46 protein-coding genes and 2 pseudogenes (1 of these 48 running past the window's edge) are annotated in these 57671 nt (G+C 61.7%); 24 read left to right on the top strand and 24 right to left on the bottom strand.

Annotation, left to right across the window (positions count from 1 at the left end):
* The 4 genes and pseudogenes from PQQ95_RS12915 to PQQ95_RS12930 all read left to right on the top strand — a co-directional run.
* Window positions 1-4978 (top strand): KR domain-containing protein (locus PQQ95_RS12915; RefSeq protein ID WP_408437770.1); only part of this gene is annotated, 4978 nt, incomplete at its 5' end.
* A 48-nt stretch (window positions 4979-5026) separates the two neighbouring features.
* Window positions 5027-5971 (top strand): UDP-3-O-acyl N-acetylglycosamine deacetylase, encoded by a 945-nt coding sequence (locus PQQ95_RS12920; protein WP_408437771.1) that lies wholly within the window; start codon window positions 5027-5029, stop codon window positions 5969-5971.
* A 38-nt stretch (window positions 5972-6009) separates the two neighbouring features.
* Window positions 6010-7338, top strand: a complete 1329-nt coding sequence (locus PQQ95_RS12925) for an aminotransferase class I/II-fold pyridoxal phosphate-dependent enzyme (protein ID WP_408437772.1) — start codon at window positions 6010-6012, stop codon at window positions 7336-7338.
* Window positions 7339-7423: 85 nt separating this feature from the next.
* A pseudogene (locus PQQ95_RS12930) lies at window positions 7424-7594 on the top strand (IS6 family transposase); the annotation flags it as partial.
* 179 nt (window positions 7595-7773) lie between these two features.
* Here PQQ95_RS12930 and PQQ95_RS12935 read toward each other — a convergent pair.
* The 6 genes from PQQ95_RS12935 to PQQ95_RS12960 all read right to left on the bottom strand — a co-directional run bounded on the left by PQQ95_RS12935 (window position 7774) and on the right by PQQ95_RS12960 (window position 11959).
* On the bottom strand, window positions 7774-7986 hold the full coding sequence (locus PQQ95_RS12935) for a hypothetical protein (RefSeq protein WP_408437773.1): 213 nt from the start codon (window positions 7984-7986) through the stop codon (window positions 7774-7776).
* Between the two features lie 453 nt (window positions 7987-8439).
* On the bottom strand, window positions 8440-10083 hold the full coding sequence (locus PQQ95_RS12940; protein WP_408437774.1) for an MFS transporter: 1644 nt from the start codon (window positions 10081-10083) through the stop codon (window positions 8440-8442).
* 31 nt (window positions 10084-10114) lie between these two features.
* Window positions 10115-10399, bottom strand: coding sequence for a DUF3303 domain-containing protein (locus PQQ95_RS12945; protein WP_408437775.1), 285 nt, complete (start codon window positions 10397-10399; stop codon window positions 10115-10117).
* Window positions 10400-10887: 488 nt separating this feature from the next.
* On the bottom strand, window positions 10888-11115 hold the full coding sequence (locus PQQ95_RS12950; protein WP_408437776.1) for a hypothetical protein: 228 nt from the start codon (window positions 11113-11115) through the stop codon (window positions 10888-10890).
* A gap of 183 nt (window positions 11116-11298) precedes the next feature.
* Entirely contained in the window at window positions 11299-11583 is a 285-nt protein-coding gene (locus tag PQQ95_RS12955; protein WP_175049081.1) for a hypothetical protein, read from the bottom strand.
* An 88-nt stretch (window positions 11584-11671) separates the two neighbouring features.
* Window positions 11672-11959, bottom strand: coding sequence for a hypothetical protein (locus PQQ95_RS12960; protein WP_408437777.1), 288 nt, complete (start codon window positions 11957-11959; stop codon window positions 11672-11674).
* A gap of 415 nt (window positions 11960-12374) precedes the next feature.
* Between PQQ95_RS12960 and PQQ95_RS12965 the strand changes: the two genes are divergently transcribed.
* Window positions 12375-14585 carry a serine/threonine protein kinase gene (locus PQQ95_RS12965; protein ID WP_408437778.1) on the top strand — a complete coding sequence of 737 codons (2211 nt, stop codon included), beginning with the start codon at window positions 12375-12377 and terminating at the stop codon, window positions 14583-14585.
* 18 nt (window positions 14586-14603) lie between these two features.
* Here the strand turns inward: PQQ95_RS12965 and PQQ95_RS36620 are convergent, their stop codons facing one another.
* Complete coding sequence (locus PQQ95_RS36620; protein ID WP_494471478.1) at window positions 14604-15701, bottom strand: SUMF1/EgtB/PvdO family nonheme iron enzyme; 1098 nt, start codon at window positions 15699-15701, stop codon at window positions 14604-14606.
* 87 nt (window positions 15702-15788) lie between these two features.
* A pseudogene (locus PQQ95_RS12975) lies at window positions 15789-16706 on the bottom strand (caspase family protein); the annotation flags it as partial.
* 291 nt (window positions 16707-16997) lie between these two features.
* Here PQQ95_RS12975 and PQQ95_RS12980 point away from each other — a divergent pair.
* The 9 genes from PQQ95_RS12980 (at window position 16998) to PQQ95_RS13020 (ending at window position 29713) form a co-directional block, all read left to right on the top strand.
* Window positions 16998-17501, top strand: coding sequence for a DUF4399 domain-containing protein (locus tag PQQ95_RS12980; RefSeq protein WP_408437779.1), 504 nt, complete (start codon window positions 16998-17000; stop codon window positions 17499-17501).
* A 47-nt stretch (window positions 17502-17548) separates the two neighbouring features.
* A complete protein-coding gene (locus tag PQQ95_RS12985; RefSeq protein WP_408437780.1) occupies window positions 17549-17992 on the top strand; it encodes a DUF4399 domain-containing protein in 444 nt (147 codons plus the stop codon).
* A 291-nt stretch (window positions 17993-18283) separates the two neighbouring features.
* Window positions 18284-18568, top strand: a complete 285-nt coding sequence (locus tag PQQ95_RS12990) for a hypothetical protein (protein WP_408437781.1) — start codon at window positions 18284-18286, stop codon at window positions 18566-18568.
* A 327-nt stretch (window positions 18569-18895) separates the two neighbouring features.
* Complete coding sequence (locus PQQ95_RS12995) at window positions 18896-20308, top strand: efflux transporter outer membrane subunit (RefSeq protein ID WP_408437995.1); 1413 nt, start codon at window positions 18896-18898, stop codon at window positions 20306-20308.
* A 217-nt stretch (window positions 20309-20525) separates the two neighbouring features.
* Window positions 20526-23138 carry an FHA domain-containing protein gene (locus PQQ95_RS13000; protein WP_408437782.1) on the top strand — a complete coding sequence of 871 codons (2613 nt, stop codon included), beginning with the start codon at window positions 20526-20528 and terminating at the stop codon, window positions 23136-23138.
* The gene (locus PQQ95_RS13005) at window positions 23116-24489 is read left to right on the top strand and encodes a beta-barrel domain-containing protein (RefSeq protein ID WP_408437783.1); all 1374 of its coding nucleotides are present in this window, start codon (window positions 23116-23118) and stop codon (window positions 24487-24489) included. Before PQQ95_RS13000 ends, PQQ95_RS13005 begins: the two co-directional genes overlap by 23 nt.
* Before the next feature lie 37 nt (window positions 24490-24526).
* Window positions 24527-25279, top strand: a complete 753-nt coding sequence (locus tag PQQ95_RS13010; protein ID WP_408437784.1) for a peptidylprolyl isomerase — start codon at window positions 24527-24529, stop codon at window positions 25277-25279.
* A 22-nt stretch (window positions 25280-25301) separates the two neighbouring features.
* Window positions 25302-28358 (top strand): peptidase domain-containing ABC transporter, encoded by a 3057-nt coding sequence (locus PQQ95_RS13015; RefSeq protein WP_408437785.1) that lies wholly within the window; start codon window positions 25302-25304, stop codon window positions 28356-28358.
* Window positions 28355-29713, top strand: coding sequence for a sigma-54 interaction domain-containing protein (locus PQQ95_RS13020; protein WP_408437786.1), 1359 nt, complete (start codon window positions 28355-28357; stop codon window positions 29711-29713). Before PQQ95_RS13015 ends, PQQ95_RS13020 begins: the two co-directional genes overlap by 4 nt.
* 31 nt (window positions 29714-29744) lie before the next feature.
* Here the strand turns inward: PQQ95_RS13020 and PQQ95_RS13025 are convergent, their stop codons facing one another.
* The 4 genes from PQQ95_RS13025 to PQQ95_RS13040 all read right to left on the bottom strand — a co-directional run bounded on the left by PQQ95_RS13025 (window position 29745) and on the right by PQQ95_RS13040 (window position 35025).
* On the bottom strand, window positions 29745-32693 hold the full coding sequence (locus tag PQQ95_RS13025; protein ID WP_408437787.1) for a putative bifunctional diguanylate cyclase/phosphodiesterase: 2949 nt from the start codon (window positions 32691-32693) through the stop codon (window positions 29745-29747).
* 138 nt (window positions 32694-32831) lie between these two features.
* Window positions 32832-33626 (bottom strand): N-acyl amino acid synthase FeeM domain-containing protein, encoded by a 795-nt coding sequence (locus PQQ95_RS13030; protein WP_408437788.1) that lies wholly within the window; start codon window positions 33624-33626, stop codon window positions 32832-32834.
* A 335-nt stretch (window positions 33627-33961) separates the two neighbouring features.
* Complete coding sequence (locus PQQ95_RS13035) at window positions 33962-34732, bottom strand: PP2C family protein-serine/threonine phosphatase (RefSeq protein ID WP_408437789.1); 771 nt, start codon at window positions 34730-34732, stop codon at window positions 33962-33964.
* A gap of 5 nt (window positions 34733-34737) precedes the next feature.
* A complete protein-coding gene (locus PQQ95_RS13040) occupies window positions 34738-35025 on the bottom strand; it encodes a hypothetical protein (RefSeq protein ID WP_054035641.1) in 288 nt (95 codons plus the stop codon).
* Window positions 35026-35483: 458 nt separating this feature from the next.
* Here PQQ95_RS13040 and PQQ95_RS13045 point away from each other — a divergent pair, with 458 nt between their 5' ends.
* The gene (locus PQQ95_RS13045; RefSeq protein WP_408437790.1) at window positions 35484-35987 is read left to right on the top strand and encodes a lecithin retinol acyltransferase family protein; all 504 of its coding nucleotides are present in this window, start codon (window positions 35484-35486) and stop codon (window positions 35985-35987) included.
* 53 nt (window positions 35988-36040) lie between these two features.
* Window positions 36041-36292, top strand: a complete 252-nt coding sequence (locus PQQ95_RS13050; RefSeq protein ID WP_408437791.1) for a hypothetical protein — start codon at window positions 36041-36043, stop codon at window positions 36290-36292.
* Here the strand turns inward: PQQ95_RS13050 and PQQ95_RS13055 are convergent.
* On the bottom strand, window positions 36211-37170 hold the full coding sequence (locus tag PQQ95_RS13055; RefSeq protein ID WP_408437792.1) for a LysR family transcriptional regulator: 960 nt from the start codon (window positions 37168-37170) through the stop codon (window positions 36211-36213). The genes PQQ95_RS13050 and PQQ95_RS13055 overlap by 82 nt on opposite strands.
* A 99-nt stretch (window positions 37171-37269) precedes the next feature.
* Between PQQ95_RS13055 and bla the strand changes: the two genes are divergently transcribed.
* Window positions 37270-38205 carry a class A beta-lactamase gene (gene bla, locus PQQ95_RS13060; RefSeq protein WP_408437793.1) on the top strand — a complete coding sequence of 312 codons (936 nt, stop codon included), beginning with the start codon at window positions 37270-37272 and terminating at the stop codon, window positions 38203-38205.
* Window positions 38206-38523: 318 nt separating this feature from the next.
* Entirely contained in the window at window positions 38524-39288 is a 765-nt protein-coding gene (locus PQQ95_RS13065; RefSeq protein WP_408437794.1) for an IclR family transcriptional regulator, read from the top strand.
* On the opposite strand, the gene PQQ95_RS13070 is transcribed toward PQQ95_RS13065, so the two are convergent.
* The 5 genes from PQQ95_RS13070 to PQQ95_RS13090 form a co-directional block, all read right to left on the bottom strand.
* Window positions 39276-40100 carry a citryl-CoA lyase gene (locus PQQ95_RS13070; RefSeq protein ID WP_408437795.1) on the bottom strand — a complete coding sequence of 275 codons (825 nt, stop codon included), beginning with the start codon at window positions 40098-40100 and terminating at the stop codon, window positions 39276-39278. The two genes, PQQ95_RS13065 and PQQ95_RS13070, sit on opposite strands and share 13 nt — an antisense overlap.
* A gap of 2 nt (window positions 40101-40102) precedes the next feature.
* On the bottom strand, window positions 40103-41302 hold the full coding sequence (locus tag PQQ95_RS13075) for a CaiB/BaiF CoA transferase family protein (protein WP_408437796.1): 1200 nt from the start codon (window positions 41300-41302) through the stop codon (window positions 40103-40105).
* Between the two features lie 16 nt (window positions 41303-41318).
* A complete protein-coding gene (locus PQQ95_RS13080) occupies window positions 41319-42752 on the bottom strand; it encodes an MFS transporter (protein ID WP_408437797.1) in 1434 nt (477 codons plus the stop codon).
* A gap of 198 nt (window positions 42753-42950) precedes the next feature.
* Window positions 42951-43301 carry a response regulator gene (locus PQQ95_RS13085; protein ID WP_408437798.1) on the bottom strand — a complete coding sequence of 117 codons (351 nt, stop codon included), beginning with the start codon at window positions 43299-43301 and terminating at the stop codon, window positions 42951-42953.
* Window positions 43302-43307: 6 nt separating this feature from the next.
* Window positions 43308-44786, bottom strand: a complete 1479-nt coding sequence (locus tag PQQ95_RS13090) for an ATPase domain-containing protein (protein WP_408437799.1) — start codon at window positions 44784-44786, stop codon at window positions 43308-43310.
* Window positions 44787-45256: 470 nt separating this feature from the next.
* Between PQQ95_RS13090 and PQQ95_RS13095 the strand changes: the two genes are divergently transcribed.
* Both PQQ95_RS13095 and PQQ95_RS13100 read left to right on the top strand, forming a co-directional pair.
* A complete protein-coding gene (locus PQQ95_RS13095; RefSeq protein WP_408437800.1) occupies window positions 45257-46303 on the top strand; it encodes a phytoene/squalene synthase family protein in 1047 nt (348 codons plus the stop codon).
* 286 nt (window positions 46304-46589) lie between these two features.
* Window positions 46590-46838 carry a hypothetical protein gene (locus tag PQQ95_RS13100; RefSeq protein WP_054035535.1) on the top strand — a complete coding sequence of 83 codons (249 nt, stop codon included), beginning with the start codon at window positions 46590-46592 and terminating at the stop codon, window positions 46836-46838.
* A gap of 308 nt (window positions 46839-47146) precedes the next feature.
* Here PQQ95_RS13100 and PQQ95_RS13105 read toward each other — a convergent pair whose 3' ends face one another.
* Both PQQ95_RS13105 and PQQ95_RS13110 read right to left on the bottom strand, forming a co-directional pair.
* Window positions 47147-47464 carry a DUF4148 domain-containing protein gene (locus tag PQQ95_RS13105; protein ID WP_408437801.1) on the bottom strand — a complete coding sequence of 106 codons (318 nt, stop codon included), beginning with the start codon at window positions 47462-47464 and terminating at the stop codon, window positions 47147-47149.
* 203 nt (window positions 47465-47667) lie between these two features.
* Window positions 47668-47946, bottom strand: coding sequence for a transposase (locus PQQ95_RS13110; protein ID WP_408437802.1), 279 nt, complete (start codon window positions 47944-47946; stop codon window positions 47668-47670).
* A gap of 485 nt (window positions 47947-48431) precedes the next feature.
* Here PQQ95_RS13110 and PQQ95_RS13115 point away from each other — a divergent pair, with 485 nt between their 5' ends.
* Entirely contained in the window at window positions 48432-49262 is an 831-nt protein-coding gene (locus PQQ95_RS13115; protein WP_408437803.1) for an EAL domain-containing protein, read from the top strand.
* Between the two features lie 47 nt (window positions 49263-49309).
* Complete coding sequence (locus PQQ95_RS13120) at window positions 49310-49465, top strand: hypothetical protein (RefSeq protein ID WP_408437804.1); 156 nt, start codon at window positions 49310-49312, stop codon at window positions 49463-49465.
* Between the two features lie 5 nt (window positions 49466-49470).
* Here the strand turns inward: PQQ95_RS13120 and PQQ95_RS13125 are convergent, their stop codons facing one another.
* The 3 genes from PQQ95_RS13125 to PQQ95_RS13135 form a co-directional block, all read right to left on the bottom strand.
* The gene (locus tag PQQ95_RS13125; protein ID WP_408437805.1) at window positions 49471-50739 is read right to left on the bottom strand and encodes an isoprenylcysteine carboxylmethyltransferase family protein; all 1269 of its coding nucleotides are present in this window, start codon (window positions 50737-50739) and stop codon (window positions 49471-49473) included.
* Between the two features lie 77 nt (window positions 50740-50816).
* A complete protein-coding gene (locus PQQ95_RS13130) occupies window positions 50817-52610 on the bottom strand; it encodes a collagen-like triple helix repeat-containing protein (protein WP_408437806.1) in 1794 nt (597 codons plus the stop codon).
* 268 nt (window positions 52611-52878) lie between these two features.
* On the bottom strand, window positions 52879-54039 hold the full coding sequence (locus tag PQQ95_RS13135; protein ID WP_408437807.1) for an iron-containing alcohol dehydrogenase: 1161 nt from the start codon (window positions 54037-54039) through the stop codon (window positions 52879-52881).
* 312 nt (window positions 54040-54351) lie between these two features.
* Between PQQ95_RS13135 and PQQ95_RS13140 the strand changes: the two genes are divergently transcribed.
* Complete coding sequence (locus PQQ95_RS13140) at window positions 54352-55026, top strand: RNA polymerase factor sigma-70 (RefSeq protein WP_408437808.1); 675 nt, start codon at window positions 54352-54354, stop codon at window positions 55024-55026.
* Window positions 55027-55062: 36 nt separating this feature from the next.
* On the opposite strand, the gene PQQ95_RS13145 is transcribed toward PQQ95_RS13140, so the two are convergent.
* Complete coding sequence (locus tag PQQ95_RS13145) at window positions 55063-56769, bottom strand: MFS transporter (protein WP_408437809.1); 1707 nt, start codon at window positions 56767-56769, stop codon at window positions 55063-55065.
* 127 nt (window positions 56770-56896) lie between these two features.
* Between PQQ95_RS13145 and PQQ95_RS13150 the strand changes: the two genes are divergently transcribed.
* On the top strand, window positions 56897-57671 hold the 5' portion of the coding sequence (locus PQQ95_RS13150; protein WP_408437810.1) for a LysR family transcriptional regulator. Its footprint extends 143 nt past the window's final position; the window shows 775 of its 918 coding nt (coding positions 1-775); its start codon is at window positions 56897-56899; its stop codon lies beyond the right edge, outside the window.

Below are 57671 nucleotides of genomic sequence, written 5' to 3' on the forward strand. Positions count from 1 at the left end.
GGAGATGCTCGCGCATTCGATCCTCTCGGCTGTTGCGCACGGCGCGCGCGTCGACCTCGACCGCTTCGTTCCGCGCGCGCCACATACCGTGTTGCCGACTTATCCGTGGCAGCATGAACGATACTGGCTCGAACAGAGCGTCGAAGGTTATAACCTGCTGAACCGCCGTGCCGATCATCCGCTGCTCGGCTACCGGCTGCACGAGCATGCATTTGCATGGGAAAACCAGATCGATCCGCAGCGCTTGCCGATGCTCGCCGATCACGTTGTCGACGGCGGTGTTACGTTTCCGGGCTCTGGCTATGTGGAGATGGCGCTCGCCGCCGCACGGGTATTCTTCGGCACGCCGGATGCCGCACTTGAAAATCTCGAGATTCGCATGCCGGTGGTGTTTCAGCCTCTGCACGCCAAGCTGTTCCGCTTCCTGATTGACGTACGCACTGCGTCATTCGTGATCGAAACGCGCGATCGCATGAGCGATGCTCCGTGGAACGTGAACGTGACGGGGCGTCTGCTCGCGAGCGGCAACACCCTCGATGCGGACAGCGTCGCCGCACCGCCGCTGCTCGCGTGTCTCGAGGCGTGTTCCTCCATGCCTGGCGACGTGCTGTATGCCAGCACGTCCGCTATCGGGCTGAATTACGGCCCGGCATTTCGCTGGGTGCGTGCCGTGCAGGTGTCCGGAGACAATGCACTGGCCAACCTTGAGATGCCGTCGATCCTCGGTGGCGCACAAGGGCTCGCCGACTATCTGCTGCATCCCGCTCTGATGGACAGCGGCTTCCATCCGCTCTTTGCCGTGCTCGGACAAGCCGGCGCCGCGTCTGCCGATGCGCGTGCGGCGTTCGTTCCGGTTCAGATCGAACGGGTCGACTTCCTGCGTGGCGATTCGGTGCGGCGTGTGCTTGTCCGCGTGCATCGCCGCAGCCCGCATTCGATTGTGGCGTCGTTCACATTTCTCGATGCGCACGATGCGATCGTTGTGCGCCTGTCGGGGTGCCGCCTGCGCCGTGTCGATCTGCTGGGCCGCCACCACGCCCCGGCGCGTTTCGCGTACGCGCTCGAAGCGCGGCCGCTGACCGGCAATTTCACGGCTGAGGCGCTGCCGGCGCCCGCCGCGCTCCTCGAACGGGCGAGCCTGCAGGTATCGTCGCGCGAGGACGGCGAGCACCGCACGCGGCATTTGATGGAAACGCTGCCGCTGCTTGACGTGCTCGCGGGCCTGTATGCGCTCCACGCGCTCGACGAACTGAATGTGTTCGCATGGCCGAACCCGCAGGCGCAATCGAATCAGCCACTGTTGACGCGGCTTGCACAGATTGTCGTCGAAGATGGGCTCGCCCGTTTCGAGGGCGAGCGTCTTGTGCGTGACGATGTGGCCTGCGCGGCCATGCCGGCGCAAGCCGTGTTGTGGCGCGAGGTGCTGGCGTCGTCTCCGGCGCATGTCGCCGAATTGACGCTGCTCGCGCACGTTGGCGCGGCGCTGCCGCGCGTGCTGGGCAATGCGTCGCCAGACACGCTCGCACTGCTTTCGCCGACCGGGCGCAGTCTCGTCGAACAGTTTTTCGATGCATCGCCGACATGGGCACATACGCGGGCGATGCTTGCCGCGTGCGTCAACGAGGCGCTTGCCGCGTGGCCGCGCACGCGTCGTCTGCGCGTGCTGGAGGTCGGTGCGCTTAGCGGTGACGTGCTGCATTCGCTCGACCTCGACGCGCCGGTCGCACTTTGCGAACACGTGCTTGCCGGCACGCATCAGCAGCTTGCCGCGCTCGACTCCGAAGCGGCCGCGCATGTGCAGACGCTGCTGCTCGCGGAGAATGAGCCGCTCTTCGTGAGCAGCAGCGACGCCGCGCCGTTTGACGTGATCGTCGTGAACCGGATGCTCGGTGAACAAGCGGATCCGCTCCGCACGCTGCGTGCGCTGGCTGAACGGCTCGCGCCGGGTGGTCTGCTGGTTCTCGCCGACCTGCAGCGTAGCCGCTTTTCTGACATCGTGGTCGGCGTGGCGGGTCGCGACATCGGCGTCACGTCCTGCGAGACCCTCACACCCGCGAAGCTCGTGTCGCTGTGCGAGCACGCGGGTCTGCGAGACGTGATGCGTTACACGGAGCGAGGCCTCGACCTCGACGGCGCGACGGCGCTCGTGGTTGCGCGCAAGGAAGCGGCCGAACTGTATCCGACGGTTGTCGCGGCGCCCTCGCGGTCGTGGCTGATCGCGCGGGACCGCGGCGACGCGTTTAGCGCCGCGCTGGCAGCCGAGCTGGTTGAACAGGGTTGCCATGTCGACGTGGCGCCCATGCGCGACGCTGCGGCTTGGCTGGCGAGCCAGGCGACGCCTGCCCAGATCGTTTTTGTCGCGCCGCTGGTGCCTCTCGACGACGCCAGCGGCACGGATCTCATGCACGCGCAGCAGGGTGGCGTTCTGGCGCTCGCCGCGCTCGTGCGTGGACTCGACAAGCTTGGCGTGGCTGAATCCGCGAAGCTGAGCGTGGTGACGCGAGGTGGCGCTCCGTTCGCCGGTGGCGCGTCCACCCAGCCGGACCAAGCGAGCCTCTGGGGGCTCGGCCGCGTGTTGGCGAACGAGTATCCGACGCTCTCGCTGCGCCTGATCGACGTCACGCCTGCCGCAGGGCACGAGGCATCGCAACTGGTGCGTACGTTGCTGGATAACGACGGCGAGGAAGAAGTGCTGCTGGCACCGCAGGGCCGCTACGTGCCTCGCATGTTGCCGGCGCAACAGGCTTCACGACAGACGGCATGGCACGTGGCCGATACCCGCGAGCCGTCGCCTGCGGTACTCGCGTTCGGCATGCCGGGCTCGCTGCGCAATCTCGAGTGGTTTGCCTTGTCGGAGCGCGAGCTGGGACCCGGTGAAGTGACGATCGCACCGTGCGCGACCGGCCTGAACTTCCGCGACGTGATGTATGCCATGGGGTTGTTGTCCGATGAAGCGGTCGAGACCGGCTTCGCGGGTGCGACCATCGGAATGGAACTGTCTGGCAGGATCGTGGCGGTCGGCCCGGGCGTCGAAGATTGGGCGCCAGGCGACGCGGTGCTCGGTTTCGCGCCGGCCTCATTCGCAACGCGCGTGATCACGCGTGCGACGGCCATTGCGCGCAAGCCTGAGTTGATGTCGTTCGAAGAAGCGGCCACCATCCCGATAACGTTCTTTACCGCGTATTACGCGCTGTGCGAACTGGCGCGTCTGCGACGCGGCGAACGCGTGCTCGTGCACGGCGGCGCGGGCGGCGTCGGTATCGCGGCGATTCAGATTGCCCGTCATCTCGGCGCGGAAGTCTTCGTGACGGCCGGTAGCGACGAGAAACGTGAATTCGTCCGGCTGCTGGGCGCTGATCACGTGTTCGACTCGCGCAGTCTGGCGTTCGCGGACCAGATTCGCGAGCGCACGCAGGGCGAGGGCGTGGATGTCCTGCTCAATTCGCTCGCGGGGGAGGCGATGGTGCGCGGTATCGACACGTTGCGGCCATTCGGCCGTTTCCTCGAACTGGGCAAGCGTGACTTTTACGAAAACAGTCAGATCGGCTTGCGTCCGTTCCGCAACAACATCAGCTATTTCGGCATCGATGCCGATCAGCTGATGGGTGTGCGGTCCGATTTGACGACCCGGCTGTTCCGGGAAGTGATGGACCTGTTCGCGACCGGCGTTCTGCATCCGCTGCCGTATCGCGCGTTTCCTGCGGCGCGTGCTGAGCAGGCGTTCCGCTACATGCAGCAGGCGCGTCAGATCGGCAAAGTGCTCGTCACCTATCCGTCGGGCACGCCGGCGCCGGCGCGTGGTGCCGCGCGGCCGGCGTTGCAACTGGACTCGCAGGCTGCGTATCTGATCATAGGCGGCACCGGCGGACTCGGTTACGCGAGTGCAGGCTGGATGATCGCGCGCGGCGCGCGTCATGTGACGCTCGCGAGCCGCAGCGGGGTGCTCGATGTCGCGCAACGACAGGAGGTCGGGCGCTGGCGCGACGAATACGGCGCGCTAGTGTCGGTGGCGTCGTGCGATGTCACCGATGCCGTAGCGCTCAAGCGTCTCATCGACACGATCGAAACCAGCGGTACGCCACTCAAGGGCGTCCTGCACGCCGCGATGCGCATCGACGACGGACTGCTGCGTAACGTCGATGACGCGCGCATGGCGGCCGTTCTCGAACCCAAGGTGGCGGGCGCATGGAATCTGCATCGCGTGACGCAGCGCTGCACGCTCGACTTCTTCGTGCTGTATTCATCGGCCACGACCTATCTCGGCAATCCCGGCCAGGGCGCGTACGTCGCGGCAAACAGTTTCCTCGAAGGGCTGGTCGGGCATCGTCGCGCGAGCGGGCTGGCGGCTACTTTCATGGCGTGGGGGCCGATCGACGATGTCGGCTTCCTCGCGCGCAACAGTGCGAAGCGTGAGGCGCTGCAGGCGCGTATCGGCGGCGCGTCGATCACCTCCGACGAGGCCTTGGCGGCACTCGAACAGGCGTTGATGAGCGGCGTTGCTGGCGAGGCCATCGTGCGTCTGGACTGGTCGGCGATCGCGCGCGGCATGCCCGCGGCACGGGCGCGCCGCTACACAGCGCTGCAGGTCGGCGACGCGGCCGAGGCCGCGGGTGAAGACGGCGCGCTGCTCGAACGGCTGCGCGCGCTGCCGAAGCCGGAAGCCGTTTCGATGGTCGAGGCGGTTTTGCGCAGCCAGATCGGACGCATCCTGCATATGTCGCCGGAGCGCATCGACCTCAACCGGTCCGTCCTCGACCTTGGCATGGACTCGCTGATGGGTATTGAGCTTGGCATGGCAGTCGAGGAATCGTTCGGCGTGAAACTGTCGATCATGGCGATCGCAGAGGGGGCGACAGTGCATACGCTTTCCACGCGGATCGTCGATCTGCTCAACAAGTGTGATGCGGATGCGGCTAGCCCCGGCGGAGCGGCCGCGACCGACGTGCGAGAACGAGGCACGTGCGATGCGCGAGCGTAATCGGAATCAGGATCAGGATCAGGATCAGGAACATCAGGGAGATAGGACATGTCAGTCGACGCCGGCGTTTGCCGAGTAAAGCTGCCTTCAGGTTGGCAAGCCAGCGAAGGAACGCTCGCCCGGCCTCTCGAACTGTCGGGGCGAGGGCTACATACCGGGCGACGCGTGAACGTGCGGATTCTGCCCGTGGCGCCCTCCGGCGAGCGGCACGGCATTGTGTTTCGCCGTCTCCGTGACGGGCGTGAGCTTGGTATGATCGCTGCCGATCCGGCATTGCGCCAGAGCCAGCCACTGTGCACGATGTTGCGCGCAGCCGACGGTGTCGGCGTGCGCACGGTCGAACATCTGCTTGGCTCGCTGCTGGTCTGCGAGATTGATCACGCGATCGTCGAACTCGACGCCGAGGAGGTGCCGATTCTTGACGGCAGCGCGCAGCCGTGGATCGATGCGATCATGGCCTGCGGACGCACTGCGTTGCCGCAGCCTAAACGCTTTCTCCGCGTGCTGAAGCCGGTGAGTGTCGCCGATGGTACTGGCGCCACGCGCCGCGAGATGCATGTCGAGCCCGCGGACGAGTATGTGCTCAGCGTCTACAACAACGACCTCAAGGACTTCGGCGACATGGAATGGTACGGCCGGCTCACACCGCGCGCGTTCGCCGATGAGATCGCGTCGGCGCGTTCTTACGGGCAGATCAAATGGGCAGTGCCGGCGATCGTCGTCGGCTATTTGCGCGGGGTGCCGATTTTGCGTGGCGCGCGGACGTCCTGCACGGCGTCGATCGTCGGTAAGCGTGTGGTTGGCGGCTTGCGTCAGCCGGACGAATTCGTGCGCCACCGCGTGCTCGACCTCGTCGGTGATCTTGCGCTAGCAGGTGCACCGCTGCTCGGGCGGGTCACGGCGCGACGGCCGACACACGAGATGAATTACAGGCTGCTCGCCACGTTGCTTGGCACGCCCGGCGCGTGCGAGTGGGTCAGCGCGGACGCGTGAGACGGGCAGGCGGGATAGAGAGGCTGGAAAGGAATCACATGGCACTCGGAGAACACATTCGCCAGCAGTTGGCGGCAAAAGCCCTGCAACGGCGACTTGAGCGCACGACCGAAGCGGCCGCGGCGTCCGGCACGCCGGTTGCAGAAGTAGCAGGAACCGAATCGGCGCGTAGTCGTTTCGAGGCGATGCCGCAGTACCAGCAGGTTCGGATCATGCGGGAGATGGGTGAGACGCTGCGCGTCGCGTCGCCTTTCTTTCGCGTTCACGAGGGCGCGGCAGGCGCGACGACGCAAATCGGCGGCCGCGAATACTTGAACTTTGCGAACTATAACTATCTCGGTCTTGCCGACGATCCCGTCGTCGCGGCGCGCGCCAAGGCGGCGATCGACCGGTATGGCACGTCCGCGTCGGCGAGCCGTATTGTCGCGGGCGAGCGGCCGGTACATCGCGCGCTCGAGCATGCGCTCGCCGCGTTCTACGACACCGACGACTGCGTCGCATTCGTGAGCGGCCACGCCACCAACGTGACCGTGATCGGCGCGCTGTTCGGGCCGGGCGACCTGATTGTCCACGACGCGCTCGCGCACAACAGTATCGTGCAGGGTGCACAACTGAGTGGCGCGAAGCGCCTGAGCTTCGCGCACAACGACTGGCAGGCGCTCGACGAATTGCTCACGCGAACGCGTCGCGACTACCGGCATGTCCTGATCGCGATCGAAGGGCTTTACAGCATGGACGGTGACCACCCCGACCTGGCGCGATTCTGCGAATTGAAGGAACGTCACGGCGCATTTCTGATGGTCGACGAAGCCCATTCGCTCGGCGTGCTCGGCGCGTCGGGCAAGGGCATTCGCGAGCAGTGCGATATCGACTCAAACCGAGTGGATCTGTGGATGGGGACGATGAGTAAAACGCTGGCCGGCTGCGGCGGTTTCATTGCCGGCTGCCAGCCGCTCGTCGATATGCTGCGCCACTTCGCGCCGGGCTTTCTGTATAGCGTGGGGCTTGCCCCGGCGCTTGCCGAGGCCTCGCTTGCGGCGCTCGAATGCCTGCTTGCCGAACCCGAACGCGTCGTGCGGTTGCAGGCGCGCGGTCGCCAGTTCCTGACCGAGGCGCGTGCTGCCGGGCTCGATACCGGGTTGAGCCAAGGTTTTGCTGTCGTACCCGTCATCACCGGCAGTTCAGTGAAGGCGGCTCAATGGGCAAACGCGCTGTTCGACGAAGGCGTCAACGTGCAGCCGATCTTCTATCCGGCCGTAGAAGAAAAAAGCGCACGCCTGCGTTTTTTCATTTGCTCGACGCATGCGCCGGAGCAGATCAGCCGCACGGTTATCGCCTTGTCGAGAATCGCGGGGGTCGCACGCTGAGGACAGCGATGTCGCACGAAGGGTTCCGGTGCAAATCGGAGCCTCCGGTAGGTTAAGGTCGGTTTTTGACGAGCCCGGGCAAGCTATGAGTAAGCTGGCAGACATCGACAGGCTGTTCAACGGCCGCCACTTTGACCGCGAAGTGATCGTCCTGTGTGTGCGTTGGTAGCTGAGCCTTCGAGGCCTCGTTGAAATAATAGCGGAGCGCGGGCTGTCGCTGGCGCGCTCTACGATCATGCGCTGGGTCAAACGCTTCAGGAGTGCGGCCATTGCGATATCGGGCCTCGAGTTGATGCATCGCATCCGCAAAGGTCACACGGTTGCACCTCAAAGATACCACTGCGCCCGCTGTCTGGAAGGCAGTCCTTTCAGCATGATGATGCAATGGTGAATACGCCGTTCTTCACTCACGCCCGTAATTTGCACCACAGCCGACTAAACTTCACCCCTCTCCGCCTCAAACCGATCCAACTCCCCCAACAACCGCTGGATCTGAAACGTCTGCAACTCAGTCAAAGGGAACTCATCCTGTATGCGTTGCAGCCGCTTTCGCCAATACGCCGGTGGCAGCACAGGTTCACCACGAAAGGCGCGCAGCGACGGCGCCATCACTCGCGTCACGTGCGCGATGTCTTCATCCATTGTCATGCAAGAACCCCGGAAGACCTCGTTGTTTAGTTTTGGCCTTGTTCTATGCGCGCGCCTGGTTGAAAACGACTTGGTCTTAGGTATGCAAGCGGCGAAGTCAATGGTAAGAAATCACAATCGTTAGGTCAAGCATTCCTACGACCATTCGCGCAGAAGGTGTGTCGAATCGCCCTTGATTTCAGGGATATTTCGATCGCGGAGAGATTTGAAGCGATAGTTTTCCGCGCCTCAAATAAGTGCGCGTTGACCAAAGGTTTCGCTTCGACATGACGCGTATTAAACGCTTCAAGTTAGTGCTTCCAAACCTCAAGACGCAGACAGGAAAACAGAGGGCCGTTGAAAGCAGAATAGCTCTGCAACGTTAGGCTATTCGTTGCGCGCACCACTATCAGTGTGCCGAGCGAGCACCGACAAGCTGGCGAAATCAGAGCTGGAGCCCAACTCAACCATCACCTAAAGCGCATTCCCCCGCGGCGGAATTGCATCAGCTTGCGCTTGCGCCGGTCTACCCGCCACCCACTCCCCCTCCGAATAACTAATCCTCACCGGCGGCACAAACCAGGCAAGACACAATCCAATCAGCGCCGCTGCGCCCGCCACCAGAATGCCGATATGAATCGACTGCACGAGCGCATCGCGCGCGGAATTCATCATCGCATCGCCTGCATGGCCGGCGCTCACCAGACGATTGATCAACGCGGCCTGCTCCGCGCGATCCACCAGCAGTTCGGGACTCGCAAACGATTTGAACCACTGCGTCGCCTGATACGAAGCAAGCGAGCGATGTACCCCTTGCGTATAGAGATGCCCAAGCAACGCACCGGTCATCACCGTGCCCAGCATCCCACCAAAAGTACGCAACGATTGCAGCAATGCCGTCGCCGCGCCGAGCTGATCGCGCGCGACGATCTGCTGCGAACAGACCGTCAAACTGGTCGCCACCAGACCGAGCCCGAGACCGCTGATGCCCATGCACGACATCCACACCAGATGCGGCTCGTTGCCTTTGAGCGCGATTACACCCAAACACGCGAGTGCGGACAACGCGAATCCAACATACATAATGCCGTTCGCGCGACGGATCCGCGTGACGATACGATTATTCACCACACTGCCGACTGTCGTGCCAAGCAGCAGTGGCGTTATCAGCATGCCGGAATCGTGGGCGGACATCGCGTAACCGCCCTGAAACAGCAGCGGCACATAAAACACCAGCGAAAACAGCGCGAAACCGCCAAGTACCGACATTGCGAAGAGCGCGGACAGTTTGCGGTCCATCAGCATATCCACTGGAATGATCGGATACTTCATCCTCCGCTCCCATAGCCACAGCGTTATTGCAAAACCCGCTGCAACGACGGCCAGCACGATCGTTATCGTGTCGAGGCCGTACTTAGGAAGCAATTCGATCAGCAATTGCAGCGAGCCGAACGTGACCGCGACTACGAACGCGCCGAGCCAGTCGAGTCGCACGGGGCCACTGTGCCGTAGATGACGTAGGGGCGGCAAAAAGCGCTGCACGAACAACAACGACACGAGGCCGACCGGTACGTTGACGAAAAACACCAGGCGCCAGCCGCCGTATTGTGTGAGCACGCCTCCGAGCGTCGGCCCGACCATATTGGCGACGCCGAACGCGGACGTGACGAACACGAGCCAGCGTAACCGCAGCTTTGGATTGGGGAACAGATCGGCAACGGTGGCGAACACCGTGCCGATCAGAATGCCGCCGCCTATCCCTTGCAAACCGCGCGAAATCACGAGCAGCAGCATGCTGGTGGCGAACCCGCACAATACCGACGCACCGGTAAACAACAGAATCGCGGCGATCAGAAACGGCTTGCGACCGAACAGATCGCCCAACCGTCCGAAGATTGGAATGGTGATCACCGAGGCCAGCATATAAGCCGTCGCGACCCATGCGTACAGATCGAAGCCCTTCAGATCGGCAACGATGCGCGGCAGCGCGGTGCCGACGATAGTTTGATCGAGCGCGACCAGCATCGAGACGAAGGCAACGCCAAGCATCGCCAGCAGCGATTCGCGAAACGGCAGCAGTTGTCCGCTGGGTAGCGGCGCGTCGAGGCTGGGCGTCATAATGGTTCTGCTTGCGCTCTTGTTTGCATGATTATTTGCGTGCGGCCTGATGCGCACCCAATGCCGCACCGAGGTCTTCGTCAGTCATCGCGGGGAAGACGCTCATCGTCAGCAGGTCGCCCCACTCGAGCGCTAGCGCCGATAGTCCGCGCGTATCTTCCGCCTCGACCACGGCAAAGCCATGCAATCCTCCGATCGCATGCCAGCGCCCGAGCAATTTGACACCTTCAGGCGGCTGTCCGCCGGTTTTCATGAATCGTTCGATGACGGAATTTTCCGCAGTCGGCAGACCAGCCCATTGCACGATGAATTTCATTTCATGTCTCCAAGATGGTTCGACGATGGCGGTCCGTGGCGCGCCGTTATCGCTGCTTGCGCGGCGTGACGTTTCTGCATACCTCGCACCGCAAACATATCCATGCCAGACGGCCGTCCGAATTGCGCGTGCTATGAACGACCGGAACAAAACCACGTGGCATCCTAAACATCATAGGTGAGCGTGCGGTCTTTAACGTACGCTGCGTACGGACATTCGCCAGGTCGATTGAACAATGCTCCCGCCGTTTGAAAAAGCGCGGCGGGCGCGGTCGTTTCCAATTGCGGGCGTCTCGCGCGTCCTATAAGAAGGACCTTTTAAAACGGCTGTCGAAGATGTCGGTATCGATCAGGTTCAAAGTGCGCCATGCAGTGTGCCGGAACCGCCGGCACGCATACGAATGGCAAGTGGAGCAAACGCCAATACGTCAAACGAAAACGGCACGCGCGTTAAGCGCGTGCCGTTGCTATGAGTGTCTGATCGGAGGCCTAGCTATGCGACGAACTCGGCGACGCGATAGAAACGGGTACGTCGACAATGGCCTGGTGCGCTGCGGGAAAACCCGGCGGATAGTCGACCACGCGTGCCGATCTCGGCACCAGCTGCACGGCGACGCTCGCACGCGCACCGATTCGTGCGCCGCCGACAATGGCGGCCATCGCCTGGCGGTCGAGTTCAACGCTGTCGGTGAGGTCTTTGATAACGAGCTTTGCCATGGCGGCTCCAGGGAAGCGATAGAGCGGGCGGCTGGTGCGGTTGCCCAGCCGTCGCCCGGGTGTGTTTTTAAATGTGCGGAGGTCTCGTCGCACTATCAGTATAGGAAATCTGCTCGCAGCTCGCCTGCCGGATGTGAGCCGGCAACAGTAGAGAGGGCCCCGGTCCTTCGCTACTGCATGCCGTTAAACGTTGGCGTAATTGGCGGCCCACAGCGACGGGCTGACATTCAGATTCAACGGCACGAAGCCGGCGCCGATCACGCCGATGTTGTTGAGGGCGGCAACATTGACGTTTTGTATCTGGCTGAGGTTCTGGTTCACCGAGACGTTGACATTGGCGATGCCGCCAAGGCCGGCCACGGAGGGCAGGCCGGGCACGCTGCTGCCCGTGCCGCCGGCCACCGCCGACATTGCGCGGCGGTCGAGTTCGCGGGTGCGGGATAGATCGCGAATCATGAGGGATGACATGGTGGTTCTCCAAAGGTGCGCGGAAGACGGGCGTGATCGGCGCGAAGCGGAAATTGCCGAGGGCTTCTCCGCTTCGCCGAATCAGGCTTTAGACGTTGATGTTGTTGCTCGACGTGACGGAGGGATTGATCGTCGAAGTGAGTCCTGCTGCGAACGCGACGTTGTTGCCGTTGGCGTTCTGGATGTTCATTTCGTTGCTGATCAACTGCGTGGCGCTGACCTGCTTGCTGTTGTTCGGCGCGAACACCGGGCTGATGTTGGTGTACGACGTGCTGGGGTAGCCAAAGCCGAAGCCGAGGCCGCCACGTACGGCGCGCATGGCCTTGCTGTCGAGTTGTTCGGTGATGGACAGGTCTTTGATCATCAGGGTGTTCATGGTAAATCTCCTGGAAGGGAACATCACAGTGTTGCGGTTGGGTTCGAGCATCTTGTCTGCTCGAGTGTCACTAACGCATGGGCTGTGCCAGTTTTACTCTCCTCTCCTAAGAAAGTTGGCGAATGCCTGATGCACAAGGCTTTCGCGTCATGCCACCGCATCGAAACAGCAGCCGAGCCGCTAGAGGACGACTCGCGGCTGATGGTGCGGACCCAACAACGCATCGGATTCTGTTGGATGTCGCAAGACACTCGCTGGCCGTGCCCGCAGCGGGGCAATCCTGGTTTGCGAAAGACCGGGTCGGGAGCTAGTATCGAAGCGGCGCATGTAACTGGTTACGACAGGTTTTCTATCGGCCCGAAAGGCTCCGGTCGCATGCGATCCGGCCCAACGGCAGCGGGGGCGTTTCGCACAAATGGCTAGCCTTGCGCATGTGATTCGCGACTATCAGAGCGGCGAGCTGTCACGCGACGAGTTCGTGGCTCAACTCGACAGCACGTTGACGACCGATGGACTCGATCGCACGCAGCTGCTGGACATGCTCGGTGCCGCGCATCGCAAAACCCCTCTTCCCGACGATCTCTACGCCGAAGTGCGGCGGCGCATCGAACAGTTGCGCGTCTCGAACGTGGCGGCCGGCGGCGAGGAGACCGGCATGCAGACCACCGTCGAGATACCGTCGGTGCGCTCTGCCAGTGCAGCGAACGCGGCAAGTCCGGCAGGCACGTCGAGCGCAGCCGGTGCCGCAGGGCATGATCAGATCAAAGGCATCGGCGACACGCTGAACAACCGCTTCGTCCTCGAAGAATGTCTGGGTGTCGGCGGGATGGGCACGGTGTACAAGGCGCTGGATTTGCGCAAGCTCGAAGCGTCGGATCGCAAACCGTATCTCGCGATCAAGGTGCTCAACGTCCAGTTCCGCGGTAATCCGAATTCGCTCGTCGCGCTGCAACGCGAGGCGCGCAAGGCGCAGGTGCTCGCGCACCGCAACATCATCGCGGTGTACGACTTCGATCGCGACGGACCGATCGTCTACCTGACGATGGAGTATCTGACCGGCAAGCCGCTGAGTCAGCTATTACGCACGCCGGGCTACAACGGAATGCCGGTGCGCGCCGCGCTGCCGATCGTGCGCGGCATGTGCAATGCGCTCGCATATGCGCATGAGCACGGCTTCGTGCATTGCGATTTCAAGCCCGCCAACGTCTTTCTCACGACGAATGCCGAAGTGAAGGTGATCGACTTCGGTATTGCCCGCGTGTTTCAGCGGCCCGAGGAGGAGAGCGACGCAACGGTCTTCGATCCCGGCAGCCTTGGTGCGTTGACGCCCGCGTATGCGAGTCCCGAGATGATCGAGCATCGCGAGCCGGACCCGCGCGACGATATCTACGCACTTGGTTGCATTACCTACGAGTTGTTGACGGGCCATCATCCGTTCGATCGATTGTCGGCGACGCAGGCGCGCAATGCGGACTTCAAGCCGCAGCGTCCGCCCAATCTCGATGCGAAGCAGTGGCGCGCGTTGCGGGCCGCGCTGTCGTTCGATCGCAACACGCGCATGCCGAGCGTCGCGCGTTTCATCGCGGAGTTCGACAACGAAGCGCGCGCGGAGAAGTCGGGTACGCTGGTCAAGGCGGGATTCGCGGGTTTCGCGCTGGTGTGTGCGGCGATTGTGGGCGTGTTTGCTTTGCGGTCGGCGCAGAATCGTCAAAGCGGCACGCAGCCGGCTGCGGCGGCTTCGGAGGCGTCAGCGGATCAGGTGGCTTCGGCGGCCACGAATGCGCCTGAGTCATCTGCCACCGCCGGACCCGTTGCCGGAGACGCTGCAAAGTCAGCCGCAGGCTCATCTGCCGGGACAACCACAGCGCTGACCACCGCGCCAACCGTCGCAGCGTCCGCGGCACCGCCGCCGCCCGCGCAGCCTTCTGCGCCGCCCGCGCCCAAACCCGCGTTGACCTTAGCCACCGTCGCGCCGGTTTTGGCACAGGTGCCGTGTTCGGCGCTGTCCGCCTCGACAGAAGATCATTCGTTGACGGTGCGCGGCTACGTCTCGCAACGCTACGGCGCGGCGCATCTGAAGGACACGCTGACAGCATTGCCGGGCGTCGATACGCTGACGCTCCAGGTCGAGCCGCTCGCCGACGACAAATGCGACACGATCAAAGCGCTCGCTCCCTATTGGACCCGAAACTGGCAAGCGGGCCACGTGGCGGCGCTGCATGTGAGGCCACCCAGTGGCCTGCTGAGCGAAGGCGATTCGCTGGTGGTGGACGTCACCACGCCCGCTTACGACTCGTACGTGAACCTCGATTACTACCAGCTCGACGGTAGCGTCGTGCACATGGTGCCGAGTCCGCGCGCGAAGGACAATCAGGCGCCCCCGCACTATGCGGCCACCATCGGCAGCGCGGGTGACTGGATCATTTCGAAGCCGTTTGGATCGGAGATGGTGGTGCTGTTGATTACGCCGGCGCAACTATTCGACAAGCCGCGGCCCGAAAGCGAATCACGTGCCGATTATTTGCGGGCACTGGATGCGCGGCTTGCGCAGATCGCCGGCAAATACGGTCAGGATCATATCGTCGCCGATTTCGCGCCGATCACGACGAAGCCGCGCACACCCTAAGCTGTCGCCGCTTTACTTTTACTTGAGGTCCTTCACCACCCGGAAGCCATCCTGCGACTGGCGCACGCTCGAACTGTATTTGAAACGGGTCGCGCTCAGCATGTAACCGCCGCCTTCGCGCCACGAACCACCGCGAATCACCCGCATGTCGCAACTGGGGCTATCCCATGCGTGGCCGTCGGTGGGCGCGCCCTGGTAAGAGTTGTGCCAGCAATCGGCGACCCACTCCCAAACGCTGCCGTTCATGTCATACAGTCCGACCGGATTCGGCGCGAACGAGCCGGCGGCTTCGGGTCCGTCCTTGTGCCACGGATCACCGCAGTCTTTGCAATTGGCGTTGCCCTTGCGCATCTGATCGCCCCACCAGTATGCCGTTGTGGTGCCGCCACGGTCCGCGTATTCCCATTCGGCCTCGGTGGGTAAACGGTACGGTTTGCCGGTGGTTTTGCTGAGCCACTTTACGTACTGTTGCGCGTCCTCCCAACTGAGGTCGCGTGCCGGCGCAGCTTTGTTTGTATTGCTTTCGGGCGTCAGCTTTTGACAGGCGTTTGCTGCGGCGCACGCATTCCACTGCTCGACGGTCACTTCGTATTTACCAATGGCGAACGGCGCGCCAATGGTCACGTGATGGACGGGTTTTTCGGAGGGGTCGTCGGTGTTGCTGCCCATCGCGAATGCGCCCGCAGGCAAGGCGATCATGATCGGGCAGGTGGCGCAATCACGACTTTCGCCGGCGCTTGGCGGATGTGCGGTGGATTTCTGTGCGATTACTGGCACGGAAGGGGCCGCGGGTTGGGCGGTTGGCGTAACTGGCGGTGGCGTCGTCGGCGTGGCGGCGCGTGGGTGCTCTTGTGGCGCGGCGCTGGCCGGTGCGGCTGGCCGTGCGGCTTGGGGCGAGGGTGCAACCGGCGGCGATGCGGACGGTGCGCTCGCTGCTCCAGCAGCGCGCAGCCGATCAATGCGCGCGTGGGCGAGCGCGGCGAAGCGGCCGTTCGGATAGGCCTTCAAATAGGCCTCGTAATCGCTTGGGTAGTTACTGTCCTTGATGGAGTCCCAGAAGGTGATCTCGTACTGCTCGCTGCTGTCCTTCGGCAGAATGCCTCTGCTGTGCAGCACGGCAAGTGTGTCGTCGCCGGTAGCGGATAGAAGCGACGCACGGGCGTCGCGAGATACCGGTTCGCTCAGACTCGCGTCCCTTGCAAGCGAAGAGACTATCCACGGCGTTTGTTCACCGCCGGTAACTTGGCTAACCCTCGCCGCGACGCGTCGAAACATGCCCGCAAATTCGCGTGATGAAGAAGGTTCGTTGAGCGCGCGCAGCAATGCGTCTGTATAGATGCCGTGTCGTATGCCGTCCGCTGCAAAGCCGCCAGGCACGGTTGCGTAGGCGACCAGGGTATTCGCGGGCAACGTGGCCGTGTCGAGCGATACGTCACGGGAGAACGGATTGTTCAGACACGTATCGAGAATCACGAGATTGAGCGCGCCGGCACGTGGTGCGCGCATCGCCTGCAATACAGTACTCAAATCGATGCCTTCGCTGACCAGTCGCGCCGGCACGCGTGCGTCGAGACCGGCGGGCACGAGCAGCGTTTGCTGCCCGATCTGCATGCCGTGTCCCGCAAAATAGAACAGTGCGACGCCGCCTTTCTGCAGGCGTTGGCGGAATTCGCCGATCGCTTGCCGCATTTGCTGCGGCGACGCATTGGTGCGCATGATGACGTCGAAGCCGTGCGCACGCAGTGTGTCGCGCATGGCTTCAGCGTCGCGAGGCGCGTTACCGCTAATCGGGTCCGCCGGGTCACCGTACGCGCCATTGCCGATCACCAGCGCGATACGCGCCGGTTGCGGATTGTCCTTGACCGGTATGAGCGGCACGAGGGACGCCGCCGTCGAACGCGTCGCGGTAGCGCCATGCTCCGCGCCGTCACGCTGCGCCGCGGCATAAACACTGCCCCAATGCGCCTGAATTGCCCCGACCATGCACACCAGCAGGAATGTTCGCCACATATTCGTATCCTGTTTGTTCCGGACAGAACATAGGGTTTCGACGACCGCGACGCCCGCATCAGCCGTTGAAGTGAATCGGGCGCAGCATCGACGCCGCGATCGACTTTCCATCGACAACCTATGAACAACGATAGCACGCGGTTTGCGCGTCACAATGATCAGCGCATCGTCTATGCGTTATACGGTTAACGAGTATGGCGTATCTTTTTGACAAGTTACGTCCTAAGCTAATTCACAAAGTAACGCTGTACGGCCGTTTTAATAAAGCGGCTGCTCATTCACGTCGACCCCTCACGTGAACCCACGTGCAACTACGCGAGCGCCCGCGACATCCAGCCGGAGCGTCCGGTCTGCGCTTCGCGCAGCCGAGGCCGCGATGGTTATTCTTCGGGAGAGTGCGCAATGCGAAGAACCCTCACACCTGGCGTGCTCGACATACGTCATGGAACGAAGGCGAGCCTTGCAACGTTCTGTGCGGTTTTGTGCGCAGCCTTTTCTGTCCTGCTCGGTATTGCGCTAACGTCCGGGTCCGCGTTTGCTGAACAAACGCCTTCGCCGCCGGGTGCGGAGGAGTACATCATCTGGCCGTCGGATGGCACGGTGATTCATGGCGGCAAGCTGTGGGTACGCATGGGATTGCGCAACATGGGTGTGTGCCCGAAGGGCGTGGCGGTTCCGAACACCGGGCATCACCATCTGCTGATCGACACCGACCTCCCGCCGCTCGACCAGGAAATTCCGTCGGATCGCAATCACCTGCATTTCGGCGCAGGTGAGACTGACGCGCGCATCGAGTTGCCGCCGGGCAAGCACACCTTGCAACTCCTTCTCGGCGACCACAACCACGTGCCGCATGTGCCACCCGTGTATTCGAAGAAGATCACCATCACCGTGCTAAAAGACTAGGGCGTCCCGTTCGTTCAAAACGGGTCCGTCAGGACGGAGAGACCAACATGTACAGGATCATCGCGCTTGCGGCGCTCGTGGCACTTGCGACATTGGCGTCACTGGCCTCGCCGAATCTCGCCACGGCGGGCACGACGCCGTCGCCGGCCGGCGCACACGCCTATATCGGCTATCCGAACGATGGCCAGGTGGTGCCGGCCAATAAACCTTTTCGCGTGTGGTTCGGCCTGCGTTATATGGGCGTGGCGCCGAAGGGTGTCAAGTATCCGAACACCGGGCATCACCATCTGCTGATCGACACCGACCTGCCGCCGATGGACCAGGAAATTCCATCCGACCGCAACCATCTGCATTTCGGCGCGGGCGAGACGGAAACGATGATTCAGCTGCCGCCGGGTAAGCACACGTTGCAACTGCTCATGGGTGACGACATGCATGTCCCGCACAACCCGCCGGTGTACTCGAAGAAGATCACCGTGATTGCGCGCTGACGCGGTGTCGACACATCAACGCGGTCGTTTCGTTTTAGTGTGTCACGTCACAACCAACACAGTCGCGCGGATTGTTGGTTGTGATCCACCAGCTCCAATCGGCCGCATCGTAGGCGTCGCGCTGCATCTGGCGGCACACCATCCCCGAAACCCTTTATCTACGGCCATTCAGACGATTTCTTAGGATCGGAAAGCAAAACTGGCACAGCCCATGCGTTAGTGACACTCGAGCAGACAAGATGCTCGAACCCAACCGCAACACTGTGCTTTTTCCCTTCCAGGAGATTTACCATGAACACGCTGATGATCAAAGACCTGTCCATCACCGCTCAACTCGACAGCAAGGCCATGAGCGCCGTGCGTGGCGGCCTCGGCTTCGGCTATCCGTCGTCGTCGTTTTTCAACTACTCGCCCGTCTATGCACCGAACAACAGCAAGAGCGTCAGCGCCACGCAGTTGATCAGCAACGAAATGAACATCCAGAACGCCAATGGCAACAACGCAGCATTCGTCGCCGGCGTCACCACCACGATCGACCCGCATGTAACGTCAAGCAACAACATCAACGTGTTTTGAACGGCGCAGGCCGCCGCGGAGGCTCAGGCCTCCGCGGGACGCGCAAGCTCGGGTAACCGCAGCGCGTCAAAAAGATTTCGCATCCAATCGTTCTTTCCACACGACCCCAGCATCACCGCCCGATTCCCGCGCCGACCTTCTTGCACTGCTTCGATGGTGAAGCAGTGCAGGACATGCTTTACTTAAACAGCGCGTTCTCCTCGTGCAACGTAGCCGGTGTCATCGGAGAAAATCGTGTCAGTGTCGCTTGATTCAACGGTCCGTCAGCGCTCTTTCAATGCCTCAGTGGATTGCTGCCCTGACCGCCGGCACGCGAGCGCGAGCCGCATGGCTGCGGCGCTGCGCGGGCTTTGCGCAGCAACGGTCTGCGCACTGTCGCTGAGTGCGTGTATCGATGTCAGCATGCCCGATTACAAGCGGCCCGATACGCCCGCCAAGGCGTCGTGGTCGGATCAGAAAGGCTCGCCGGTATCGGCCGCCGCGACCATCGAACCGGACTGGTGGAAAGGCTTCCACGATCCGTATCTGGACACGCTGATCGCGAAAGCGATCTCAGGCAACTTCGATATCAAGGTGTTGGCCGCCCGTATCGACGTGGCCGGCACGCAGATCGGCGAGGCCAAAGCCGGCGCGTTGCCGACCATGGATCTGGGTGGCGGCGCCGATTTCGAAAAGAGTACGGGGCAGACGTTTGCCAAGCAGTACAACGTTGCGACGCAGGTGAGCTGGGACATCGATATCTGGGGCAAAGTGGAGAAGGGCGTGCAGGCGCAAAAGGCCGAGTTTCACGCCAGCGAAGCGGATTGGCGCGCTGGTTATCTGGAACTGGTGGCGAACGTTTCGAGTACCTACTTCCAGATCCTGCAATTCGACGACCAGATCGAGCAGCAACAACAAACGCTCGTCACGAACCGACAAATTCTCGCCATCTACGACGGCCAACGCCGCAACGGTCTCGTACCGCAAACACAGGTATTGCGCCAGCAGGCCGAGATCAACCGTCTAACCAATCAGTTGCTCGAATTGCGCCGCTCGCGCGATGTCGCGAACAACGCGTTGTGCACATTGCTCGGTGTACCTGCGGGTGAGTTCCAGTTGCCCAAAGGGCATTTGCAACAACGCGTGCAATTGCCCGTGGTGCCGGACGGCCTGCCCGCGCAACTTCTTGCGCGCCGACCCGACGTGGTGGCCGCCGAGTTCAGAGTACTGGAAGCCTACGACCTGGTCGGACAGGCCAAGCTCGCGCAATTGCCCACCATCAACCTCACTGGCCACGGGGGCACGGCGAGTTTCGCACTGACCGATTTACTGAAGTCGTTCACTTACGGATTCATGCCCAGCATCAACATTCCGCTGCTCGATCCCGGCGTGCGGGCCCATGTGAAGGTCACGCAAGCGCAATCGACGGTCGCCGAACAGCAGTACCGCGTAGCCGTCATGGGCGCGTTCGAGGAAGTGGAGAACGCGCTGGTCAATCTGAATTCGCACAAGGCGCAGCGGGTGGAATTGCAGCAGGAGGTGTCGCGTTTGCAAATCGTCGCCGATCAGATCCAGTCGCAATTGCGCCTCGGCGTAGTGTCGCAACTGGAAGTTTTCGAAACCGAACGGACGCTGCTGGACGCGCAGCAGGAACTGCTCGCCAACCATCAGCTGATTCTGTCCGACACGGTATTGCTTTATAAGGCGCTGGGCGGCGGTTGGCCGAGCGTGGATGTGCAAACGGAAGTAAAGGAACACTGAGCTAATCCGAGGCGTGGCGTAGCTCGGCTGCATATGACGCATGAATGGCCCTTATAACCGACGATCTGAAAATTGACACTTGCCATGCGTGACTTAAAATTTGTAAGAAGCCCGGTTCTGTCCGGCTCCATGGTACGTCCGCTATTCGCCGTAGTTCTTCTTACCGTTCCTGCCGCGCGCTCGCCGCAGCGGGTAAACGATTAGTGATCCAGATAAAATGACTGCCGGCGAAGCCCCGATTGCTGAGATGCGCGCGACACAGGACGCCACTTTCGACGTGGTGCTGTCGCCGGTTGCGTCTGAGCAGCGTCCCGCGCTCGACGCGATTCGGATCGTCGACAGTCTGTTCGCGATCGGCCGCAGCGAGGCGCCGTTTACCGACTATCCCGCCGAACGCATTACCCGCCTGTCGCGCCGCCATGCGCGGATTTTCACGGAGCATGGCGCCGTCTACGTCGCCGACCTCGGCAGCAAAAACGGCACGACGCTCAACGGCAATGCCGTGCGGCAAGCCCCCGCGCGGGTGCGTGCGGGCGACGAATTGTGCTTCGGCGGCGAGCTTTGCTATCGCGTGAGTATCGAGCCGCGCGCACGAATCGTCGCCGCGCGTGCGGCGCCCGCGCCCGGTTTGTTGCTGGTGCCGCAGCGCGACGACCTTGAGCTTCAGCCGATCGACGTGCAGGCGTTCCCTTTTCTCATCAGCAAGGCGGACGAGATCTTCTCGCGCTACAAGAATCGTTATCCGCATCAGGTCAACTACATCTCGCGGCGTCATGCGCACATCTTTCTGAAGGGCGGTGAACTCTACCTGGAAGATCTCGGCAGCACCAACGGCACATTCGTCGGCGGAAAGCGGCTCGACGAAACCGCGGTGCCGCTTGTGGAGGGGGACCTCCTTGCATTTGGCGGCGACCACTTCGTCTACAGGGTGACGCTGCAGAAACCCCCTGAAGTCGAGCCGACCGTGACCCAGCTATTTCTCAATCCCGCGACCGACGAGGCTGCCGATGCCGATAAGACCACGTTCGTGGGCGCCGCGCATTCGTTCCTCGATATCTTTTGCGTGGACCCGGGGCTGCAACGCGAAGACGAGGTCAACGAAGCGGCGCAGGCCGCATCCGCGCACGCGAAGCGCGACACACCGACAGGCGGCGCGAATGGCATGAAGAGCGGCCCGAAGAACGGCACGTATGGCGCAAACAGCACGCAGGGAAAACCCGGCGCAAACGGCATGCACGGAGCGAACGCAACAAAAGGCCGGCCGCAGCGTTGGCGTCTGCTCGCGGGAGAACTCAGCAGGGCCTTTGCGGGTGGCGATCACACTATGTCGCGTCGCGCCATGTGGTGGAGTGGCGCGGCCTTCGCCATTCTCGTGGCCATTGCGCTGACCCTTTACATGCGCGGCTCATCGGAGCGCGAGTTGAGAAACCTGCTGGCGAGCGGCGATTACACCAGCGCAGTGACGGCGGCAAACGGCTATCTGTCGAAGCATCCCGCCGACACGAAAGTCAGTGCATTGGCGAGCGAGGCGCTACTGAAGGCGAAACTTCCCGGCTGGCTCAATACGCTGCAAAAAGCGCAGTTCGACCAGGCCGACGCGCAGCTCAAGGAGATGAGAGCGTTGAGTGCGAACAATGCGGACGCCGCCTCTCTGGTCGGCGAGTTGCAATGGGTGGGCGATCTGGAGCGCTTCGTGGCGGGACGCGGCGGGGTGGACGCGCCGATCCGCATGTACGCTGACGAGGCCACCATTAGCGGTCTGCTGCAACGCTGGGACGATGACGCCAGGAGCCATCAGCGCGCACTCGACCGCATCGCCTCGTACGTGCCCGTTTTTGCGGAGCCGTACGCGCAGGCGCTGAGCCATCTGCGCAAACTGGAAAGCGACGACTCGGTGTATCTCGCCGCGATCGACCGCCTGAACGGCACCATTCGCACCGAACTGGCGCGCGACAAACCCGACGCGCTGCCTGCCGTTCTCGACGATTACGCGCAGCGCTATCCGCGTCTTGCCGGCCTTGATCGCGTGCGGGAAGATTTGCGCCATTACACCGATGTGCTGAACGCGGCGCTCGGTCGTCAACTGACGCCGTTGCTTGCGTTGCTGAAGACGGTGCATTTCACCACGCCGCCGTTTCAGGCGCAGTTTCAGCAACTGTCTGCTAGTCGTCTGCCGTCGCCGGACGTGATCCAGCGTCATGACGCCGCGACTGCCGCCTGGCAACGCGGCGATGTCCAGCAGGCGCTAGCGGATTTGCAGGCCATGCCTGCCGGACCGTGGTCCGACGTCATCGCCGCGGAACTGGCGCACAAGAAAGCACTATTGGACCGGTTCACAGATTTGCAGAAGACGCGCGGCGGCAAGGATTATGACGAGCGCCTGCTGTCGTTCTACGCCAGTCTCGATCCGGTGGCGGATGTGTGGTTCGTGCAATCGATCCAGAAAGACGTCGCCGCACTGCACGACAAGGCGCTGGCGCGCGCCCAAGACCTGATGCTGCGCGCGCAGAGCCTGTGGAAGCAATATCGGGCGAGTGGCCCCATCGGCGGCACGCAGCGGCTGGAAGCGGGAATTTCGCCCGGCTTTCGCAGCGAGGCGCGTCTGCTTTCCGATGCGCAGTCTGCTGCGCAACAGGGCATGCGCATCTATACGCAACTGAAGGCGGATCATCCCGCCGACTTCGACCGCCTGCTTACGGATATCCAGGCCGAAGCGGATTTACAGCGCCGTTCGCTGACCGAGTTGCGCATGGTGCTGGACCCCGGGCTCCTGAAGGCGAAGCTGGCGTTGATTGGAGGCGAGCAGAGTGAAGCGCGACAATCACCCTAGACCGTTGTCGGAGGCGCTGGAGGATCACAGCGTCGAAGGCATCGCGATTCTGACCGCCGAACCGGTGCGGCTTGCGCGTGCGCTGATCTGGGCGATGGTTGCGCTGGTGGTGGTCGGCTTGCTGTGGTCTTTCGTGGGGCGTGCGGACGTGATTGTCAGCGCGCAAGGCACGCTCTCGCCGGAATCTGAAGTGCGCCGCATCTACGCGCCGATCGACGGTGAACTCGCTGATCTGTACATCGCCGAGGGGCAGCCGGTATCGAAGGGCGACGTGTTAGCGCGGCTCAATGCGCGTGGCGCGATCGAGGCTGCCAGTAACGCGCTGCAGGCGCAGCTCAAACTCGAAGACGCCGAGCGCGACTGGAAGCAGTTTCCGGAGAAGAAGGCGCTGATGGAACGCAAGGCGGCCGCGCTGAAGGCGCAGATGGAAGTGGAAGCCCGTCAGCACGAAAATCGCATCTCCGAAGGCACGACCAAGCTCGCCGAGGGCCAGAAGGCCGAACTCGACGAAGCCCGCAGCGTGCTCGACAATGCGCGTCGCACGCGCGAGGCGGCGCGTCAGGAGCTGGATCGCTACTCGCGGCTGTTCGCGCAGCCAGGTGGCGGCGGCATCGCCGAGCTGCAGGTGGAACAGAAACGAACCGCCGCGATGGAAGCGGATAACGCCTACCGTGTCGCCCAATCGAAACTCGCGGAACTGGATTTCCGCCTGAGCCACGAATACGCGCAGGCCAATGCCCAACTCGAAACCAGCGGGCAGCAGACCACCGACCTGCAACTCCAGTACGACTCGGCGGTGCGCGACATCACCGACGCCGAAGACAAACTGCGTCTGCAACTTCAGACCGCACGCCTCGTGGCCGAAGCCGCCGCGCGAATCCGCTTCGAGAACATCGACAAAGACAACTTCCTGCTGATCCTCGCGCCGGTTTCCGGCGTCATTACCGACGTGACTTCGACGCAGCGTGGCGACAAGATTCAGGCGAACGCGCCACTCGGCGGCATCGCGCCAAAAGATGCGAAACCCGTGCTGAAGATCGAAATCGCTGAACACGATCGTGCTTTTCTGCATGAAGGCCAGCCGGTGAAGCTGAAATTCAATGCGTTCCCGTATCAGCGCTATGGGTTGATCACCGGCACGCTCGCCTATATTTCGCCGGCCACCAAGCCCTCCTTGCAGGACAAGCAGCCGGTGTACGAAGGCCGCGTCACGCTCGACAGGAACTACTACCAGATCGCCGACACCCGCTATCCGCTGCGCTACGGCATGACGGCCAGCGCGGAGATCGTGGTGCGCGAACGGCGCCTGATCGATCTGGGGCTCGATCCATTCAGACAGGTGGCGGGATGAGCGCGCCGATCACACGTCAATTAAAGGAGCGGATGACATGACCGCGATAGTGCGAATCGATGACGAAGTCGTGGACGTTTCCGAGTTCATTCGTCTTCTGAAACTGACCGGCCAGTTCGATAGCCTGATCGAGCAGATCGTGCGCGACAAGCTCACGGTACACGCGGCCAGGAAACAAGGTATTGCCGTCACGGCCGACGACATCCAGCAGCGCGCCGATCAGTTCCGCCGCGTGCGCGGCTTGCATCGCGCGACGGATATGAATCAGTACCTCGACGCGCTCGGCGTGAGTCTCGACGAATTCGAGGCCTTCATTACAGATGGGCTGTATCAGGAGAAGATGCTCGACGTGGTCGGTAACGAGGCGGCGATCAAGGATTACTTCGCGTTGAATTCGCCGAAGTTCGATGCGATCGAGGTGAGCCATATCGTGCTCGACAGCGAAGGCAAGGCAAAGGAAATGATCTCGTATCTGCACGACGACCCCGACAGCTTCGCCGACATGGCGCGCGAGCATTCGATTGCGGATACGCGCGAAGCCGGCGGCGTGATCGGCAAAGTGTTGCGCGGGTCGTTGAAGCCGGACATCGAGGCAAAGATTTTCAACGCGGCGGTGGGCGATCTGCTCGGGCCATTTCCGTCGGCGGATCGTTCGTGCTTCGAGATTTTCGCCGTGACGGCGAAATATCCGGCAACGCTCGATGCGGATGTGGCCGCTGAAGTGAGACGTCTGCTGCGCGAGAGCTGGTTGATTGCGCGCGCGCAGGAGCATGTGATCGAAGCACGCTAGCCGAACCGAGGTCCGCACGCCCATGGATGCACCCCAGACCGCGCCTTCTGCTGCCGAGTTTCTCACCTCGGTGGAAATTCTCTCGCCGTTTTCGCGCGATGAGATCGAGCGCCTTGCCGAATACGCGCAGGCTCGCTTCTATTCGTTCGGCGAAACGGTGTGCTCGGCGGGTGAGACGGCTGACGGTCTTTACGTAGTTCGTTCGGGTTCGGTGCGCATCTTCACCGAGGAGCACGGCAAAGAAACCAGCATGGGCGTGCGCAAGACCGGCGAGATTTTCGCCGACATTGCGATGTTGCGTCCGTATGTGCATGAGGCGTCGGTGCGGGCGTCCGCGAAAACCGAATTGCTGTTCATTCCCCGCGCTGCGATCGAGCCGGTGATCGCCGGCAATCAGGCTGCGTTGGCATTTGTCGCGAGCTACGTGGCGATCAGTTCGGCTGGTGGTTTCGTCGCGCAGTTGTTCGATCTGCGCGGCAAGCTCAACAAGGCGGAACTCGAAGAATATGTGCGCAGCGTCGGCGTGAAACGGGTGGCGGCCGGCAAGGAAATTCTCAAGCAGGATGGGCGCGACGACCGGCGGCTCTACGTGGTGCGGCAGGGTGAAGTGCGCATTGTGCGTCATGAGGAAGGCCAGGATTACACGCTTGCGACGTTAGGCGAAGGCGAAATTTTCGGCGAAAAATCGTGTTTGATGCGGCAGGAGCAAATGGCGTCTGTGGTGGCGACGACCGATACGCGGCTGCTGGTGATCCCGGAACGAACCGTCCATTTCATTCTGGAGCGCAATCCGAAGCTTCGCGAAGTTCTGGACGAGCGGATTCGTTACGGCGACCGTGAATTGCAACGGCAAAAGCGCCTCGAACAGCGGCGCAAATTGCCTTTGATGCTCGACTTGCAGACCAAACCCGAGTTTGGTGAAAAGGTCATCAAGCGCTTTGCACTGGTTGAGCAAGCCGAAGAAATGGACTGCGGCGCCGCATGTCTTGCCATGATATGCCGTCACTACAGCATCCCGATGACGCTCGGCAAGTTGCGCGAACTCGCCAACGTCACGACGCAAGGCGCCACGCTCGACAGTCTCGCGCGTGCGGGCGAATCGCTCGGTTTCACCGCGCGTGGTGTGCAATGCACATTCGATTCGTTGCGCGGCTTCGATCTGCCCTTCATCGTGCATTGGGAGGGCTACCACTATGTCGTGGTGTACGGGTTGTCGAAGGACTACGTGTGGGTTGCCGACCCGGCAATCGGTTTCCGGAAAATGACGGTTGAGGATTTTGAACGCGGCTGGAGCGGCACGTGCCTGCTGTTTACCGGCGGCCCGAATCTCCTGCAGATGTCGGCCGCGCGTTCGCCGTGGATACGTTTTGTTGGTTACCTCAGGCCGTACAAGAAGATTCTCGGCCACCTGTTTCTTGCCACCTTCGTGATTCAGGTGCTCGGCGTGATTCCGCCGCTGATCATCCAGAACATTCTCGACGGCGTGATCGTGCATCAGAATGTCAGCCTGCTGCATCTGCTGATTGGCGGCTTGATTATCGCCAACGTGTTCTCGCAATTGATGTCGTCGATTCGCGCGTATCTGGCGAATTTCATGGTGCGTAACATGGACTTCGCGATGATGTCGCAGTTCTTCAAGCACACCATGTCGCTGCCGTTCTCGTTTTTCGCCAAACGGAAAACCGGCGATATCTTCGCGCGCTTCCAGGAGAACCAGACGATTCGCGCGTTTCTCACCGAGTCCACGGTGACCACCGCATTGAATCTGCTGATGGTGTTCATCTACTTCACGATCATGTTCGTCTACAACGTGAAGATGACGCTGGTCCTGATCGCGTTCGTGATACCCATCATGGCGTTGACGGCGTTGGCCACGCCAAGGATCAAGAACTATGCGCGCGAGGTGTTCACGGCCTCGACCGAATCGAAGTCGTTTCTGATGGAAGCGCTCGCCGGTGTCGAGACCATCAAGGGCATGGGTATCGAACGGCCGGTGCGATTGCGCTGGGAGAAGAAGTACGCAAAGGCGCTCGAAGTGCAATACCGCGCACATGCTTTCAACATTCTCGTCGGACTCGGCAGTCAGTTGCTGAACGCGGCGACGACAATCGCCATTCTGTGGGTCGGCGCGAATCTGGTGCTGGCGCGCGAAATGACCATTGGGCAGTTGATTGCATTCAATGCATTCATGGGCAGCGTGCTGGGTCCGCTAATGGGGCTGGTCGGTTTGTGGAGCATGTTGAATGATGCGGGCGTGGCGATGGAACGCCTCGGCGACGTGCTCGATATCGAGCCGGAACAGAAGCCGCAGGATTTGCCTTCGCGTGTGATGCTGCCGGAGCTGCAAGGCGAAATCAGTCTTAGCGGTGTCTATTTTCGCTACGGCGAGAACGACTCGGCGTATGTGCTGGAAAATATCAGCTTCGACATCAAGCCCGGCGAACTGGTCGCGATTGTGGGTCGCAGCGGTTCCGGCAAGACGACACTCGCCAAGCTGCTGGTGGGCTTCTACGCGCCGACCGAGGGCAAGATGAGCATCGACGGCTACGACCTCGGCGTGGTGGATAAAGCTTATTACCGCGCGCAGATCGGCTATGTGATGCAGAGCAATCTGCTGTTTTCCGGCACGATTGCCGAAAACATCGCCAGCGGCGACGACGCCCCCGAACGGCGCCGCATCGAAGAAGTCGCGAAAATGGCCGACGCGCACGCGTTCATCAGCAAGATGCCGCTTGGCTACGAGCAGATTGTCGGCGAACGCGGCATTGGCCTGTCCGGCGGGCAGATCCAGCGTTTGTGTATTGCGCGGGCGTTGTATCACGACCCGCGTCTGCTGGTTTTCGATGAAGCGACTTCCGCGCTGGACTCGCAATCGGAGAGCAATATCCTCGGCAACATGCACGATATTCTGAAGGGCCGAACGGCGGTGATCATTGCGCATCGGCTCAGCACCATCATGCGTGCGGACAAGATTCTGGTGCTGTATGAAGGGGCGATTGTCGAACAGGGCCGTCACGACGAACTGATCCAGCGCGGCGGCATGTACTACCAGCTGGTCCAGAAACAGTTGAGTGCGTGATGAAGATACTCGACCAGGTAGAAGACCTCAGCCCGGCGATTTCGTACGCGGGCTTGATCGAGCGCATCGAGATCTTGCGCTCCACGCTGCGGTGGTCGTCCCGGCTCGAACGCGCCGACATCGACAAGCTGCTGCGGCAAGCCACCTCGTTGCGCGACGAGGTCATGCAGCTCTCGCACAAGGAGCGCTTCGTGCAGGCCGCAACGGCCGCTGAGCCTACGGCGTCCGTTGAGCAATCGCGTGGTGCGCGCAGAAAGGCGTTGATCGAGCGCAGTTTCATTTTCGAAGGGACGTTCGGCGACAATCCGCGTTTGCTCGAATCGCTCGAAATCGCCGAGAAGGCGGCGCCGACCGATTTGCCGGTGTTGATTGACGGCGAAAGCGGCACCGGCAAGGAACTGATGGCGAAGGTGATTCATGCGAATGGCTCGCGCTCGGACAAGCCGTTTATCTCCGTGAATTGCGGCGCGATTCCAGACAATCTGCTGGAGTCGGAATTGTTTGGTCATCGAAAGGGCGCGTTCACGGGGGCCTCGAATGACCGTAAAGGAAAATTCGAAAGCGCGCATACCGGCACGATCTTTCTCGACGAAATCGGCGAGTTGCCGCTGGCCGGTCAGGTGAAGCTGTTACGTGTGCTGGAGGCGCACGAGATTCAGCGCGTGGGTTCCGATGAAACGATTGCCGTCGATACTCGCATTGTCGCGGCGACCAATCGCAATCTGCGGCAATTCAGCGAAGAGGGCAAATTCCGCGAGGATCTGTTCTACCGGCTTAGCGTGATTCATGTCACGTTGCCGCCGCTGCGCGAGCGGCGCGATGAGATACCGCTGCTCATTGCGTGGTTCGGCGACGAAGCCGCCGGCACGCTAAAACGCAGGCCCGTCAGATTGACGCCGCGTCTGCGGGACTTTCTACTGAACTATGCGTATCCGGGCAACATTCGTGAACTGCGCAACGTGATGTATCGCGTGTCGTGTCTGGCGGGCGATATGGCGGACATCGATCATCTGCCGGTGGATATGCGGCCTGCCGCGCCCGGTTCAGCCGCGGCGCTGTCCAATGCAGCCAGTGCAACGGGACAGGAGCCAATCAGTGTGGCGAATCTGATGTCGCTGAGCGACGCGAAGCGCGCCGCGAGCGATGACGCGGAAAAAGCCTTTCTGGAACGCGGTCTTCGCGAAGTGAGCGGCACCGTCGCGGAACTGGCGCGGCGGATCGATATGAACCGCTCGCATCTACAAATGCTCCTGAAGAAGCATGGTTTGCACTCGAAGGATTTTCGCAATCGCAATGCGCCGCCCACGGGAAAAAACGGCGCTGACGAGCACGATGACGAAGACGGCGATAGTTGAGGCGGGAGAGCAAGTCCTCGACATCGCCGCGTCAGACCGCGCGCTCGTGCTCCATGCGCTGGTCATCCGCGCCGCCGTGCAGCGTCTGCTGTGCGTTCAGATAGCGTGTGACCTCGGCGTTAGTCACGAAGCTTGCGGCGGAGGAGGCCGCGAGAATGTCCTTGGCTTCTTGCGGTTTCGCGATCGCGAAACCCTGCACGTAGTCGACGCCCAGATCCTTCAGCGCGCGCAAGGTCTCCAGATCTTCGACCCATTCGGCGATGCTGCGCATGCCGAGATTGCGTGCGAGCGTAATGATCGCCTCGACGATCGCGATGTCGGCCGGGTGGTTGCACATCGTGCGTACAAACTCGCCGTCGATCTTCAGGGCATCGGCCGATAGCTTCTTCAGGTAACGCAACGACGTTTGACCTGCGCCGAAATCGTCGATCGCGATCTTTGCGCCCATGTCGTGCACGCGCGCGATGAAGCGCTCCGTATGCTCGAGATCGTGGAGCGCGACGCTTTCGGTGATTTCGATGCACAGGTAATGCACGACGTCTTCGTGACGCGAGAACAGGGCGAACAACTCGTCGAGGAAGGCTTCGTCGTTGAGCGAACCGCCGCTCAGGTTCACGCACACGAAACGAGTGGCGGAGAGCGATGCGCGGTTCTCGCTGAGCCATGCGAGTGTTGTCGTGAGCACCCAGCGGTCGATTGCGACGATGGTGCCGGAGTCTTCGGCTGCGGCGATCAGCTTCGCGGCGGTCGCCACCGAGCCGTCCGGCATACGCAGACGCAGCAGCACTTCGAAGTCGAGTGCTTCTGACGGCGCGCGCATCGACATGATCGGTTGCATCACGAGGAACAGGCCTTCGGGCAGCCGGCTTTGTCCCAGTGCCTCGATCAGACTGATTTCCGCGGCGCGTTCCTCGAACGCCGGCGCGCCCTTGCGCAGTGCCACGAGCCGCGCATTGCCGCCGCGTTTCGCGGCGCGGCACGCGCGGTCGGCATAGGCGAGGGCGTCCAGGACCCGTTCACCTTGCGAGCATTCGACTACGCCGATCGATCCCCTGACCTGGAACGCGCGCGTGTCGACATGAACCGGTGCGGAGTTCAACGCCACGACGAGTTCGCGGCAGCGCGCGATGGCGTCGTCGATCGCCATATTCGCGAGCACGCAGACGAATTCGTCGCCGCCGATGCGCCCGATCGGCACGTGGGAGCCGAGACGCTCGACGAGGTGCGCAGCAACGTGCCGCAGTATCTCGTCGCCGGTTCCGTGGCCGAACAGGTCGTTGAACAGCTTGAACCGGTCGAGATCGAGATACGCGAGGGCCCACGGGCCGCTTTCGCGGCATTGCCGGCCGATTGCATGCTCGATGCCGCGCCGGTTCAGCAGACCGGTGAGCGGATCGTGCTCGGCTAAAAAGTGCAGCCGCTCTACCGCTTTCGAGCGATCCGTGACGTCCTCGAGCGAGCCTTCAATAAAGCCGTTCGCGCGAATTGCCCGCAACGAGTAGCGCCGCGCGGCGGTATTCGTGCCGGCTGTGCCCTCGATTTCGATCGAGGCCGAGTCTTCCCGCTCCAGGAGTTCGCCAAGAATGCGCTCGGCGCCCGGGGCGAAATAGTCGGCCCAGCGATGCGTGCCGGGGTGCTGATGAGGCAGACCCAGCATCGAGTGAAGCGCCGGGTTGGCGCGGACGAAGGCGTTGTCCCCGTTCAGCGTGAAGAGGCCGATCGGCGTGACGTCATAGGTGTTGCGCAATTCGGTCTGCATTTGCCGGCGGCGTTCGCGCTCTTCACGCATACGTTCCGCAATAGCGAACGCACACAGCATGCTCGACGACAGCGCCGTCACCACGGGCGTCAGCGCGCCCGCCAGCGCTTTTACGCCGAACGCGGCGGCGAGCACTTGCGATAGCGTCGCGAGCAGCACGATGGCCATTGACGCGACATACCACAGCACGGTGCGCGAGCGCGCCTTGATGACCAACTGCACGAGGAAGTAAGTCAGCACCAGTATGCAGAAGCTGGCGCTGGCCCACAGCACCGGAATGAAGTGGGCGTAATCCAGCATAAATGCGGCGGCCATCAGCACGCAGCCGCCGTACCGCACGGCGTGCAGGCTCCAGCGCAGGCCGATTGCTTTCAACTCGCGGCGGAACAGTTCCACGAAGAGCGTGGTGGTCAGCACGTAATAGGCAGCGAACGTGAATTCCCGCAAAAGCGCGATATGGTCAGGCGGGATCAGCCGGCCCATCCATTCGGTATCGAAGCCCATCGCGTTGGCGCTCAACCGGAGGTTGCCGACGAGCCAGGCGGCAAAGATCACATAAGTCCATTCGCGATTGATGATGGCCGTCACGAATACGAAGATCGCGAGCGTCAGCAGGCCGCCGGTGATCAGCGATGCACCCTGTTGGAAATCAAGGGTGGATACTTCGAGTTTGTCGGAGTCAGATGCGGAAGCGGTGATATACGCAGGGCCGGAAAAGGTGCCCCGGCACAGGATCTGCGCATTGGGGGCGTGCTCGTCGAGCTCAAGCGCAAAGCCGGCCTTGTTGGAGCGCATCTCGCCGCTCGTGCCGTAGCGGTCGCCCGTGCCGAGCAGCGTCAAAACGGGGGCCGTTCGCCAGCAGGATAGTGTCTCCGCGTGCCGCGATGGCAGGTCGATGAACGTGGCACCGTCACGGGCCAGGGCAGGCGCGGTGAGCAGGAACCAGAACGGCGTTTCCGCGAGATGGGTACTGAAACGTGCAGTGGTGGGCGCGGTATCGCGCAGGCGGGTGAGGGCGGCGGCAGGTGACAGTGTCGCCGATGGGTCCGCGATCACAGGAAAGCTGAGTGGGACCGTTCCCATTGTGTCGAATTGGCGCGGCGCCCAGAGCATGACGGCGACGCTGCCCAGCACGATCACAAATGGCGCCACGTACACCGAGAAACGCTGGAAAGCCCAGCCGGTCAGTCGGTCCCGAAACGCCCACTTAAGGCTTGTCATGTGCTGCCCTTCCCCAATGACTTCATTCTCGATCTCATTGCGATGCTGCCATGCTGCGATAGCCGGCAGCGAAAGCGCGACTGCGCTGACGCCACCGACCTATTGTCCGCGCGAATACCCCCGGGCGGACATTTTGCTTTACGTTTTGCTCAGCGACCACAGAGGGGCTGCGGCGCTGCTCGGTGGCCCGCTCCACTCGGTGCTCTGGCCGGTTTCACCCTGCTTCGCTGCCACGCTGACGTCGATGTCGACGTGATCCGTTTCAAAAAAGAATCCGAAGAACGGATGGTTGACCTTCGCCCAGCGCTGACGGACTAAAGCAACCGGTTTCGCCATCACACGGTGTGGCATCCCGCCTACATGCGCCATGGGCAGGAATTCGTTTTCACCGTATACGTCGCCGAACAGCATCGCTTCGTATTCCCGATCGAGCGGTGAACGTGCCGTGATTAGCATCCAGTCGACCCCGTTCTGCGCGCAATACATGAAAAACGCCTTGCATAGCGCCACCTTCACCGTCCGGCCGATCGCCCCGCGCGTGACGCCGAGCCGGGTGGCCTCGGCGAGGCGCGCCTGGTTCAGCCAGTCCGGCAGGCGGACCGATTGTTCGACGGCAAGCGGACCGAATGCATTCGTCTGGACTCGCATGGTGCCGATCGGGCCGCCATCCAGTCGCGACTGCGCGAGCAGCACGATCGTGCCGGGCGCGCCATCCAGCGCCTCGACACCCATGGTCTCGGCGAATTCCGGCAAGTGGCGCCGGTACGCGGCGCGGCGAATCTCGACGGCCTTGTCGAGGTCCGCCAGGTTACTTACCACCTTAATCGTAAACGGCAACCTTTCCGTTTTCTTTACGGTGCTCTGGCCGAAGCCTTCCCCGAGCGGCGTGTAGCCCGTATTTTGCGTCAAAACGACTGAATCGATGCGATCCATTTCAACCCCCGTAGGTAAATGAGGAAAAAGTGTGTCGCGTCAGGTACGACGGATTCGTGCCTGACGCGACAAACTAGATTCTCATGAACGCAAATGCGGTGATATGCATAGATGCATCGCCGGGAGAATTCGGGCGACCCCGGGGAGGGGCCGCAGTCTGGGATTCAGAAAATTGGCGCCAGAGCCGCCGAATCGCCGTTCTGACTGCGGCAGCGGGCGCAGAGGTGCGTTTGGGGGAGGATGGGATCGATATTCGGCGGAGGGCCGGACACTGGACGGGGCGGAAACGCGAAAATTGCGCGCTTAGCGTGCGCCGGGAACTGCCGCCTGTACGCTCAAGGCGCCGGATTCAACAGGGTTTTGTCGGATGCGTACGGATCTTCGGCGTGCACCACGACCGCAGTGATATTGTCACGTCCGCCACGCGCAATGGCCAGGTCGACCAGTTCGTCAGACGCGCGCTCACACGTCACGGTGTTGAGCACCCCGAGTATTTCCTCGTCGCTGATTTCGTTGCTCAATCCGTCGCTGCATAGCAGGAAAACGTCGCCGTCCGCGACTTCGATCGCATCGTCATCGAGTTCGAGCACATCCGTTGCGCCGACCGCGCGCGTGATCATGTGCTGCGCCGGGTGATGCCGCGCCTCTTCGTCGGTAAGCACCCCGAGCGACTTGAGTTCTTCCACCTGACTGTGATCGCGCGTGAGTTGCCGCAATTGCCCTTCTCGATGCAGATAGAGCCGGCTGTCGCCGGCCCATAGGTAGCCGCAGAAGCGGTCGCACGCGAGCAGCACGACAACGGTGCTGCCGATCCGTTGCACCTGGCGGCGCGCGGCTTCGTCCCTCAGTTGGCGATTGGCCTTTTGCAGCCGCGCGCGCGCGTCGGCGATACAGGTTTTCATGGCGAGCGGGGGCGCAAGCCGGCTCAGCGCGTCGATTACCAGGCGGCTCGCCAGATCGCCCACCGCATGCCCGCCCATGCCATCGGCGACAGCCCAGCGTCCGGTTTCGGGCTGGGCGAGGCAGGCATCTTCGTTGATTTCACGGACGCGTCCAGTGTCGGAACGCGCGGACGACGTCCATCGAAATTGGCTGGGGCAGGTCACAAGGGCTACACCGTATCGTTTCTGCTGCGTGCGTCCGGGGAGACGTTGATGTTCGAGTTCGCGCCGGTGTTGCGCACATCGACCGACTGGAACGTGTTGATCATCTGGTTAGCATAGAAGTTGTTCGAGATGTCGTACAGGTTCACCACCGGACCGATGCTCGGCGTTTCCCGCACATAGGGCTGAATCCAGCCGTACACCCACGGCGCACCGCCGCCGCCGCGGATCGCAGCCATCGCTTTACGGTCGAGCGCGAGATTCAGCGAGAGGTCGTTCACTGTGATGGAAGCCATGTCGTTCTCCGGTTGGCCGCGTGCGTCGGGCGCGCGGTTGAAAAGGAATTGAACGTGATGGTGCAAGTGCTGTGCCAATTTGCGGCTCGCGCGGGCGCTTTCTCGCAGCGCGTTGATGGGCGGGCGATTCCGCGCACGTGGGTAGGTAGCGCTGGTTCGTGCTGACGTGAAGAGGTCGGGACGCAGCCAACATCCGGACGTTCGCGTTGGTGCGGGACCCAACACATAGGCCAGACTCCCGGCTCTCGGCGAATACACTCCAGCGGTTCAATCAGCGCCTCAAATGATCGACGCTTGCCAACAGATCGGCCTGATTTGTGTCGGCTCGCAACGGACACACACCGTGCCCCAAACCCCTCGCAATTCCTGAAAGCCCTTTAAATAAAGGCTTTTCCTCACATGGCCCGGATGATGCAAAAGATCTCGCAACAGTGTTGGATATTGAAGCGAGCCCAGCCATGAACACGAACCTTCTCCCGATTAGCAGCGAAAACCGCGACACATGCTGCGATGAAGCGTCGACCATCGACCTGCCGATCGGCGCGCATCTCGTCACGCAACGGCGCGGTTACGAACACCACGGCATTTATGTCGGCAATGGCCGCGTGGTCCATTACGCAGGCTTCGCGAGTTCGGCGCATCGCGGCCCGGTCGAGGAAGTGGATTTGACCCGTTTCGCCGCCGGTCATCCATTGACGGTCCGCCCGACGCCGAGCGCCCGCTACGTCGGCGATGAAGCCGTGCGCCGTGCGCGTTCCCGCCTTGGCGAAAACCACTACCGCCTGCTGACGAATAACTGCGAGCACTTCTGCGCGTGGTGCCTGCTTGGCGAAAGCCGCAGCGAACAGGTGCATTGCTGCTTGACGCATCCACGTGCCGGCGTGCTCACGCTGGTGTGTCTGGTGAAGGCGTTTGTCGAACGCGCCGCGAAGAATGGTCAGCCTGCCGCCCAGTTCGCCTGAGCTAGCAGGAACGATTTCGGACATTCAGGGATTCAAGGATCGAGGAGAGCATCATGGTTGCCGCGGAAAAGACCTTGCACTGGGCCGTCGATAAATGGCTCGCACCCACGCCGTCGATGCCTGCGCGTGTCGTGCGGTTTTGCCACAGCGCGTCACAGCATCAGCGCTACGTCTGCGTGGAAGCCCTGCGGCCAGGCGGCTTGCTGTCGATCTTCTTCTTCCGTCATGACGATGGCTCGTGGAACGTGTTCCCGCCGCAAGCCGAGCGGCCCGCCATGAACGGCCATCGCCGCGCGGCAGTGTGATAGCCGGGCGTGTGCGAGGCCGCTTCCTTGACGATCCACTGACTGAACAGCAGCATTGCCGGCGTCATCGATTTGCCCTTCAACCATGTCAGCCAATAGCGGCCGGCATGCACTTCCACCTCGAACGGGCGCACCAGCCGACCGGTGTTGATCTCGTGATCGAACATCAGCGCCGGTGCCAGTGCGATACCCGCACCCTGCATGGCCGCTTCGACCATGAGCCGCGATGAATCGAACACCGGGCCGCGGATCGGCCGGGGCGGGATGCCCGCGGCCGCAAACCAGTTCATCCAGTCGTCGACGCGATAGGACCGCAGCAAGGTTTCGTTGGCGAGATCCGTGGGATCGGACAGACGCCTGGCGATTTCAGGTGCGCACAGAATCGCGAGCGGTGCGTCGAGCAGCCGCGTGGCGAGCGAGCCAGGCCAGGTGCCGTCGCCGAAACGAATCGCGAAGTCGAGGCCCTCAGTGGCGAGATCGACCAGATTGTTGTTCGTCAGCAGCCGCAGCTCGACAAACGGATGCGCGTCGCGAAACGACTTGAGCCGCGGCATCAACCAGCCCACCGCGAAGGTGCCCACCACGCCAATCGTCAACACCTCGTGAAAATGGCCGCCGTCGAACTGCTTGAGCACGGCTTCGATGCGATCGAAGGCATCCGTGAGGACAGGGCGGAGCGCCAGGCCTTCGTCGGTCATGGCCAGGCCGCGGGGCAGGCGTTTGAAGAGTGCCGTGCCCAGCCGCTCCTCCAGCGTTCTCACCTGCTGGCTCACGGCCGCCTGGGTGACGTTCAATTCGAGCGCGGCGCGCGTGAAGCTCAGATGCCGCGCGGACGATTCGAAGGCGCGCAGCGCATTCAAGGGGAGATTCGGTCTCATGGCGAAGGCATAAGATTTTCTAGGGTATCGACTAACTTATCATCGTTTGTCAGCGGACGCCAAAAAACCGATAGTTGCGGCTTCACATAAGGAGCGGCGATGATCACAAGACGGAAATTCGCGGGCGCGATGCTCGGTGTTTCGATAGCTGGGGTTGCGGTTGGCAGTGGCGGCGCGTTCGGGAAAGTGATGAAGGCGGGTGCTGCAAAGCAGGGCGGCGGCGTGGCGAAAGCGGACGCGATTCGCCAGCGGCTCGCGCGGATCGAAGCGGAAAGCGGTGGGCGGCTCGGCGTTTCGATCGTCGACACGACCTCCGGATTGCACGCCGGTTTGCGGACGGACGAGCGTTTTCCGATGTGCAGCACGTTCAAACTGCTGGCGGCGGGTTTCGTGCTGACGCGCGTGGATCGCGGACAAGAGGATCTGAAGCGGCGCATCGTGTTTTCTAAAAGCGATCTTGTGCCGTACTCGCCGGCCACCAGCCAGCACACCCGTGAGCGTACCGGCGACGCGGGAATGAGCGTCGCCGACCTGTGCAAGGCGGCCATTACGCTCAGCGACAATACCGCAGCTAATCTGCTGCTGGCGAGCTTTGGCGGCCCCGCTGCTTTGACCGCGTTCGCGCGCAGTATTGGCGATGGGATCACGCGTCTGGACCGCAACGAGCCGACGCTGAACGAAGCGACGCCCGGCGATTTGCGCGACACCACCACGCCCAACGCCATGCTCGGCAATCTGCGTGAGCTGCTGCTGGGCGAGCGTTTGTCTTCGTCCTCGCGTGCGCAGTTGTTGGCGTGGCTCGCCGCCAATCAGACCGGCAGCGAACGGATTCGCGCGAAGCTGCCGAAGGATTGGGGCGTCGGCGATAAAACCGGCACGGGCGACCACGGCACGGCAAATGACGTCGCGATTCTGTGGCCGCCGGAACGCGGGCCGATCCTTGTGGCGGTCTATCTCACGGAGACGAGTGGCGATGCGGCGCGTTGTAATGCGGCGATTGCTAACGTTGGGGCGCTGGTGGTGGGGATGGTTTGATTTGAGAGAGTTTTTGGCCTGCATCCGCGCGCGGAAGTCATCGGCGCCTTTTGACAAAACACCGTTCGAAGCGCATGATTCTTTCCGCCTAAGGGCCACGATAAATACCTGACTAGTAGCAGACGGTTGGCTATCCGTGGACTTAGGCATTTTCATTTCCAGGCCGCGTCGCGGCCTTTTGCATTTGGTATCGCGCTCAGTGGCCGATTCATACACCGCGACGGGTTTGGGGATCAGTTCTTCGCAACCGTGCCATACCTTCCGCCGCATGGCGTAAAATTTCAGCTTCGATATGAAGCAAGTTATTGACGCCACCTCATGCCAACGCCTGCGGACAAATCAAACTCAAAGGAAAGCGAGGGCGTTGCCGTCATCGATCGTGCTTGCGCGATTCTGTTCGCCTTCAGGCCGGACGACGCCGCGCTCACACTCGCCGAACTCGCCGCGCGCACGGGGCTCTACAAGAGCACGCTGTTGCGGCTCGCGGGCTCGCTGATCCAGCATCGGCTGTTGCTGCGTCTGGACGACGGCCGTTACCAGCTCGGCGCCGCCACCTTCATGCTCGGTGCGCTCTACCAGCGCAGCCTGAACGTCGGCGATATTCTCGTGCCGCTGATGCGCGAACTCGCGGAAACGAGCGGCGAAAGCGTGTCCTTCTATGTGCGCGACGAGACGGTACGTGTGTGCCTGCATCGTGTGGACTCGACGCATGCGGTGCGATTTCACGTGCGCGAGGGCGACGTGCTGCCGCTGGAAAGCGGCTCGGGCGGCCTTGCGTTGCTGGCGTTCGGCGGCATGCCGGGCGAACCGTACGAGAAGATTCGCGAGGACTTCTACTGTGTGTCGATCGGCGAGCGCGATCGGGAGACAGCGGGGGTGTCGATGCCGGTATTCGGTGTGCGCCAGAGTTTGCGTGGCGTGCTGACGCTCGCGGGCCCGAGCTCACGTATCGATCAGGCGTTTCTCGAACGTAACCTCGGCGCGCTGTTCGATTGCGCCGCACGCGCGACCGATGCTTTAGGCGGCGACTCGCGCGCAATGCGCAATGCGCAGCGGCGCGCGGCCGAAGTTCAGGACAGGTGACGCTCGGGCTTGCCCGTGTAGGTGTAGTTCATCTGGCGCGGCATCGGGCCTTTGTTGCGCTCGTTGCGTCCGCGTTGCTCCCAGGCATGCGACAGAATGCCGACCGCGCGTGACAGGCAGAACACGCCGCGTGCCAGCTCCGGCGCAAAACCCAGTTCCGCGTAGATCACCGCGGTTGCACCGTCGATATTCATCGGCACGGGTTTGTTCTTGCGCTGCTTGAGCAAGGCTTCAATGCCGCGCGCAATAGCCGCGTATCGTCCGCTGATGCTTTTCTGTTCCACGCTTTCGTCCACGAGCGAAAGAAGCCGGACGGCCCGCGGGTCGACCGGATGAAAGCGATGCCCGAAGCCGGGCAAATACTTGCCATGGCCGGCGGTAAAAGCATCGACACCTTGCTCGACCGCTTCTTCCAACGTGGCGCCTGCTTGCATGCGTTCGGCGATGGCGTCGTACAGTTCGACCGCCTGTTGACCGGCGCCACCATGCACGTCATCCAGCGCGTTGATTGCCGACGCCATCGCGCCGTTCAGCGGCAAGCCGCAACTGGTCGCCATCCGCGAGATTGCAATCGACGGTGCATGCGGACCATGATCCACCGATGCCACCAGCGCCGCCTCGAACAAGCGCGCTTGCGCGACATCAGGCAACTCGCCTCGCAGCATCAGCCAGATCATCTGCGGAAAGCTGACGTTGCCGATCAACTCCTGAATCGGGAAACCGCGCACCTTGATCGAGCCCGGATGAATATCGATGATCGAGGTGCTCCAGTATTCGGCGGCGAGCTTGGCAGCGTCGAAGGCTTGCGTCATGTTCAGATCACTCCTTCGGAGCGTAAGTGGTCGATTTGCGCGTCGTCGTAACCGAGCGAGGCGAGATGCTCACGCGTGTGAGCCGATAGAACCGGCGCGGGTGTGGCCGGCGCCGTGTCGGCGTCGGATAGCCGAAAGCCCGCACGGGTGACGCGTTGCCGCTCAGTCGCACCGTCGCCGGCAAATTCACGGATGAACTCGCGCGACGCCAGATGCGGATGCGCAAGAATCTCCGGCACCGACATCACGCGCCCGGCCGGCACGCCGGCTTCGAAGAATTTGGCTTCCCAGTTTGTCGCGTTGTCGCTGGCCAGCGCGGCCTCGATTTCGGCCTTCAATGCCGCGCGATTCGCTTTGCGTGCATTGCGCTCGGAAAAGCGCGCGTCGTCGAGCAGATCGGCGCGGCCGATCAGATGGCAGAGACTCGCGAACTGCTTGTTCTCGTTCGCGGCGATATTGAGCGGTCCGTCGCCGGTTTTGAAGGTGCCCGAAGGCGCGGCGGTGAAGTTTTCGTTGCCCATCGGTTCGGGCGTGACGCCGGCATTCAGGTAGTTCGACACGACCCAGCCCATGGTCGACAGGGTGGCTTCCAGCATCGAGACGTCGAGCATGCGGCCGTGTCCGCTTGCGCGGGCGTCGACCAGCGCGGCGCAGATGCCGAACGCCGCCGTGAGGCCGCCCACGGTGTCCGACACTGGATAGCCGACGCGCAACGGTGCGCTGTCGGCGTCGCCGGTCACGCTCATCACGCCCGAGATGCCCTGGATGATCTGATCGTAGGCCGGGCGCTTCGAAAACTCGCCGTCCATGCCGAAGCCGGAGATCGCGCAATACACGAGCTTGGGATTGACCTCGCGCAGCGCGTCGAAATCGAGGCCGAGCCGCGTCATCACGCCCGGCCGGAAATTTTCGACCAGCACGTCCGCGGTTTTGACGAACTCGCGCAAAATGGCTTTGCCACGCGGGTCTTTCAGGTTGAGCGTGATGGACTGCTTGCCCGCATTCACCGCGACGAATGAGGCGCCCATGTTGCGCATCGAGGCTTCCTTGTCGGCGCCTAAACGCCGCGCAAGGTCACCGCCTTCGGGGTGCTCGACCTTGATCACGTCGGCGCCGAGCAGCGCGAGTTGATAGGCGCAGAACGGCCCCGCCAATACATTCGATAAATCCAGTACCCGCACTCCGGTCAACGGCAGTGTCATCTTTGAAGCCTCTAGTTCAATGCGAAATTTCGTCGAGATTGCGATTGTTGGTCCGCGGTCCGAAGATGCCGATCGCGCCCATCACCATCACCATCGACAGCGTGATCAACGCGAACACGCCCGGCACCTGGAAGTGGCGCAGCGCGAAGGCGATCATGAAGCCGGAAAACATCGCGGATAAACGCGACATCGAATAGACGAAGCCGACGGCGCGTGCCCGCAAGCGCGTGGGGAACAATTCGGTCTGGTACGCGTGATAGCCGACCGAGAGCAGCGTGCCGCCTAGCGTGATCAGCACACCGAGAATCATCAGCATGGCAGGCGAGGTTTGCGTCGCGAACAGGCTGCCGAACACGGCGATACCCAGTGCCGACAACACGATCAAGGTCTTGCGTTCGATGCGGTCCGCGATTGCCATACCGATCAGCGGTCCGAATGGATTCGAGATGGCGATGACGAACGAATACAGCAGGCTATGCGTGATCGTCACGCCTTTCGACACCAGCAAGGTCGGCACCCATGAAGCGAAACCATAGAAGCCGATCGCCTGGAACAGGTTGAACACGAGCATCGTGATCGCGCGTTTGCGATACGGCGGCTGCCAGATTTCGCTGAAGGCCGCCTTGGTGGTGGCCGGCTCGACCGTGGGGACCGGGGCGGGCAATGGTTTGCCATATTGCTTCGCGATTTTTGCTTCGAGTGCTTGCAGGACCTGTTCCGCTTCGGCGGCACGGCCTTGCTGCGCGAGCCAACGCGGGCTTTCCGGCACGCGTCGGCGAATGGCCCACACCACGATCGCACCGGCCGCGCCGATGATCACGACCCAGCGCCAGCCGTCGATGCCGAACGGCGTTTGCGGCACCAGCCACCACGCAAGCAGGGCGACCGACGGCACGGCGGTGTACTGCACCAGGTGAACGAAAGCGAATGCACGGCCACGCAGATGCTTCGGCACGAGTTCGCTGACGTAAGTGTCGATCGTCACCAGTTCGACGCCCACGCCGATGCCCGCGATCAGGCGCCACAGGTTGATGGCCGGCGCGCTGGTTTGCAGCGCCATGATCAGCGTGGCCGCGGAATACCACAGCAGCGAGACCGTGAACACGGTTCTGCGGCCATAGCGGTCCGCCATGCCCGCGAAAAAGAACGTGCCGATGAAGAGCCCGGCGAACGACGCCGCCACGAAGGCGCCCAACCCGGACACGCCGAAGAACGAGGCGGTGGTTGTCGCGTAGAGCCCGCTTTTGACGAGGCCGGGGCCGACATAGGCCGTAAAAAACAGATCGTAGAACTCGAACCAGCCGCCGATCGACAGCAGAAACACCAGCATCCATACCGTGCGCGTCGCGGGCAGACGGTCGATCCGCGCGTTGATGCCGGTCGTGAGTGCCTGCGCACCGGCGCTTGATTTGGGCGACGCGCCGGGTGCGTCGATTGGCAGGCTTGCCATGGAATCCTCCTGAGAGTGTCTCTTACAGAGTCGTTCTGTTCAATAGAACGACGTTCTATTTAATGGATGTGCCGAGATTAGTCTGTGTGGCGGTTCTCAGGAATTCGGGGTTTTACCTAGGAAGGGGGCAGGAAAGGGGCGTGCGAAGCTAACAGAAAGAATGCATCGGACTCGTTGTTCCGGCTCTTCGGGGTGTCGTCAAACCCCCATTCGATGCAGCATCGCGAGAAGGGTGTCGAATGAAAGCGGCTTGCGCGCGTACGCGATGGTGGGATTCGGTTGCACGGGGATATCCGCGGCCGCGCTGCACAGGATGACCGGAATCGCACGCAGACCGGGGTCGTTGTACAGCGCGGCGCACAGTTGCAGCCCCGACATGACCGGCATCATGCAGTCCGACACGATGATGTCGGGCCGGGTCTGGCTGATCTGGTCAAGCGCGGCGGCCCCGTTCGACGCCGTCAGTACGGTATAGCCATGCCGCTCCAGCAACAGTCGCCAGACCGTGAGAATGTCGAATTCGTCGTCCACGACCAGAATGGTTTTCATGGACGGTTACGTCTCTCGTCGCGGCGTCAGCGTGGCCGACAGGCCTTGCGCTGACGAATGCACGCTGGCGGGGTTGAGCGGGCTGTCGATCACGTCGAGGCCCTGGGACGAAATGACGAGTTCGCGCAGTGACGTGTCGTGCGCGCTTTCGCGCTGCTTGACCACGGAAATCATGCGTTGCAAACCGGCTTCCGTTTCGGCGTAGCGGAGCAGCACGAGGTTTTCGGTCAACGCGGAGACCCGCACGCTTTTCGCATGGCCGGGATCGGCGTAAAGCGGCAGTTCCTCCGTCAGTATCGTGGTGACGCAGGCTTCCCGAAGCTGATGAAGCAGGGCGTTCAGGAACAGGCCGAAGCGCTCGGTGCGCAACGCGGAATCGCGGAAGCCTTCCACGCCGTCGATCACGATCCGCTTCGCACCGCTTTTCTTGACCGTGGCAAGCGCGGTTGCCGCGAGTTCGTCGATCGCCAGTTCTATGGCGGGTTGCCATTGAATCATCAGGCGGCCGTCGTCGTACGCTTGTGCGAGATCGATCGAGACGGCCTCGGCTTTGCCGATCAGACGCTGCGGCCCTTCATAACAGCCCAGGTACATGGCGCGTTCGCCGCGCGCCACGCCGGCCGCGAGAAACTGCAGGCAGAGCAAGGTCTTGCCGACGCCCGACGGCCCGATCAGGGTGGTCGTGGAACCCTGCGCGAAGCCGCCGCCGAGTAGACTGTCGAGATGCGGGAGACCGAAGCCGAGCCGCGTTTTCAGATCGACCGGGCCTGGCGGCGCGGCGCATAGCGATTCCAGGCGCGGGAACATCAGAAGCCCGCTTTCGGCGATGCGGAAGAAATGCTTGCCCATCAGATGGTTGCGCGCCCGCATCTTGTGGACTTCGATTTCGCGCGCGCGGCGCATGCCGTCGTTGTAGCGGTTGAGTTCGATCAGGCCGTCGACCAGCGTATGTTCGGGATGCGGTTCGTTGCCGGAGAGCGGCGCAAGCAACAGCGTGGTGCAATCCATTGCCGCGGCCAGCGCGTTCAGTTCGTGGATGAACTTCGACAGCGACAACTCGGTTTCGCTGAATTCGCGTGCGCTGCGAAAGCCGTCGATGATCATGAGCCTCGGCCGATGGTCGTAAATACTCGACGCAATCAGCTTGAGGAAGCCATCGAGACCGTCCTGCATCAGCTCGTGATAGCCGGACACAAACAGCATTTGCTGCGCGACCGCGGTTTCGTCGAAGAAGCTCAGCCCTTTGAGATGCGCCAGCAGCTTGTCGTGCGACTCGGCGATCAAGGTCATGTAGAGCACCTTTTCGCCCTTGCTGACACGATGAAAACCGATCTGGCTCGACAGAATCGTTTTGCCCGCCCCGGCCATGCCTTCCAGCAGATAGACCCCGCCGCTGACCAGACCTCCGCCCAGGATCTCATCAAAGCCGTGGACACCTGTTTCCATGTTGGAGCGGGAGGATGTCTGAGATTCGTGGATAGTCATTGTCGATATGTCTTTCAAAGTGCAGAGGAGCGACAGCTTGCAAATCAATCAAACGGACGTGTAGCGCTCAATCTAATCGTGTAAGCAATCCGCGTTCCCGCTTGCGGGCGGTGATATGCGCGACGGCATTCAATGAGAAGAGGCGGGCTGAGACCGCGTCCCACTTGATGAACAGCAAGCAGAAGGCCTGCTTGCAGTGTGCGCAAGAGGAGCGGGATTATGCGGGACGTGCCGTAGTGCTTTTTTCAAATCGATGCAACTAAGGGGGCAAGGTACGGGCATTGCCGTCGCGTACGCACAGTACAAGTCATGCGCGATCCCGCCGTACTTTACGCAGCCGTGTGTGTGGCGCGACGTCCAGGACATGCTTCCGCTCGCACATTCCGGTTTCTGGCCGCACGGCAAAGGCGCTTCGCCGTATACAATCCGGCAGCGCCTGGTTTTCGCCCAATACTGACCTGATCCCACCCATGCCGAATCCGACCCGGGCCTTTCTTCTCGGCCCGCTCCTGAAAGGCGTTTCACGCTCCTTTTATCTCACCCTGCGCGTGCTGCCTGTTGGAATGCGCGACCCGATCGGCCTCGCCTACCTGCTCGCGCGCGCGGCCGACACGATTGCGGACACCTCGCTGATCTCGCCCGAGCAACGCCTTGCAATGCTGCTGTCGCTGCGCGACCAGGTCAACGGCGCCCCGAACGACGGCGCGCTGTTCCAGCGCATGGCCACGGAAGTGGCGGGCCAGCAGGTCCAGTCCGATGAAAAGGTCCTGCTCGAATCGCTGGGCCCCGCACTCGAGGTGCTGTCGCAACTGAGCGAATCTGACCGCCAGGCGGTTCGCGGGATCGTGTCGACGCTGACGGAGGGCATGGAATTCGACCTTCGCACGTTTCCAGACGAACGTTCCGGCCAGATCGCCGCGCTGCGCGAGTACGAGGATCTCGACCGTTATACCTATCTGGTGGCGGGCTGTGTCGGCGAATTCTGGACCACCATGACCTACGCGCACATGCCGGGCACGCTGAAAGAGCGGCCCGAGACCATGGCGCGCCGCGGTGTGCGTTTCGGCAAAGCGCTGCAGATGACCAACGTGCTGCGCGATTGCGGCAAGGATTTGCGCATCGGCCGCTGTTACCTTCCGCAGACGATGCTCGATCAACATGCGCTGAGCGTGCAGGACCTCCTGCAGCCGGCCAATTCTGTGCGCGCCCGGCCTTTGATGGTCGAACTCGTGCGCAAGTCGCTGGATCATTTTCGTGAGGCGTTGGACTACACGCTGGCGATTCCCGCGTTTTCGGTGCGTTTGCGTCTGGCCTGTTTGTGGCCGATTCTGATTGGCCTGGATACGCTGCTGTTGCTGGTGGATAACGAGGCGTGGCTCGACCCGGCGAAAGTGTCCAAGGTGCGGCGCAATCAGGTGTATCAGATTATCGCGTCGTCGCTGCTGCTGGTGCCTTCGAATGGGCTGGTGCGCAAATCGGTTGAAACGCGGCTCAAGCAGATTGAGGCTCGTCTTTGAGCATCTGCTTCGCTATACGAATCAGTTCGCTGCGTTGCGCACGAATCCGGCAGGCATATCCATTCGCGGTGTGATTGCTGTTCGAGCAGAAGACGAAACGCGTGCCACGCGGCATCCGGTCGTGCCGTTTTCGACGAGCCAAGCCTGGTCTAGCTATGCCGCATGGCTGATTAACGCGGCCATGCCGTTCGATTTAATCTGCATCATTGAATCGCTATCAATCGGGAAACCCCTAGCATCCTGCATCGATAGTTCGCGTTAGTCTCTTCAAAAGAGGAGACGATTCATGAGGCAAGCGTTCAATATTGCAGTGGTGTTGTTGCTTGGCTATTTGATGGCGGATAGAGCGCTAATGCGCGCGCAAGCCGGAGAGATGGGAACAATTACGTGCCACCAGGGCGCGGAGCTGGTCAAGTCGAATGCGTTGAAAAAGGGTTTCGGTGACGCCGGGGCCAGCAGCCAGGGCGAAAATTTCCTGTCGAGTTGTCTCGTTACGGGGCGCGGCCAGGTAGGCGATCTGATCGCCCGCGAATGATGCAGGCAGCCTGACCTCGCTAAGGCTTCGATCAGGCGTGGCACGACATAAAGAAAAAGCGCCTGGACCGTGAAGGCCCAGGCGAAGTCATCGGGAGCCCGATGACGGAGGTATCGAATACAGAACTGGCCCGCGATCGGGGATGCTCGGTCGCGGGCCAGTTCGTTTGAATCAGAGCGCGTGGCTGTTTTACGCGCGTGGCGGTCGATCAGGGCAAACGGCGTGCCTTTAGCGGTTCGTTCCGCTAGATAGTTGGGCCGCCACGGTTGCCACGATCAGCCAGCTGAGTCGTCAGCTGGGTTGTCAGCTTAGTTGCCGAAATAAATCGACTTCGGACCGTTCACGGGAACCGGATGACCCGACTGCGACGATCCATTCACCACGCCACCGTAACTGCTTTGCGCGGCTTGTGCCGTGCCGTTTTGCTCGGCGACACGCGCTTGCGCAGCCTGAATGTCAGCCGGGTAGTACGGGTCGGCGCGGCCCGGCTCGTAGCCGGCCTTTTCCAGTTGAATCAGTTCCGCGCGCACCTGGGCACGGGTCACGGGCTGGTTGGACTGCGCAAACGAGGCAACAGGAGCGGCCAGCACAGCGGCGACAACAACGGCTTGAATAAGCGATTTCATGATGAACTACCTCCAGTTCGGTCTTTATCTTGCTACGAGCGGTGTTGTTCGTAGTCAGTGATTGGATTGTAGTTTTGCGATCTGGCCGGAGTAATGGGGGATTCAGGTAAGGTTTGTTGCGAGATTTGAGATAAAAGGCCATCCGCGAAACAGCGGTTCGCCTTTGAATCGATACGGTATGCGAAGCAATGATTGGCGCTGGTTCAGCACGTTGAAAGTGCCTGGCCGCACAGAGGCAGGCGCTCATTCACCTGATCCAGAACGCCCGTTTTTTTCCAGGTCATATACCGAAGATAACAAGTCTGCTGCGGCGGAAAAGTCGCCGGCAGCCTGTGCCATTTTTCTTTCGTTTGTTGCACCCAGAGTATCGCGTTGAGGATTTCGCGATCGCTGCGACGGGGTCGCCCACGACTCGATGAAGTCACGGGAAAAAGATTCTCGACGCGCGCCCAATCGGCGTCGGTAAGAGGGATCTGAAGCATCGGCCGCCTTGAATAACTGTGTGGGGGATGCGCAGTCGTTGCATGCTGCGTTTGGTGCCGATACTAGTAAATCTTTTTTTATCGGTCAAATTTTATTGTTGCGGTGCGATGCATTGATTCATCGCTTGTTGTATCGCGATCTTCTTCGCGTGCATTACGCTGTTTCCCGCTTTTATCCGATCGACTTGTGGTAATTATCGCGTGCGAGATGGCTGTGCGATGCCACGTAACGTCGATGCGAAACGCTACGTAACATCGGCGTTCATACAAGCGTTCGGCGATGGAAAAATAGGCATCCGCTGTTTGATTGAATGGCCGTAAACCATTGACCCGTATGGCTGGCCGCTCATGTTCGCTGATCGGTCGCGCGGTGAACGTGCCGCTTGGCACGACATGTGCATGCGTTAGCGAGGTTAAAAAATTGCGCCTATGCCATGCTATCGCTCGACTATGAAAAGCCTGTCTCACTCGCAACGACGTTCGGCATGCGTAGCGCTTGCGTTGAGCAGACCGATTGGGACGACTCGCGCGACGATTCCATGGCGCTAAGCGAACTCGAAAGCCGCGTCCGTGAAGGTCTGCGCGCCGGCGAATTTCATCTCGTGTTTCAAGGGGCTTATCGCGCGGCAGGCGGCGTGCTGGCGCGCTTCGAAGCGCAGGTCCGATGGACGCATCCCGACTATGGGTTGCTGCTTCCCGGCATCTTCATGATGCCGCTCGAGCATCCAGAGGTTGCGCGGGAGATGGCCTTGTTTGTCATCGACGGCGTCTGCCGTGAACTGCGCGACTGCCTCTCGTCGAAGCTGACGCTGTTGCCGGTCGCGATCACCGTGCCGGCGCAAGTGGCGCTGCTCGAATCGTTTGCCGACGACATCACGCGCATTGCGCGCGCGTATGGCGTGCCGGGCAATCTGCTTGAAATCGAAGTGCCTGATAGCGCCGACGCGACACGTCTTCTGTCTTTGCGTACTTTGACGGCTGGCCTCCGGTGGGCGGGAACCGGCATTTCGCTGGGCAAGTGGGGCAACGGTGCGTCTTCGCTCGCAGTGCTCGGCGCCCTCGACGTGGACACTGTCACGATCGCGCCTGAATTGATGGCAGCGGTTCCACGCGATCCGCGTGCCTGCGTCGTGATGTCGGCGTTACTGGATCTGCTTCATGCGCTCGACGTGCAGGTCGTGGTGAACGGTGTCGAGACCCAGACACAGTTGCAATGGTTGAGCGCGTCGTGGCCGGAAGCATTGGTGCAAGGCTTCCTGTTCTCTCGCCCGAAGGCCGGGTTGGCCAATTTGCTGGCGCCAGCTCGAGAAGCGTGACGGCGATGCAGGACGTTACGTAACGTCCCGCTTAACAGGTTGTCGAGGTGAGCGCCGACGGGCGCGTGGAAAACTGGCAACGGGCGCTCTCGTTCGCTTGCGCCGCCAGCGGCGAAATGGCGGTAAAAATGACCGTCATTGTTCTCGCGCCCTCAAAAAATGATGCGCCGCAAAAAACGTACTTCACACCGTTCGTAGCATAAACATCTCATTTAAACATACGTGTGATCTTCGCGAACAAGCCGTTCTTCGCGATCCATTCCGCGTAGGCGCGATAGTCGGGATCGTTCATCAGGTGCCGCTCCTCGGTTTTGGCGCGCATGAAATACAGCAGATTCACACTCGCCAGCGCGAAGCAGTGCGTAAGCGCCACTTGCCAGCCCAACGGTTCGATGAACGGCACCGAGACCATCCAGAACGAGAGATTCTTCGTGATATAGGCGGGATGCTTCGTGAAGCGATAAGGGCCCGAGGTGATGATGCCGCGATGGGTCAGGTTCGAAAACCGCAGTCCGAACGCGATGGTGGATAGCGCATAGCTGAAGACCAGGGCGATGATCACGGCGCCCCAGATGATTCGGACGATAGGCACGGATATCAGCCAGCTGTCCCAGAACATCGCCCCCTGGTAGTGGAGGTATTGGGCCGAGATCAGCGACCAGAACGGCTGGTAACAGACCAGCGCAACCAGCCAGCCGAGCGCGGTGGGCTCCGCGCTGCGCACGTGGGTATCGAGAATGCGCAGCGTGCATAGATACCCTACCGTGCCGAACATCAGATCCATCGTGAAAGACAGGTCGTACATGAACCTGAACGTCGCAAGCGAGAACGGCGCGCTCATTGCGCTCGCCAGCGATGCGCCGATATGGTCCGCGTCGGTGGAAAGATAGGTGATCATCAGGGGCAGGAAGAACGCTTTCACCATCCATCCGGCCAGCATCTCGCGCACGGGTTTCCAGTTGGCCGGGCGTTGCCCGAAAAACACCAGGCGGCCCCACAACACATAGGCGTCGTCCACTTCGCGCTGATGCCTGTCCATCCACGCAAAATAAAACGGTGCGGCCACGATCAGGTACGGTGCGAGCGTACGGATCAGAGACCAGAAGGGGGTATAGAAGGTGCCGTGATATTCCGGCAACAGCCAGTAGAGCAAACCGATACCGGCATACACGGAAGCCAGCGAGGCAAGACGCAAACCCACCCGCGCGACGCTGAGTGGCCGAACCGCCTGCCCGGTCAGTCCGGCGCTTGGGCGTAGATATACGCGTGCGACGAACAGTTCATATAGGGCGATCGTCGTGATGATCGCGAGACAGGCGGCGGTGCTGCGGCCCGCGCCGTCGAGCGTGGTGCTGTCGCGTAGCAGCCAGAGCGTCAGAAGGCCGACGACGATGCCAAGCAGGCCGATGGAAAACGGCGTTGCCGAACGCGGCCGCTGCTCTTCTACGTGCGCTACGTTATCCAGAGTGGAATTCATGTCATCCTCGTATTCATGACATAGATAGCGGCCGGGCTTTTGATTTTTTAAGTCCCGGCCGCTGTGCTGATTACCGCTTATTTGCCTGCGACGCCACCCAGCAGTCCGGTAACGAGGTTTGTCACCGGCGCCAGCGGATTCGAGCCGGCTGAACCGCTGCCCGCACTGCCGGCGCCGCCGGTCAGGCCGCTCACGAGGCCAGTGACCGGCGCGAGCGGCGAGGCCTTACCGGATGATGCGCCACTCAGCGTCGAAGTCAGCGTCGTGACGAGACCGGTGACGGGTGCGAGCGGTGAGTTTTGGCCGGCTGCACCACTCAGTGTCGAGGTCAGCGTCGTGACGAGACCGGTGACCGGTGCAAGCGGACCGCCGGCGCCGGACGTGCCGCCAAGTGAACCCAGATTGCCGAGAAGACCGGTGACCGGTGCAAGCGGGTTGCCGGTACCGGACGTGCCGCCGAGCGAACCCAGATTGCCGAGAAGACCGGTGACCGGTGCGAGCGGGTTGCCGGTACCGGACGTGCCGCCGAGCGAACCCAGGCCGCCGAGGAGTCCGGTGATCGGCGCGAGCGGATTGCCGGTGCTACCGGTGCCGCCGAGCGAACCGAGGTTGCCGATCAGGCCGGTCAGCGGCGGGATGCTGAGACCGCCGCCAGATCCGCCCAGGCCGGCAAGCGAGCCCGGCAGGCCGGCGATCGGTCCCAGCGGGTTGGTTGTCGCGCCCGTCAGCAGTCCGCCCGTGCTCGTTACCGTCTTGCCCAACTGGCTGACTACGCCGCCAACGTCTTTACCCACCTGATCGCCGGTCGCGCCGGACACTTTCTGGCCGGCGGAATCGAGCCCGTTGCCGATGGTGCTCAGCAGGTTATTGAGCGGGGCGCCGAGGCCGGTGGTGTTGCCGATGGTCTGCGTCGTATTCGAAACCACGAGGGTGATCGGGTTGATGAGCGTGCTCAGTTGACTTTCGACCTGTTGAACCGGTGCGCTGGTCAGCGCCGAGTTCAATCCCGCGCCAACTTTGGCGACGCCGCTACCCACACCGGCGACAACGGTACCCACGGTCGACGTGACCGGGGCGAGCGGTGCAAGCGGTCCGGTTCCAAGACTCGTCACCACGCCGCCGACCGCTGTCACGGCCGCGCCTGCATTGGTGACGAGACCCGATGTCGAGGTCAGGGTCGGGCCAAGCGGATTGGTCGAACTGCCCAGCGTGCCGAGGCCGGCGGCCGTGCCGTTGCCGAGTACCTTGACGCCGTTGCCGAGATCGGTGATTGCCGAGCCGAGATTTGCCGTCGTTGCGCCGTTGAGGCCGGGGACTGCGGTGCCAGTGATCTTGGAACCCGTATCGGCGACGGTCGTGCCTATGGCGGTGATGAGGTTGCCGCCTTGTGTGACGACATTGCCGATAGGCGTGGAGGAGGAGCCGGAGGTGCCAGAACTGCTGGAGCTGGATGAAGTACCCGAGCTGCTGGAGCTGGAAGAGGTACCTGAGCTGCTGGAACTGGAGGAGGTACCTGAACTGCTGGAGCTGGAGGAGGTACCTGAACTGCTGGAGCTGGAGGAGGTACCTGAACTGCTGGAGCTGGAAGATGTACCGGAACTGCTGGAGCTGGAGGAGGTACCTGAACTGCTGGAACTGGAGGAGGTACCCGAACTGCTGGAGCCGGAAGTGCCCGAACTGCTGGAGCCGGAGGTACCGGACGTACCCGAGCTGCCCGACGTGCCGCCACCTGAAGTCCCCGAAGTTCCGCCGAGTCCGCCCCCGCCAAGCCCGGTCTTTGGGGTACCGATATTACTGGTTCCACAGCCGTAGAGCGCGAGTAATGTAGAAGTCACAACAGCGATGGCTGTCCGACCGACGAATTTTTGCATGATGGTCCCCGTAGAACGATTATTGGTGGGGCCAACACTGCAAGTTGCGCGCCAAATGCGAGTTAGAGCTTCATCTCAACGATTCGGCGTATATATGATTGAATAACCTATGATATGAAGAATTTATCACGTCAGAAACACGATTTTGCCTGAATGCGCGATGCTGTGTTCCACATGCATGCTACGTAACGTGCCTGCTGGGCGTAACAGCGCGGAACCGCTGCCAGACACCGCAGCGACTCCCGCCCTCAATTACGCCCCACACTGATTAAAACGCGGCGGTATAGATCGCTAACGCATCGGCCTCAGTAACAGGCCGGGGGTTATTCACCAGAAGCCGCGTTTGCAACATTGCGTCGCTCGCCATTCGCTCGAGCCCGCTACGTTCGATGCCGACGTCGCGCAACCGGGCCGGAATCGCCGTCGCGGCAATCATCTGTTCGAGCCGTTCGATCAACGCCAGCGTTCTGCTTTCAGCGCTGTCCGTGAGGCCGGGCATGATCACGTCCGCGAGTTCCGCGTATAGATGCGCGGCTGCCTCGGCGTTGAACCGCAACACGTGCGGCAGCACGAGCGCATTCGAAAGACCGTGCGGAACGTGATAAATGCCACCGATCGGATACGCGAGCGCATGCACGGCGGCCACCGGTGAATTGGCGAACGCCTGACCGGCGAATGCCGCGCCGAGCAACATCGCTTCACGCGCCACGCGGTTCTGGCCGTTTTCGCATGCGGGCAGCAGATTGCGCGCCAGGAGTTCGAGCGCCTTCACCGCCAGCATGTCGGACACCGGGTTTTTCAGATGCGCGGACGTGTAGGCCTCGATCGCGTGAACCATCGCGTCGACGCCGGTTGCCGCGGTCGCGGCAGTGGGCAGACCGAGCGTGAGTTCCGCGTCGAGAATCGCCAGATCGGCGACCAACTGCGGTGCCACCACGCCCATCTTCTTTGCTTCGCCCACCGTCACGATCGACACGGCCGTGACTTCGGAGCCGGTGCCTGCCGTGGTCGGCATCTGCACGAGCGGCAGGCGCGACACCGCCACCTTGTTCACGCCGTACATGTCGCTGAGGGCTTGCTGATCCTGCGGCGCCAGCACGGCGATCAGCTTCGCCACGTCCATCGAGGAACCGCCGCCGAGTCCCAGCACGATTTCCGCGCCGGCCTCACGTGCGCGCGACGTCGCCTCGAGCACGATGTGCTCGGGCGGATCGGCGATCACGTCGTCGATCACGGTGGCATTCCAGCCGTGCGCCGCGAGATCGGCGAGCGCCGGATTCAGCAGACCACTCTTGTGAAGAAAACCGTCCGTCACCACGCACAGGCGCGTGAGCGACGGAAATTGCGCGCGCAACAAAGCGCCGAGACGCCGCGCCGCGCCGAATTCGACCACCATGGTCGGCACGGTTTGAAACCGGAATGCGTTCATCACTTCACCTACAGGTCGGCACGGGTTATTGATTACTTCAGCATGATCGGTACGTCAACGTCCCGATTTCACCATTCGCTGTCGCGGGTGGAGACGCGGGCATCAGTTGTACCAGATTCGGGTCGCTTTGCTCCAGTCGTCCAATTCCGACAACTGCCTGGTGAATACCTGACGTGGGCTGTCGGCCGACCTGAGGAACCTGTGATTCATCAGATAAATTCGGGGGAAAGTAGACTGCTCCAATTCTTGATTGAGAATGATTCGCGTTTACGTTAGATTGACGCTCTTCCTTGAGAAATGCGGAGTGAATCTATGGCCGAGGTGCTCCTGCGGGGCGAGCCTTCCACAACAATGGCGATGTCTGTTCTCAGTGTCGGCGTTGCATGCCCTCCCGCTTCGCGGCGCACGCGCAGTCACCCCCGCGCCGTCGATTGGGAGAAGGGCACGCTGCTCGAGTTGCTGATCGCCAACCGGCCGATGCTCGTCGATCTGGCGCGCGGCATTGTGGGGTGCGCGAGTCTTGCGGAAGACGTCGTGCACGATGTCTTTATCAAACTGGTCGACTTTCCGAATCAGGATGCCGTGCGGCAACCCGTGGCTTACGTGACCCGCATGGTGCGCAATGCATCGATCGACGTGTTTCGCCGCCAGAGCCAGGAAAGCGCCTATCACGCCGACGAAGACGACGCGCTGCACGTGCCTTCGCCGGCGTTGTCGCCCGAAGCGGCGTTACTCGTGCGCGACACGCTGCAGCACGTCTACCACGCGCTCGAACAATTGCCGCCGCGCAGCCGTGCAGCGTTCGAGATGGTCCGTTTGCGCGAGGAGACCCTGCAAAGCACAGCACGTGCGCTCGATGTCTCGCAGACGCAGGTGCATTTCATGGTGCGCGACGCCGAGAAACATTGCGCAGCCTGCCTCGATGCCGGCAATCGTGGCGTGACGACGGGTGCCATGTTCTGCAGCGGCCGCGCGCGCCGGCGATAAAGAGATGCGCACCGATCGTCAATGGATTGTTGGTGGTTAGCAGGAATCGCATCGAACGGACTGCTGCGCCGGGATCGTTTCTAATCTTCTCAGCCTTCTCGAAGCACTTCCCGAAATCACAAAACTCAACGCGGCCAGGACCCAGACTCCGGTGCCCCCATAAAGCATCACCCAGCCAAAGCCTTCTATCAGTGCGGCGTGAACAGCGGTTCCGGAAGGATCGAGCGTGGCTAATGCAGGGATTCCACGTTTGACCGCTTCGACATCTCCTGCGGCAATTTTCTCCGCCAGCTGCCCGAGTGGGGCGGTGTCGAGCGTCGCAGGAAGTCTCGCCCGCAGATTGACGAGGATGCCGCCGACCAGGATCGCCCCCATCAGCGCGATGTTGATCGCAAGCGTGATCATGCGCGCGCTCATATCGATCCCGGATGCCATGCCCGCCCGCTCCGCTGGAACCGCACCGGTCGTCGTATTGGTGACGGGCGTATTGGTGAGGCCGAGGCCGGCTCCGGCCAGGATGCAACCCGGCAACATGGTCCACACGCCGGGATGCGGAACGCTGCTGCCATATCGCATCACCATGAAGCCAAGACCGATCGTAAACAGGCCTGCAGGTATCGCAATTCCAGATCCATAACGCAGCGCGAGACGTTCACCGAGTGGCGGAAATAACAGGGTCGGCAGCGTGTACGCGAGCAGCGCCAGGCCAGCGCTTACGCTGTCGTAGCCGAGGCCGATCTGGAAATAGATCGGCAGATAGATCATGAACGGCCAGAAGCTGAAGTTCATCCCCGCGGAGCCCATTAGCGCACCGGAAAATTTTCGAATCCTGAATACGGAGAAGTCGAACATCGGCCGCGCACTGAGTCGCTCAGCGCAGAGAAAAGCCACGAAGGCGACGGCCGTTGCCACCAGAATCAGGATCGCGCGAAGACTCGCGAAACCAAGGTCGGAGCCCTGTGTGATGTAGTACGTGAGGCCAAATACGGCCAGCGAGAGCGTGACGATGCCGGCCATGTCGAGCGTGTGCGCGTGCGGATCCCGCGACTCCTGGACGCCGCCGAAAACGAGCGTCAACGTAACGGCGGCAAGCAGCGCGTGGACCCAGAAAACCCATTGCCATCCCGACACGGCAACAATCATTCCGCCGATGATCGGTCCGAAACCCAATCCGATGCCGAGAATAATGCCCCACGCGCTGAAGGCCCGAATACGCTCGGGTCCTTCGTTGAATTGATGTGAGAGCACGGCAACCTGGCAGATCAGCATCGCCCCGCCACTCGCGCCTTGCAGCAGGCGCGCGACGATCAACGCCGGCACGCTCTGCGCGAAACCGCAGATCAACGAGGTGAGGCCGAACAGCGCGATCCCGATGACGAAAATACGTCTGCGGCCGAATCGGTCCGCCAGCGCGCCGGTTGCCATCAGCACCGTCGTCACCCCGAGTGTGTAGGCATTCATGATCCACTGCATGCCCTTGAAGTCACCGTGCAGAACGCGCTCGAGCGTGGGCAGGATCACCGGCACGCTGGAGATTTCGAGGCCGAACATCAGCGAAGCCAGACACACGGCGCCCAACGCCAAGGTGTTCTTGCTGATGGAGAAGCGAGTCGCCGGCTGCGCGGCATCGCTCGAAAGGGCATCCGCTGCCCGCGTGGGCGGCAAGGTTGATGGTTGTTCCGCTGCGATCACCGCCTCGGAATCTTCGTCGTGGGACGGTGGCGCGTTTCTGGACCTGGACATAGGAATTCACCTCGATAGTCGATGGCATTGGCCACCATGGACTGTGTAATATAGAGGGAATTTAAGTCCCTATTGACGCGAATAAATCCCATGAATGCGTCATTCATGGAACCAATAAGGTGAGGGTATGAGCGACATTCTCGACGGCGTGACAACGTTCGTGCGCGTGGTTGAAACGGGCAGTTTCGCGCTGGCTGCCGAACGCATGAACCTGACGCGCTCGGCCGTCGGCAAGGTCATCGTGCGGCTCGAAAAGCGTCTCGGCGTGCGTCTGCTCAATCGCACGACGCGCAGCCAAAGTCTCACCGAGGACGGGCAAGCGTATTACGACCGTTGCGTGCGCGCGCTGGCTGAACTCGAGGCCGCCGAAGCCGATCTGGACTCGGGGCGTCGCGAACCGAAAGGACGTCTGCGAGTGAGCGTGCCGCAAGCCTTCGGCCATCATTGCGTCGCGCCGGTGCTGCTTGGGCTGGCGCGCAGGCATCCGCAATTGAAGATCGACATTTCGGTCACGGACCGCTTTGTGGATGTCGTGGAGGAGGGTTTCGATCTCGTCGTGCGGATTGGTCCACTGATCGATAGCATGAGTCTCGCGGCGCGGCGGCTCGGTGTGCAATATGCAAGCATTGGCGCCGCACCGGCGTATCTGGCGCGCTGTGGCACGCCGGGCCGTGTGGCTGAATTCCACGGGCACACGATCATTGCCTATTCGCGCAGCGGGGTGCTTGAACCGTGGAATGTGCTCGACGTCGATGGGCAAATCCGCCGCGCGGATGTCGAGCCGCAGCTCAGCTTTGACGACATGCAGGGAATCGTGGATGCCGCGATTGCGGGCTTCGGACTGGCATGGCTGCCGAGCTGGCTACTCGCGCGTTATGTGCGAACAGGTCAGTTGACGAGCG

This window comes from Paraburkholderia caffeinilytica (assembly GCF_046030355.1).
Taxonomy (GTDB): domain Bacteria; phylum Pseudomonadota; class Gammaproteobacteria; order Burkholderiales; family Burkholderiaceae; genus Paraburkholderia; species Paraburkholderia caffeinilytica_B.

Coding starts and splice junctions, on each gene's coding strand:
- PQQ95_RS13025 (WP_408437787.1), bottom strand. CDS start 32,693: ATGACAAGCCTTAAGTGGGCGTTTCGGGACCGACTGACCGGCTGGGCT.
- PQQ95_RS13000 (WP_408437782.1), top strand. CDS start 20,526: ATGACTGCCGGCGAAGCCCCGATTGCTGAGATGCGCGCGACACAGGAC.
- PQQ95_RS13010 (WP_408437784.1), top strand. CDS start 24,527: ATGACCGCGATAGTGCGAATCGATGACGAAGTCGTGGACGTTTCCGAG.
- PQQ95_RS13115 (WP_408437803.1), top strand. CDS start 48,432: ATGCGTAGCGCTTGCGTTGAGCAGACCGATTGGGACGACTCGCGCGAC.
- PQQ95_RS12920 (WP_408437771.1), top strand. CDS start 5,027: ATGTCAGTCGACGCCGGCGTTTGCCGAGTAAAGCTGCCTTCAGGTTGG.
- PQQ95_RS13065 (WP_408437794.1), top strand. CDS start 38,524: ATGCCAACGCCTGCGGACAAATCAAACTCAAAGGAAAGCGAGGGCGTT.
- PQQ95_RS12965 (WP_408437778.1), top strand. CDS start 12,375: ATGGCTAGCCTTGCGCATGTGATTCGCGACTATCAGAGCGGCGAGCTG.
- bla (WP_408437793.1), top strand. CDS start 37,270: ATGATCACAAGACGGAAATTCGCGGGCGCGATGCTCGGTGTTTCGATA.
- PQQ95_RS13050 (WP_408437791.1), top strand. CDS start 36,041: ATGGTTGCCGCGGAAAAGACCTTGCACTGGGCCGTCGATAAATGGCTC.
- PQQ95_RS13100 (WP_054035535.1), top strand. CDS start 46,590: ATGAGGCAAGCGTTCAATATTGCAGTGGTGTTGTTGCTTGGCTATTTG.
- PQQ95_RS13090 (WP_408437799.1), bottom strand. CDS start 44,786: ATGACTATCCACGAATCTCAGACATCCTCCCGCTCCAACATGGAAACA.
- PQQ95_RS12935 (WP_408437773.1), bottom strand. CDS start 7,986: ATGACAATGGATGAAGACATCGCGCACGTGACGCGAGTGATGGCGCCG.
- PQQ95_RS13030 (WP_408437788.1), bottom strand. CDS start 33,626: ATGGATCGCATCGATTCAGTCGTTTTGACGCAAAATACGGGCTACACG.
- PQQ95_RS12995 (WP_408437995.1), top strand. CDS start 18,896: ATGGCTGCGGCGCTGCGCGGGCTTTGCGCAGCAACGGTCTGCGCACTG.
- PQQ95_RS12925 (WP_408437772.1), top strand. CDS start 6,010: ATGGCACTCGGAGAACACATTCGCCAGCAGTTGGCGGCAAAAGCCCTG.
- PQQ95_RS12980 (WP_408437779.1), top strand. CDS start 16,998: ATGCGAAGAACCCTCACACCTGGCGTGCTCGACATACGTCATGGAACG.
- PQQ95_RS13070 (WP_408437795.1), bottom strand. CDS start 40,100: ATGACGCAAGCCTTCGACGCTGCCAAGCTCGCCGCCGAATACTGGAGC.
- PQQ95_RS13125 (WP_408437805.1), bottom strand. CDS start 50,739: ATGAATTCCACTCTGGATAACGTAGCGCACGTAGAAGAGCAGCGGCCG.
- PQQ95_RS13040 (WP_054035641.1), bottom strand. CDS start 35,025: ATGGCTTCCATCACAGTGAACGACCTCTCGCTGAATCTCGCGCTCGAC.
- PQQ95_RS12955 (WP_175049081.1), bottom strand. CDS start 11,583: ATGTCATCCCTCATGATTCGCGATCTATCCCGCACCCGCGAACTCGAC.
- PQQ95_RS13110 (WP_408437802.1), bottom strand. CDS start 47,946: ATGCTTCAGATCCCTCTTACCGACGCCGATTGGGCGCGCGTCGAGAAT.
- PQQ95_RS12940 (WP_408437774.1), bottom strand. CDS start 10,083: ATGACGCCCAGCCTCGACGCGCCGCTACCCAGCGGACAACTGCTGCCG.
- PQQ95_RS13015 (WP_408437785.1), top strand. CDS start 25,302: ATGGATGCACCCCAGACCGCGCCTTCTGCTGCCGAGTTTCTCACCTCG.
- PQQ95_RS13045 (WP_408437790.1), top strand. CDS start 35,484: ATGAACACGAACCTTCTCCCGATTAGCAGCGAAAACCGCGACACATGC.
- PQQ95_RS13140 (WP_408437808.1), top strand. CDS start 54,352: ATGGCCGAGGTGCTCCTGCGGGGCGAGCCTTCCACAACAATGGCGATG.
- PQQ95_RS13105 (WP_408437801.1), bottom strand. CDS start 47,464: ATGAAATCGCTTATTCAAGCCGTTGTTGTCGCCGCTGTGCTGGCCGCT.
- PQQ95_RS13080 (WP_408437797.1), bottom strand. CDS start 42,752: ATGGCAAGCCTGCCAATCGACGCACCCGGCGCGTCGCCCAAATCAAGC.
- PQQ95_RS13135 (WP_408437807.1), bottom strand. CDS start 54,039: ATGAACGCATTCCGGTTTCAAACCGTGCCGACCATGGTGGTCGAATTC.
- PQQ95_RS13095 (WP_408437800.1), top strand. CDS start 45,257: ATGCCGAATCCGACCCGGGCCTTTCTTCTCGGCCCGCTCCTGAAAGGC.
- PQQ95_RS12960 (WP_408437777.1), bottom strand. CDS start 11,959: ATGAACACCCTGATGATCAAAGACCTGTCCATCACCGAACAACTCGAC.
- PQQ95_RS13055 (WP_408437792.1), bottom strand. CDS start 37,170: ATGAGACCGAATCTCCCCTTGAATGCGCTGCGCGCCTTCGAATCGTCC.
- PQQ95_RS12990 (WP_408437781.1), top strand. CDS start 18,284: ATGAACACGCTGATGATCAAAGACCTGTCCATCACCGCTCAACTCGAC.
- PQQ95_RS13075 (WP_408437796.1), bottom strand. CDS start 41,302: ATGACACTGCCGTTGACCGGAGTGCGGGTACTGGATTTATCGAATGTA.
- PQQ95_RS12950 (WP_408437776.1), bottom strand. CDS start 11,115: ATGGCAAAGCTCGTTATCAAAGACCTCACCGACAGCGTTGAACTCGAC.
- PQQ95_RS12945 (WP_408437775.1), bottom strand. CDS start 10,399: ATGAAATTCATCGTGCAATGGGCTGGTCTGCCGACTGCGGAAAATTCC.
- PQQ95_RS13145 (WP_408437809.1), bottom strand. CDS start 56,769: ATGTCCAGGTCCAGAAACGCGCCACCGTCCCACGACGAAGATTCCGAG.
- PQQ95_RS13085 (WP_408437798.1), bottom strand. CDS start 43,301: ATGAAAACCATTCTGGTCGTGGACGACGAATTCGACATTCTCACGGTC.
- PQQ95_RS12985 (WP_408437780.1), top strand. CDS start 17,549: ATGTACAGGATCATCGCGCTTGCGGCGCTCGTGGCACTTGCGACATTG.
- PQQ95_RS13130 (WP_408437806.1), bottom strand. CDS start 52,610: ATGCAAAAATTCGTCGGTCGGACAGCCATCGCTGTTGTGACTTCTACA.